This window comes from Mycobacterium sp. E3251 (genome assembly GCF_001666835.1).
GTDB lineage: Bacteria > Actinomycetota > Actinomycetes > Mycobacteriales > Mycobacteriaceae > Mycobacterium.
Genome location: NZ_LZJF01000119.1, coordinates 1 through 57,671, shown reverse-complemented (window position 1 = coordinate 57,671; position 57,671 = coordinate 1). Strand labels below are relative to the sequence as shown.

The window sequence follows — 57,671 nt, the reverse complement described above, 5'->3', positions numbered from 1 at the left end:
CGCGCCGGACAGCCGGGCGACCTCGGCCAGGTCGTCGTCGCCGGTGTCGGTGCCGGTCTGGACCGGTTTGCACACCGCGACGTCGATGCCGGCCTGACGGGCGTGACAGGCCAGCGCGGCGGTGACGACGGTCTTGCCGACCCCGGTTCCCGTCCCCGTGACGACCAGGACGGTCAAGGGCGCGTCACAGCAAGCACGTCGGTGAGCACCCGCCGGGCGATGTCGAGTTCGGCCGCATCCAGCGACGCGCGGGCGGTCAGCCGCAGCCGGGAGGTCCCGGCCGGCACGGTCGGGGGCCGGAAGCAGCCCACCTTCACGCCGGCGTCCAGGCAGGCGGCCGCGGCGGCCAGGGCCACCTCCGGGTCCCCCAGGATCACCGACACCACCGCCGACTGCGGGATCTCGGGCACGGCGCACACCTCGGCCAGCATGCGGGCATGCCGCAACACCGCCTCGGGCCGCCACGGTTCGGCCCGCAGCACGGTCAGCGCCGCCCACGCGGCGCCCACCGCCGCGGGCGCCAGGCCGGTGTCGAAGATGAACGTCCGGGCCGCGTCGATCAGGTGGGCCCGCACCGCCGCCGGCCCGAGGACCACTCCGCCCTGACTGCCCAGCGCCTTGGACAGCGTCGTGGTCAGCACCACGTCGGGGGCGCCCGCCAGCCCGAGCTCGTACAGCAGCCCGCGCCCGCCCCCGCGCACGCCGAGGCCGTGGGCCTCGTCGACGATCAGCAGCGCGCGGTGCCGGCGACAGACCTCGTGCAGCTCCCGCAGCGGCGCCAGGGCGCCGTCGGCGCTGAACACCGACTCGGTGATGACGACGGCACGCTCCTCGTCGCGCCCGGCGAGGGCCGCCTCCACGGCATCGACGTCGCGGTGCGGCGTGATCGCCACCCGGGACCGCGACAGCCGGCAGGCGTCGACCAGGGAGGCGTGCGAAAGCTCGTCGGACACCAGCAGCGCCCCCCGGCCCGACAGGCCGACGACCGCGCCCAGGTTGGCCGCGTATCCGGACGAGAACAGCAATCCCGATGCGGCGCCGACGTATTCGGCGAGCTCGGACTCGAACTGCTGGTGCAGTTCGGTGTCGCCGGTGACCAGGCGGGAACCGGTGGAGCCGGCGCCCCACATGCGCAGCGCCGCGACGCCGCCCTCGATGACGTCGGGGTGCTGGGACAGCCCCAGGTAGTCGTTGGATGCCAAGTCCAGCTCGGTGGCGACGGCGGGCCGCGGCCGCAACGACCGGCGCAGCCCGGCCTCGCGGCGCTGACTTTCCACCGCCTCCAGCCAGGCCAGCGGCGTGGGGGTATCACCCGCTTGCGGGGGAGTCTCGATCGGTGCCCGCGGGAAGGCGTTCATGGGCCTTCAGCCTACGAGGCGCGCGACCTCGATCATCGCCGAGGTGATCTGGGCGACCTCGCCGTCCGAGCAGATGTAGGGCGGCATCGCGTAGACGAGGTTCCGGAACGGGCGCAGCCAGACGCCGCGATCCATGGCCGCCGGGGTGGCGACGGCCAGGTCAACCGGGCGTTCGCATTCGATGACGCCGATCGCGCCGCGCACCCGCACGTCGGTCACGCCGGGCAGCGCCCGGGCGGGTTCGAGCCCGGCCGTCAGGCCGGCGGAGATCTCGGCGACCCGCGCGCGCCAGTCCTGGCCGAGCAGCAGCTCGACGCTGGCCACCGACACCGCGCAGGCCAGCGGATTGGCCATGAAGGTGGGGCCGTGCATGAGCGCGCCGGCCTCGCCGGTGCTGATGGTGTGCGCGATCTCGGTGGTGCACAGGGTGGCGGCCATGCTGAGGTATCCGCCGGTCATCGCCTTGCCGACGCACATGATGTCGGGGCTCACCCCCGCGTGGTCGGCCGCGAACAGCTCGCCCGTGCGGCCGAAGCCGGTGGCGATCTCGTCGAAGATCAGCAGCACGTCGTGCCGCCGGCACGCCTCGCGCAGGTCGCGCAGGTAGCGGGGGTCGTGGAAGCGCATCCCGCCCGCACCCTGCACCACCGGCTCGACGATGACGGCCGCCAGTTCACCGGCCTGCCTGCTGAGTTGCTGCTCGAACGCCGCGCTGTAACCGGGGTCGTAGTCGCGCGGCACCTGCGGCGCGAACACCTGGCGGGCCAGGATGTCGGTCCACAGCGAGTGCATGCCGCCGTCGGGGTCGCAGACGCTCATCGGCGTGAAGGTGTCCCCGTGGTAGCCGCCCCGCCACGTCATCAGCCGGTGCTTGCCGGGCCGGCCGCGGCTGCGCCAGTACTGCAGCGCCATCTTGACCGCTACCTCGACCGACACCGAGCCCGAGTCGCTGAAGAAAACGGTGTCCAGCCCCGCCGGGGTGATGTCCACCAGCAGCTGCGCCAGCCGGGCGGCCGGTTCGTGGGTGAGCCCGCCGAACATGACATGGTTCATCACACCCAACTGCCTGGTCAGCGCCTCGTCCAGCACGGGATGGCCGTGCCCGTGGATCGCGGTCCACCAGGAGCTCATCGCGTCGAGCGCCTGGATCGGCCGGCCGTCGCGGATCAGGGTCAGCCAGGCGCCGCGGGCCGCGACGGCCACCACCGGCGCGACGGCTTCGCCGCCGATCGTGCTGTACGGGTGCCACAGATGCGCGGCGTCGATCGCGCTGATCTGCTCGGGCGTCAACCCGGCCGTCGCCGCAGGCATAGTGATCGAGGGTAAAGCAGCCGAGTCGCACAAAGTCCGCCCATCGGGGAGCATGGGATCCGATGGCTACGCCGCATTCGCCCGGCAAACCCGCCGCGGGCGCGTCCGAGACCGCGAAAACCAATTCCCCGGTGGTCGATTACGACGACGAAGCGCCGCGGGTCATTCGCGTGCGGCTGGCCCCGTGGGACGTCGTTTCCACGATCGCGCTGTTGGCGGTGCTCGTCATCCTGGCCACCGCGACGACGTGGCCGGACCGCCTGTTCGGCTTCCTCGAGCACGTGTGCGCGGACGAGACCTGCGGGCCGGTGCCCTTCGGGATCGACTACTACATCCGCCCGGTGGTGTGGGGTGGCATCGGCGCGGCGATCGCCGCCGCGGTCGTCGGCCCCCTCGTTTCCATGCTGAAGGGCTGGTACATGTCCTTCTGGCCGGTTCTGGCCCTCACGCTGGTCATGGTCAGCTCGGTCGTCGGCTCCCTGCTGACCACCTTCAGCGAACGCTATTGGCTCTAGGCCAACCGCCGCAGCGGTTGGTCCACCCATGGGTCCGACTGAGACCGAAATCACAACTGCGCATACGGGATTCGTGTCGCGCAGTCACCGTCCGGTCACGGTACGACAAAAAATCCCGCCGGAGCCTGGCGGCTACCACCTTCTGTTGTCAGAGTGGTTTCAGTGACTGATGTGAAAACAGGGGCGTCGTGCCCGGTGTCACATCCGCAAGTGTCATGCAGCGGCGCCGGCCCCAACGTGGGGGTCCTCGCCCAGGGCATGGATCGGCGGCGGACGCGTGAAGTCACCGCGCGGAGGCCACTGAGCGCCTGAGAGGCCAAGAACAATGAAACGCATCTACGCCTTCGCGATCGGTCTGGCGATGCTGGCGGCCCCGCTGGTCGCCCCCGCGGTCGCATCCGCCGACCCGGGTATCCGGCCGATGGACTACCAGCAGGCGACCGACGTGGTGATCGCGCGCGGGCTGTCGCAGCGCGGCGTGCCGTTTTCCTGGGCCGGCGGGGGCATCAACGGTCCCACCCGCGGCACCGGTTCCGGTATCAACACCGTCGGCTTCGACGCCTCGGGCCTGATGCAGTACGCCTACGCCGGCGCGGGCATCAAGCTGCCGCGTTCGTCCGGGGCGATGTACAAGGTCGGTCAGAAGGTGCTGCCGCAACAGGCGCAAAAGGGTGACCTGATCTTCTACGGGCCGGAAGGCACGCAGAGCGTCGCGATGTACCTGGGGAACAACCAGATGCTCGAAGTGGGCGACGTCGTCCAGGTTTCGCCGGTGCGCGCCAACGGCATGGCTCCGTACCTGGTCCGGGTCCTCGGGGTCCAGCCGGCACCGGCCCAGCAACTGCCGCAGCAGGTGCCGACGCAGACGCCGGCGCAGCAGGCCCCGCTGCAGCAGCCCCCGCTGCAGCAACTGCCCGCGCAGCAAGCGCCGGTGCAGCAAGTGCCATTGCAGCAAGCGCCGGTGCAGCAAGTGCCCGCCCAACAGCAGGCGCCGCTGCCGCAGGCCCCGGCCCAGCCGGCACCGGTGCAACCGGCGCCCGTGCAACCGGCACCGGTGCAGCAAGCGCCGCTGCAGCAGCAGTCCGCGCTAGCCCCCGTCCAGCAAGCACCGCTGCAGCAACTCCCGGCGCAACGGGCCCCGCAGGCCCCGCTTCCGCAGCTGCCGACGCAGCTGATTCCGCCGCAGCAGGCCCCGGTGCAGCTGTTGCCACCCCAGCAATCACCGTTCCTGCCCGCGGCCCCCGGCACCGCCCGGTAGTTTTCCGGGCGCTTCGGGACCTGTCGGACACCGCCACCTGCTCCTAAACGGGAGCGGGTGGCGGTTTTCGGTAAATTAGCGGTCGATCATGTCGACCCTGTCCCCTGCTCCCCTGCCGATCGCGACCGAGGAACCGGCCGCTACGGGAACGCGGAATGCGGGGTTCTACCGCTACGACCTCGACGGGTTGCGGGGCATCGCGATCGCGCTGGTCGCGGTGTTCCATGTCTGGTTCGGCCGCGTCTCGGGCGGGGTCGATGTGTTCTTGGCGCTGTCCGGATTCTTCTTCGGCGGCAAGGTCATTCGCGCGGCACTGAATCCGGCCGTCACCCTGTCGCCGGTTGCCGAGGTGATCCGGCTCGTCCGCCGCCTGGTCCCCGCGCTGGTCGTGGTGCTGGCCGGGTGTGCGGTGCTGACCATCCTCGTGCAACCGGAGACCCGCTGGGAGACCTTCGCCGACCAAAGCCTCGCCAGCCTCGGCTACTACCAGAACTGGGAGTTGGCCAACACCGCGTCGGACTACCTGCGCGCCGGCGAGGCCGTCAGCCCCCTGCAGCACATCTGGTCCATGTCGGTGCAGGGCCAGTTCTACGTCGGCTTCCTGCTGTTGATCGCCGGCTGCGCGTACCTCTTCCGGCGCCCGTTGGGCGCCCACTTGCGCACCCTGTTCCTGGTGTTGCTGACGGCGCTCACGGTGGCGTCGTTCGTCTACGCGATCGTGGCGCATCAGGACGACCAGGCCGCCGCCTACTACAACAGCTTCGCGCGCGCCTGGGAGTTGTTACTCGGGGCGCTGGTCGGCGCCGTGGTGCCGGCCATCCGCTGGCCGATGTGGTTGCGGACGGTCTTGGCCACCGTCGCGCTGGCCGCGATCGTGTCCTGCGGTGCCCTGATCGACGGCGTGCAGGAGTTTCCCGGCCCATGGGCCCTGGTGCCCGTCGGGGCCACCATGCTGATGATCCTGGCCGGGGCGAACCTGCAGCGTCATCCCGCCGCCAGGGACCGGCTGCCACTGCCGAATCGTTTGCTGGCGGCCGGGCCGCTGGTCGCGCTGGGCGCGATGGCGTATTCGCTCTACCTGTGGCACTGGCCGCTGCTGATCTTCTGGCTGTCCTTCACCGGGCACCGGCACGCCAACTCCGTCGAAGGCTCGGCCGTGCTGCTGGTATCGGGCCTGCTCGCCTACCTGACCACCCGGCTCGTCGAGGACCCCCTGCGCTACCGCGCCTCCGGGAAATCACCGGCGCCCACACCCCCGTGGCTCGCACGCCTGCCCAGGCCCACGATGGCGCTGGGAACCGCGATCGTGCTGCTCGGCGTGACGCTGACCGCGACGTCGTTCACGTGGCGCCAGCACGTCACGGTCCTGCGCGCCGCGGGCAAGGAGCTCAGCGTGCTCAACCCGCAGGACTATCCGGGGGCGCGCGCCCTGACCGAGCGCGTGCGGGTGCCCGCGTTGCCGATGCGGCCCAGCGTGCTGGAGGTCAAGGAAGACCTGCCGTCCTCCACCCGCGACGGTTGCATCAGCGACTTCGTCAACCCGGCCGTGGTCGTTTGCACCTACGGCGACGTGGCCGCCGACCGCACCATCGCGCTCGCGGGTGGGTCCCACGCCGAACACTGGCTGCCCGCGCTGAGCCTGCTCGGCCAGATGCACCACTTCAAGGTGGTGACCTATCTCAAGATGGGCTGCCCGTTGTCCACCGAGGAAGTCCCGTTGATCATGGGCAACAACGCCGCCTACCCGCAGTGCCGGGAGTGGGTGGAACAGACGATGGCCAAGGTGATCGCCGACCATCCCGACTACGTGTTCACCACGACCACCCGGCCGTGGAACATCAAGCCCGGCGACGTGATGCCGGCGACCTACATCGGGATCTGGCAGAGGTTCTCCGACAACAACATTCCGATCCTCGGCATGCGGGACACCCCATGGTTGGTGAAGAACGGCCAGCCGTTCGACCCGGCGGATTGCCTCGCCAAAAAGGGCGGCAGCCCCCAGGCGTGTGCGATCAAACGTTCCGACGTTTTGTCCGACCGTAACCAGACCCTCGACTTCGTCACCCAGTTCCCGCTGCTGAAGGTGCTCGACATGTCCGACGCGATCTGCCGTGCCGACGTGTGCCGCCCGGTCGAGGGAAACGTGCTGATCTACCACGGTGCCCACCACCTCACCCCCACTTACGTGCGAACCATGACAGGGGAATTGGGCCGCCAGATCGCGGCCAACACCGGTTGGTGGTGACGCGCCCCCGCGCCGCCGAGCGCGGATAAGGTCATTAAGGTGCCGACCGACAAATACGCTTCAGAAACAGGCGTTACTGGTAACCAACAGCCGAAACTGGCCACCGTGTGGCCGGGGACCCCCTATCCGCTCGGAGCTTCCTATGACGGCGCGGGGACCAACTTCTCGTTGTTCTCCGAGGTAGCCGAGCGGGTCGAGTTGTGTCTGATCGACCACGCCGGAGCGGAGTCGCGGATCCCCCTCGATGAGGTTGACAGCTTCGTCTGGCATGCCTACCTGCCGAACATCACCCCCGGCCAGCGCTACGGCTTCCGGGTGTACGGGCCCTTCGACCCGTCGGCCGGCCACCGGTGCGACCCGAGCAAGCTGCTGCTCGACCCGTACGGCAAGGCCTTCCACGGCGACTTCACCTTCGGGCAGGCGCTGTTCTCCTACGACCTGAACGCGGTCCACCTCGACGACCCCAATGCCGACAACGCCGACCCGGGGACTCCCCCGATGGTCGACTCGCTGGGCCACACCATGACCAGCGTGGTGAGCAACCCCTTCTTCGACTGGGGTTCCGACCGCGCGCCGCTCACCCCCTACCACGAAACGGTGATCTACGAGGCCCACGTGAAGGGGATGACGCAGACCCACCCGGGCATCCCCGAGGAACTCCGCGGCACCTACGCCGGCCTGGCCCACCCCGCCGTGATCGATCACCTCAAGTCGCTCAACGTCACCGCGCTCGAGCTCATGCCGGTGCACCAGTTCATGCACGACTCGCGGCTGCTGGACATGGGATTGCGAAATTACTGGGGCTACAACACTTTCGGGTATTTCGCGCCGCACAACCAGTACGCGTCCAACCGCAACTCCAGCGTCGCGGAGTTCAAGTCCATGGTGCGCAGCTTCCACGAAGCGGGCATCGAGGTCATCCTCGACGTGGTGTACAACCACACCGCCGAGGGCAACCACCTGGGGCCGACCATCAACTTCCGTGGCATCGACAACGCGGCGTATTACCGGCTGATGGACACGGACCTGCGGTTGTACAAGGACTACACCGGCACCGGCAACAGCCTCAACCCGCGCCACCCGCACGTATTGCAACTGATCATGGATTCGCTGCGCTACTGGGTGACCGAGATGCACGTCGACGGCTTCCGCTTCGATCTGGCCGCCACACTCGCACGCGAGCTGCATGACGTCGACCGATTGAGCGCGTTCTTCGATTTGGTGCAGCAGGATCCGATCGTCAGCCAGGTCAAATTGATCGCCGAACCGTGGGACGTCGGCGAGGGCGGCTATCAGGTGGGAAATTTCCCGGGTTTGTGGACGGAGTGGAACGGGAAGTATCGCGATACTGTGCGTGACTACTGGCGGGGCGAGCCCGCAACCCTTGGCGAGTTCGCGTCCCGGCTGACCGGGTCGTCGGACCTGTATGAGGCGACCGGCCGGCGCCCCAGCGCCAGCATCAACTTCGTCACCGCCCACGACGGGTTCACGCTCAACGACCTGGTGTCCTACAACGAAAAGCACAACCTGGCCAACGGCGAAGACAACCGCGACGGCGAAAGCCACAACCGCTCGTGGAACTGCGGCGTCGAGGGACCCACCGACGACCCGGACATCACGGCGCTGCGCTGCCGCCAGATGCGCAACTTCTGGGCGACGCTGATGCTCAGCCAGGGCACGCCGATGATCGCGCACGGCGACGAGCTGGGCCGCACCCAGAACGGCAACAACAACGTGTACTGCCAGGACTCCGAATTGTCTTGGATGGATTGGTCATTGGTCGACAAGAATTCGGACCTGCTGGCGTTCGCACGCAAGGTGACCACGCTGCGCAAGAACCATCCGGTATTCCGCCGCCGCCGGTTCTTCGAGGGCGAGCCGATCCGAAGCGGCGAGGAGGTCCGCGATATCGCCTGGCTGAATCCGAGCAGCCGCGAGATGACGCATGAGGACTGGGGCGAGAGCATTCACAAATGTGTGGCGGTGTTCCTCAACGGCGAGGCCATCACCGCACCCAACGCACGCGGCGAACGAGTCGTCGATGACTCATTCCTGTTGTGCTTCAACGCCGGCGACGAACCCGTGGAGTTCGTGATGCCGAACGACGACTATGCCCAGGAGTGGACCGTGGAACTGGACACCAACCATCCGTCGGGTGACGCCGACCAGCTGGTGCATGCCGAGGAGAAAGTCTCGCTGCCCGGACGTTCGCTTCTGGTATTACGTAAGACCATGTGACGCATGGCCTTTCCTATTCTCTCGACTTACCGGCTGCAGCTGCGTGGTGAGGCCAGCGGGTTCGCGTTCACCTTCGCCGACGCGGAAAACCTACTGGACTACCTGGACGAACTCGGGGTTTCGCACCTCTACCTGTCGCCGATCATGACCGCGGCCACCGGGTCGAACCACGGCTACGACGTCACCGACCCGACCACGGTCTCCCCCGAACTCGGCGGGCGCGACGGGCTGGCGCGGCTGTCCGCGGCGGCGCGAGAGCGCGGCCTCGGCCTGATCGTCGACATCGTGCCCAATCACGTGGGAATCGACCAGCCCCAACAGAACGCGTGGTGGTGGGACGTCCTGCGGCACGGCCGTTCCTCGGACTACGCAACGTATTTCGACATCGACTGGGACCTCGACGAGGACGGCCGGATCGTGCTGCCCATCCTGGGTTCCGACGACGACGCGGCCGACCTCAAGGTCGACGGGGACCTGCTCCGGTTGGGTGACCTGGCGCTGCCCGTCGCGCCCGGTACCGGCGAGGGCACCGGGCCCGAGGTGCACGACCGCCAGCATTACCGGCTGGTGGGCTGGCGCAACGGCGTCTGCGGCTACCGGCGTTTCTTCTCGATCACCTCGTTGGCCGGGCTGCGCCAGGAAGACCGGGCCGTGTTCGACGCCACCCACGCCGAGGTGGCCCGGTGGGCCGCCGAGGGACTCGTCGACGGCCTGCGCATCGACCACCCCGACGGATTATCGGACCCCTGCGGCTATTTGGCGTGGCTGCGCGAATCGGTTGGACCGCGGACGTGGATCGTGATCGAGAAGATCCTCGCGGTCGACGAGGCGCTGGAACCCACTCTGCCGATCGGCGGCACCACCGGCTACGACGTGCTGCGGGAGATCGGCGGCGTCTTCATCGACCCGAATGGCGCCCCGGCCCTGACCGAGCTGGTCGAGTCGGCGGGGTTGGACTACGGGGCGGCGCCGCAGATGTTGGCGGAACTCAAGGTCCGCGCGGCCACCGACACGCTGGCAAGCGAGCTGCGAAGGCTGCGCCGCAGCATCGTGGCGGCGGCCGGAGCCGATCATCCGCAACTGCCCGAAGCGATCGCCGCGCTGCTCACCCATATCGGCGTCTACCGCTGCGACTACCCGAGCCTGTCGGCGATCATGCCCACGGCGCTGGCCGAAACCCAGTCGCAGGCACCGGAATTGGCACCCGCGCTGCAGGTGCTCGTCGCAGCGCTGGCCCACGGCGGGGAACCGGTCACCCGCCTGCAACAGCTCTGCGGCGCCGTCACCGCCAAGGCAAGCGAGGACTGCTACTTCTACCGCGACGCCCGACTGGTTTCGCTCAACGAAGTGGGTGGCGAACCGCATCGTTTCGGTGTCGGCGCGGCGGAGTTCCACCAGAGCTCCGCCGACCGGGCCCGCCTGTGGCCGCAGACGATGACGACGCTGACCACCCACGACACCAAGCGGGGCGAGGATGTCCGGGCCCGGATCGGGGTGCTGTCGCAGGTCCCGTCGCTGTGGGCCGAGTTCGTCGCCCGCTGGGAGGCCGACGCGCCGTCCCCCGATCCGGCGACCGGCCAATTCCTGTGGCAGAACATCTTCGGCGTCTGGCCGGTCAGTGGCGAGGTCAGCCCGGAGCTGCGCGACCGCTTGCACGGCTACGCCGAGAAGGCCATCCGGGAGGCGGCCTGGCATACCTCGTGGAACGATCCGGACGCGGAGTTCGAGGCCGCGGTGCACCGGTGGCTGGACACCCTGTTCGACGGTCCGGTGGCCGGCCAGCTGACCAAACTGGTCAACCAGCTCAACCCGCACGCCGCCAGCGACGCGCTGGGCCAGAAGCTGCTGGCGCTGACCGTGCCCGGGATACCGGACGTCTACCAGGGCACCGAACTCTGGGACGACAGCCTCGTCGACCCGGACAACCGCAGGGCCGTCGACTACACCGCCCGGCGAGCGGCCCTGAAAGCGTTGGAACATCCCAAGATTCGGGTCGTCACGACGGCGCTTCGGGTGCGACGCTCCCATCCGGACACCTTCCTGGGCGGCAACTACATCCCAGTGCTGGCCAGCGGCGACGCCGCCGAGCACGTGCTGGCGTTCCGCCGGGGCGAGGACGTCCTGGTGGCGGTCACCCGCTGGACCGTGCGGCTGACCGAAACGGGCTGGGGCAACACGGTGCTGCCGCTGCCCGAAGGGACGTGGAAGGACGCACTCACCGGGGCCATCGCGGACGGGCCGACCTCGGCGGCCCAGTTGTTCGCCGACCTGCCCGTCGTCTTGCTGGAGCGCCACAATGACTGAATTCCGGGTCTGGGCACCCAAACCGGAGCTGGTCCGGCTCGACGTCGATGGCCGGGTGCACGCGATGACGCGCGCGGATGACGGCTGGTGGCACGGGGACGTCGACGCGGCGCCCAACGCCCGCTACGGGTTCCTGCTCGACGACGATCCCACCGTGCTGCCCGACCCGCGCTCGCCCCGGCAGCCCGACGGCGTGCACGCCCGCTCGCAGCTGTGGGACCCGGCCGCCGCACAATGGACCGACGGCGACTGGCAGGGCCGGCCGGTCGAGGGTGCGGTGATCTACGAGATGCACCTGGGCACCTTCACCGGCGCCGGCACCTTCGACTCGGCCATCGAGAAGCTCGACTACCTGGTGGACCTCGGCGTCGACTTCGTCGAGCTGATGCCGGTGAATTCCTTTGCGGGAACGCACGGCTGGGGATACGACGGCGTGCTCTGGTACAGCGTGCACGAGCCCTACGGCGGCCCCGACGGTTTGGTCCGGTTCGTCGACGCCTGCCACGCGCGCGGCCTGGGGGTGCTCATCGACGCGGTGTTCAACCACCTGGGCCCGTCGGGCAATTACCTGCCGAAGTTCGGCCCCTACCTGTCGTCGGCGAGCAACCCGTGGGGCGAAGGCATCAACATCGCCGACGCCGACTCCGACGAGGTGCGCCGCTACATCATCGGGTGCGCGCTGCGCTGGATGCGCGACTTCCACGCCGACGGCCTGCGCCTGGACGCCGTGCACGCCCTGGTGGACACCACCGCGATCCACATCCTCGAGGAGCTCGCAACCGAAACGGATTGGCTGGCAGAGCAATTGGGCCGCCCGCTGTCGCTGATCGCCGAGAGCGACCTCAACGACCCGCGGTTGATCACCCCGCGCGACCGCGGCGGCTACGGGCTGACGGCGCAGTGGGCCGACGACATCCACCACGCCATCCACACCGCGGTGTCCGGTGAACGCCAGGGTTACTACGCGGACTTCGGGTCGTTGGCCACGCTGGCACAGACGTTGCGGCACGGCTACTTTCACGCCGCCACGTATTCGTCGTTCCGGCACCGCCGGCACGGTCGGCCGCTGGACACCACGGCGGAGTCGGGGATCCCCGCCACCCGGCTGGTCGCGTACACCTGCACCCACGACCAGGTGGGCAACCGGGCCCTCGGGGACCGCCCGTCGCAGAACCTGACCGGCGGCCAGCTGGCGATCAAGGCGGCGCTCGTGCTCGCGACACCCTTCACCGCAATGCTTTTCATGGGTGAGGAGTATGCGGCGTCTACCCCGTTCCAGTTCTTCAGCTCGCATCCCGAGCCGGAGCTGGCCAAGGCCACCGCGGAAGGGCGCAAGGCGGAGTTCGCCGAACACGGCTGGGACGCCGACGAAATCCCCGACCCGCAAGACCCGCAGACCTTCCAGCGCTCGAAACTCGACTGGGACGAGGTCGACACCGGCGAACACGGCCGATTGCACCGGCTCTACCGCGACCTGATCGCGTTGCGGCACAGCGACCCCGACCTGGCCGACCCCTGGCTGGAGCATCTCGCGGTCGACTACGACGAGGAGCAACGCTGGATCAGCGTGTCGCGCGGCCGGCTGCGCATCGTGTGCAACCTCGGCGCCGAGGCGACGAAGGTGCCCGTCGCCGGGGACGTGGTCCTGGCCTGGGGTGATCCCGCGGTCGATGCCGACAGCACGGTGCTGGAGGGCCATTCGTTCGCCATCCTGGCGGTGCGCGAGCGGGCGTAGGCCTGTGGATGACGGTGCGCGGCCGGCCGCGTGACCGCCGATGATTCGCCCATGAATCAATTCCTAAGGTGGATCGGCTTGCTCAGGAAGAAGAAGCCGTTGCCGGCTCCCCTCGTCGTGGTCAACGAGACCCCGCCCGAGCCCAGCGCGGCGCTGTTGTGGACGGGCCCGGGCCTGGGATGCGTTGGCGGCGAGGGCCCTTGACGCCCGGCTAGACGCTGGGGCGGCCCGAGCCGTGCACCGCCTGCGCGATCGCGTCCGCCAGGGGGTCGATCTCGTCGGCGCGGACGTCGGCGATGGTGACCCGGATGCCCGCCGGCGTGCGGATCCGGAACCGCGTGCCCGGCGCCGCGGCCCAGCCCGCGCCGAGCAGCCGGGTGATCGCGACCGTCTCATCGGGCACGGGAATCCATACGTTGAGACCGGAGCGCGCGTGGGCGGCGACGTCGCGCTCGGCCAGGGCGGCGCAGAGCCCGCGGCGGGTGTCGGCGTATTGCCGCTCGGCCGCGCCGACAAGGCGCGCGGCCACCGGGTCCGACCACAGGCTGACGGCCAGGTCCTGCAGCAGGTGGCTCACCCAGCCCGCGCCGAGCCGCAGTCGGCCGTGCACGCGCTCGACGGTGCGATGGTCACCCGCGAGGACGGCCACCCGCAGGTCGGGTCCGTAGGCCTTGGACGTGGATCGCACGAACGCCCAATGCTCGGTCACGCCGGCCAACGTGCGCAGCGGCGCGCCGGAGATGCCCGCGCAGTGATCGTCTTCGACGAGCAGCAGATCCCCGGCCCGCTGCGCCAACAGGGGCCGTAACGCGTCGGCGCGATCGGCGGATAACGCCGCACCCGTCGGGTTTTGGGCGCGATTGGTGACGATCAAGCCGCGCGACCCGCGGTCCAGGGCCAGCGCCAGGTCGTCGGGCAGCGGCCCCTCGTCGTCGACCCGGACCGGCTCGGCCGAAAGGCCCAGCGCGGCAAGCAGATCGAGCAGGTTGGCCCAGCCCGGGTCCTCCACCGCGACCCGGTCACCGGGGCGCAGATGCGCGGTCAGGACGCGCTCGATCCCATCGAGCGCACCGCTGGTCACCGCGAGGTGATCGGACGGCACGCCGTCGGCGGAGAGCGCCGCCCGCGCGAACTCCGCCAGGGCCGCCGAGATCGCGGGCTCGCCGTACAGCACCGGACGGCCGGCAATCGGGTTGGGCAGCGTGGCGCCCGCAAGGGGCAGCAGGGCCGGGTCCGGGTTGCCGGTCGACAGGTCGCGCACGCCGGCGGGGACGTCGAGCGCGAGGAGGGATCGGGGGGTAGTCGCCGGGCGGTGCCGCACCCGCGTGCCGCGCCGGCCGGCGGTTTCCACGGCCCCGCGATGACGCAGCAGGCGGTAGGCAGCGGCGGCGGTATTGGCGTTCACGCCGAGCCGGGCGGCCAGGTCGCGCACGGGCGGCAGCGCATCCCCGGGCGCCAGCGCGCCCGCCGAGATGGCGGCTTCGATGCTGGCGGCTATGGACTCCGCACCCGTCCCGGTTATGCTGCTTTGTACTGGCACACTAATGATTATGTACTAGAACAAAGGCTAAAGTCATGCAAACCGGATACGAGCCGACTCCGCGCACCACGCCCACCCGATACCGGGAGCGGGCGCGCTATGACCGCGAGACCGTCCACCAGATCCTGGACGAGGCGCTCATCTGCCACCTGGGCTACCTCAGCGCCGGCCGGCCGGTGGTGCTGCCCACCACCCACGTCCGCCTGGGCGAGACCCTCTACCTGCACGGTTCCACCGGCAGCGGTCCCCTGCTGGCCGCCCGCGCGACGCCCTCCGGCCTGCCGGTGTGCGTCACCGTAACCCTGGTCGACGGGCTGGTGCTGGCCCGTGCCGCGATGCACCATTCGGTGAACTTCCGGTCGGTGATGGTGCTGGGCACCGCGCGCGTCGTCGACGACGAGACGGAGCAACTGCGGGCGCTCGCCGGCCTGCTGGATCACATCGCGCCCGGCCGCGCCGCCGACTGCCGCGCCCCGAACGCGCGCGAACTGGCCGCCACCGGGGTGCTCGCGCTCGACCTCGTGGAGGTATCGGCCAAGGTGCGCACCGGCGCCCCGGTCGACGATCCGGAGGATTGCGCGCTGCCGCACTGGGCGGGCGTGGTGCCGCTGAGCGTGACGGCCGGCGCGCCGGTGCCGGCCTCGGATCTGGATCCGGAGATGCCGGTGCCGGGATATCTGGCTTAGAAAAGCAGGTAGCGATAGGCCGGCGAGCCGGGCTCCAGGCGTTCGACGTGCAGCTCCGTCGCCCGCATCCGTGCCAGCAGGCCGTCCAGATCGGCCGACGAGGCCAACTGGATGCCCACCAGCGCCTCGCCGGTCTCCCGGTTGTTGCGCTTGATGTACTCGAACAGGGTGATGTCGTCGTCGGGTCCCAGCACCTCGTCGAGGAACCGGCGCAGGGCTCCGGGTTCCTGCGGGAAGTCCACCAGGAAGTAGTGCTTGAGGCCGAGGTGGACCAGCGATCGTTCCAGCACCTCGCCGTAGCGGGAAACGTCGTTGTTGCCGCCCGAGATGAGGCACACCACCGCGGACCCGGGCTCGACGTCGGCCTCTAGCAGTCCCGCGACCGACAGCGCGCCCGCCGGCTCGGCGATGATGCCCTCGTTCTGATAGAGGTCCAGCATCGCGGTGCACACCGCTCCCTCGTCGATCGTGGTGATCGACACCATGTCGCCGGCGGCGGCCAGCGCGGCGTAGGTCAGCGTGCCCGCGCGGCGCACCGCCGCGCCATCGACGAATTGGTCGACGTGGTCCAGTGTCACGGGTGCGCCGGCGGCCAGCGCGGCCATCATCGCCGCGGCCCCGGCCGGTTCGACGCCAAGCACCGATGTGTTCGTCGTCCGCTCGGCGAGGTAGGTGGTGATGCCGGCGATGCAGCCGCCGCCGCCCACGGGGACGACCACCAAGTCCGGCTCGTCATCCAGTTGATCCAGCAGCTCGACGGCGATGGTGCCCTGACCGGCCATGGTGCGCGGGTCGTCATAGGGCGGCACCAGCGTGGCGCCGGTGCGTTCGACGTCGGCCAGCGCGGCCTCGGCGGCCAGGTCGTACGTCGTTCCGCCCACGATCAGTTCGATGAAGTCGCCGCCGTGGTAGCGGATGCGGTCCCGCTTCTGCTGGGGAGTCTTGGCGGGCACGTAGACGCGGCCGTGCACCCCCAGCGTCCGGCACGCGTAGGCGAAGCCCTGCGCGTGATTGCCCGCCGACGAGCACACCACGCCCGCGGCCAGCTCCTCGTCGGACAACTGCACCAGCAGGTTGTAGGCCCCGCGCAGCTTGTAGGAGCGCACCACCTGCAGGTCTTCGCGCTTGAGGTAGACGTTCGCGCCGGTGATCGCCGACAACCGGTCGCTGTACTGCAGCGGGGTCGGCGTGACCACCGAGGCGATCCGCTTCGCCGCGCCGTCGATGTCAGCCGCGGAAAGCGGCGCGACGCTCGGGTGATGGCTCAGTTCGGCGGACACTGCTCAATGGTGCCATGGCAGCCGACCAAGTCCGGAATTCAGCCGACCGGGCTCAGCACGAATACCGGGATCTGGCGGTCCGTTTTCTTCTGGTATTCGGCGTAGTCCGGCCAGGCCTCGACGGCACGCTCCCACCAGAGTGCCTTCTCGTCGCCGAACACCTCGCGAGCGTCGTATTCGCGAGTGGTGCCGCCGTCCTGCAGCTCGACCCGGGGGTTTTTGACGACGTTGTGGTACCAGACGGGGTGCTTCGGGGCTCCGCCAAGGGAGGCGACGATCGCGTACTCACCGTCGTGCTCGACCCGCATCAGCGGCGTCTTGCGCAGCTTTCCCGTCTTGGCCCCGACCGTGGTCAGCACGATGATGGGTTTCCCCTTCATGTCGGTGGCTTCGGTCCCGCCCGACTGCTCGTACTTCTCGGCCTGTTCGCGGGCCCAATCCCATGGGCTCGGTGCGTACTCCCCTGAAAGTGGCATGGCACCAACTCTATGCCGACGGCCCCGGGGGTGCCGGGCCCGTCAGATAGCGCGCGAGCACCGGGCGCACCCATTCGGTGAGCGTCGCGTCGTCCATTCCGGCCAGCGCCGGCACCCCGACCACATAGCGGGCCATCGCGATGCCCAGGACCTGGGAGCCCACCAGTGCGGCCCGCTCGACGGCGCGGTCGGGGGTGACGGTCGCCAGGGCCGGGGCTACCTGCTCGACGAAAACCGCCAGGAGCGTGTCGGCGGCCGTGCGATTGGTCGCGGCCGCGCGCAGCAGCGGCAGGAAGGAACCGTTCGGATCCCATACCTGGACGAACAGCGGCACCAGCACGTCCGCGAGCTGTTCGGAGGCGACGCCGGAGAGATCCGGGAAGCTGACCTCGAGCCGCGACACCGCGGCGAACAGGTCCGCCTTGCTGCCGAAGTAGTGCATGACCAATGCGGGATCCACGCCGGCCTCCGACGCGATCGAGCGGATGGTGGTGCGTTCGAAGCCCTGGGTGGAGAACTGGGCGCGCGCGGCGCGCAGGATCGTGGCGCGGGTGACCTTCCCGTCGCGGGCTTTCGTGGGCATGAGCGGATTGTATTCAACAACTGTTGACACGGCCAGAGCGTGAGCCTAGCGTTGAGTTCAACAATTGTTGAACTCACGCCGAGGAGGTCGGACCATGACCGTGACTGTCATCCAGATCGGGCTCGATCCGGACGTGATCGACTACTCGTCGCCGGACTTCGCGCAGTTCGCGGGGCTGTCCAGGGAGGCGCTGCGCGCCGCCAACGACGACAACGTCGCGGGGCTGCGCGCGGCAGGATACGAGGTCGACAACTGCCTGATCGCCTTCGGCGCCGCTGGCGCCGACAAGGCTCGGCGCTGGCTGGAAGCCAAGCGCTACGACGCGGTGTTGATCGGCGCCGGCATTCGCCTGGCCGCCGGCAACACCCTGCTGTTCGAGTCGATCGTCAACGCCGCGCACGTCACCCAGCCGGGCTGCCGCTTCGTATTCAACCGCGCGGCGCAGTCCACCCCCGGCGATATCCGGCGCTGGTACCCGGCGCCGGAAGGAGCGGCGCGATGACGGCCCACGACGTCGACGTCCTGGTGGTGGGGGCGGGTCCCACCGGCCTGACCGCCGCGGGCGACCTGGCTCGCGCCGGCCGGTCGGTCACGGTGCTGGAACGCTGGCCGACGGAGAACCAGTCGAGCCGCGCGTTCGCCACCATGGCGCGCACGCTGGAACTTCTCGAGGCGCGCGGACTGGCCGACGACCTGCTGGCCCTCGGGCACCGCGCGCCGCGCGTGCGGCTGTTCGCCGGCGCGCAGATCGACCTCACCCATCTCGACTCGCCCTACTCGTTCGTCTTGGTCACCCCGCAGACCAACGTCGATGCCGCGCTGCGCCGCTACGCGCAGGCCCAGGGCGCCGAGATCCGGCGCGGCATCGAGGTGGTCGCGCTCGAGCAGGACGCCGACGGCGTGACGGTCACCGCCCGTCCCAAGGACGACGAGGATCCCGCGCACCGGCAGACGTGGCGGTCGCGGTACGTGATCGGCGCCGACGGGGCGCACAGCACCGTTAGACGGTTGGTGGGCGCCGGATTCCCCGGCAAGACGGTGCTGACGTCGATCGTGCTGGCCGACGTCAAGCTCGCCCACGGACCGGCCGGCGGGGGCCTGACGGTCGGGGCGCCCGGAGATGTCCTGGCATTCCTGGCTCCCTACAACCGCCGGGACGCGGACGGCTCGTGGTATCGCGCCATGGTGTGGGACCGCGATCATCAGGTGCCCGACAGCGAACCGGTCGAGGGCGCCGAGGTCGTCGACGTCCTGGCCCGCGGCATGGGCACCGACTACGGTGTGGTCGAGGTCAGCTGGAAGTCCCGATTCCATTGCGACGAAAGGCAAGTCGAGCGGTACCGGCACGGGCGGGTGTTCTTGGCCGGCGACGCTGCGCACGTGCACTCCCCCATGGGCGGCCAAGGCATGAACACCGGGATCCAGGACGCCGCCAACCTGGCGTGGAAGATCGACGCGGTGCTCGGCGGCGCCGACGACCGGCTGCTGGACAGCTACCAGGACGAACGCCACCCGATCGGCAAGCGCGTTGTGATGCAGTCCGGGCTGATCGCCCGCGCCGCCACGCTGCATCCGCGGCCTGCGCGGTGGATGCGGAACCTGTTGGCACCCAGGCTGCTTCGCATCCCCGCGGTGCGGGACCTGGCGGCGGGCAGTTTCGCGGGCACGACGCTGCGCTACGGCCGCCGCGGTCTGGTCGGCACCCGCGCCACCGCGATTTCGCTCGCCGAGGGACGGTTGACCGAACTGCAGCGCACCGGAGGTTTTGTCCTCGTGCGCGAACACGGCGCCCCACCGGTTGATGCGCCCGGGATGCTGCAGGCGGAGCGGACCGACCGCGGGCCTGCCGTACTGGTGCGCCCCGACGGATACATCGCCTGGGCGGGATCATCGGCCCAGGCGCCGACGCGAATCCCGGAGCTGACCGCGACGCACGCGGGGTGAGCCTATTGCTGTTTGTCGCCCGGTGACTCGGCGAACGGGCGCAGATGGATGCGCGTCTGGTGATCGGGGGCCCCGGCCTCGCCGTCGGAGTGCCTGCCCCGCGTGTAGTCGCCTTGCCACGGCACCTTCTCACCCAGGGCGGTATTCGTCGCCGCCTGCGCCCGGCCCAGCTCGTTGCGTGAACGCAGGAAGAACTCGTGCTTGCGGCGAACCTCGTCGTCGGCCTCGATCGGCCTGATTTCCGGGGCGAACTCTTCCAGCTCGGCCCGCCTTTGCGGGACGATCATGCAGATCGGCTCGTCGACCTCGAAGCGCACCGGCATCATCTTGCGGGTGATCTGCCAGCTCATGCTGAAACTCGATGTGGCCCAGTCCGTTTCGACGATTCCCTCCAGCGGCGAGACGGCGTCCTTGGGATAGTTCGCCGGACCCCGGACCAACAGGTTGTAGCCCGGCGGGGTACGGAACAACATCGGCAGGTGCCAGGTCAGGATGCCGTAACCGAAGTGGCTGAACGGCAGGAGCTGACCGGGGTCGCGCCGGTCCGGGGCGATGATCACACCCATGCTGTCATCCCCGCCCATCCACGTCGCGGTGAAGGCGGACCGGTTGCGCAGCTCCCAGCCGCTCTGGTTGGCGATCAGTATCGGCAGGCACCTGTTCGGCCAGCCGTTGCGCATCTGCGACATCCACGGCCGGCTGATGGGGGCCGGTGTGATGGGCGGCGCGTTGTCCTGAGTGGTGAACGCGATCAGCGGGCGGGTCGGCCCGCCGGGTTTGTCACTCATCGACTCCTCGATTCGGTGGGTGGCCAGGCGTCGTCCGTTCGATGCTGCTCTCCAGTGTGACCTCCGAGCGCAGACTCAAGTGTGCGAGCCGGTAGGTCGGACCATGGCAGCGGGTCGCTGGGCCGTCGGCGGCACCGCCTCGAACGAGATGGCGGAGTCGAGCACGTAAGGCGCATAAATGTCGGCGATAGCGACCGCATCGTCCGGCGTTGCCATTCGGATCATGGGAAGAGCTTGCCCATCACCTTCTCGCCGAACCTGCGGTGGGTCGGATTCCTCCTCGCGGCGGGCAGCCACCGGCGGTCGGTCCGCTAACGAAGGTCTAGTTGCTGCTTGGTGGCGGCTGCGGCTGGAAGGGTTCGTACCACCACCAGTCGGCGCGCTCACCGGTGGGCCCGGGGCACGGCGGGACGTCGGGCGGGGCATGGCTGGGCGCACGCGCAAGCGATCCCGCGCTGAGCGGCCGGCCCGAGCTGTCGGAGACGACGAGATCGTCGGCGGGTCCGGTGATCGTGATGGCGCCGCGGTGGTGCAACCGGTGGTGATAGGGACATACCAGCACCAGGTTGGCCAACTCTGTTGGGCCGCCGTCTTCCCAATGCCGGATGTGGTGGGCGTGCAGACCGCGGGTAGCGCCACAGCCGGGAACCACGCAGGTGGGGTGCCGATGCTCGAGGGCGCGGCGAAGCCGCCGGTTGATCTGGCGGCTCGCTCGGCCGGCGCCGATGAGCTCACCGTCGCGTTCGAACCACACCTCGCACGTGGCATCACAGGTCAGGTATCGGCGTTCGGCGTCGGTGAGCAGCGGACCCAGATGCAGCTCCGCGGCGCGCTGCTCGAGATCGACGTGCACGACCACCGTGGTGTGCTGCCCGTGCGGCCGGCGGGCCACCTCGGCATCCCATCCCGACTCGACCAGGCGCATGAACGCCTCAAGGGTGCCCGGCAACGGCGGCATGGCATCGGATGTGACGCCTGGACCGCCGCGATCGCGCTTCCACTCGGCGACCAGCGCGTCACGGTGAGACGCCAGCGCCGCGTCGAACTTCGCCGCATCCAGGGGCGCGAGTTTGACCCTCCAACAAGTGAACTCGTCGCTGGAAGTCTTGGTGATCGACGGTAGCGGTTGCGGGCGAGAATCGGATTCGGGTCGCGGTTCCAGCTTGACCGCCGTGCGCAGCTGGCTGACCGTGGCGACCCTGGCCAACTCCGCGTAATGCTCATCAGAGCCGTCACTTGCCCGCGCCGCGATGACCCCGACTTGATCCAGCGACAATCGACCTTCCCGCATGCCCTGGGCGCAGCGCGGAAACGCCTCGAGTCGGCGCGCGACATCGGCGATCGTGTGCGCGTTCGACGACGAGCAGCCCAGCTTCCAGGCCACCAACGCCTCGACCGACCGCGCACCCGTGAGACCGCACAGCCCGTCACGATCCAGCTCCGCGAAGATTTCGACGATGCGGCCATCGATCGCGTTGCGCTGACCGGTCAACTCCGCCAACTCGTCGAACAACACCTCAACACGATCCGCGGGACTGACTACCGCGGGAGGCGATGCGATCGAGGACATGACTTCATCATCGCAAAGGGGTACGACAACTCTCGGCTACCAAACTTGTGGAGTGCCGCCAGGCCCACGGACGCCCCCCACTTTGTCAATCGGTGCGGTCGGCCCAGCCCGGTGGAAGCTGGTCGGGGGCTACATCGATCACCGATTCGTCGTCGGCACCCACCCGCTCGAACAGGGTGATGTAGGCGAACTCGGGCACGGTGAAGATCGGGTAGGTCGGCCCCGCGTCGCGGTAGGCGCGCATCTCCTCGAGATGGTCGTTCTGGAAGCACACGGTGCGCTCGCCGTGCTGGCGGATCCACTGGGGAAAGAAGATCACGCCGTGGATTCGCCGCTTGCCGGGCATGACGTTGACGGCCACCGACGTGCCCGTGGGCTCGGTCCACGAGATCTTGTAACTGTCGACGTCGAGCGCCACCAGGTCGACCTCTTGGCCCTTGACCCACCGTCCGCCGACATGGCCGGAATGGATTCGGTAGTCGATCGTGCGCTCGTTCTTCACATACATCTCGTAACGCCACCCGTTGGCGTAGGTGTAGATGAACCGGCACCCCACGATGCCCGTTAAGTTCTGCGGCGGAATGGGATTGTCGACGGTGGTCATGGTGAGATTCCGTTCAGCGGCCGGTTGGTTGGACGGGTCGGCAGTGCCCACGATGCGCGGAAGCGCCAGTGCGGTCAGGCGGGGACGGCCCGAAATTCTGAATGCCTCCCGATTCTGTCGGTGGTAAGTACCATACGGCGAAGGTACGGGTGAGGGGCCTCGCGATGCACTGGATCGGCGTGTGGTGGCGTCAGCCCGACCACTACGACTGGTTCTCTGACTACCTCGGCGCACGCGGATTGAAGCCATTCATCCGCTACCTGATGGTCGGCATCCTGTCCATCCTGGCCGCGGCGACGCTGCTGATGCTGGGCAGCCGTTCGGGTATGCAGACACCCGTGGGGCGCGGCCTGGCGGTGGCGTTCGTCGCCTTCCTGGCGGGCATGGCAATGGTGTGGGTGCGGCGCTGGCCCGGGCGCATTGAATCACAAGTGTTTTCGATAGTGGGCACACTCGGCATCGCCGCCACGTGTGTGACCGAGGCCGACCCGCGCAGCGGGATGCTGAGTTGCGCCGCGTTCGGTGGTCTCGCGGGCTATGTCGCGTTTTGTCACTCCGCGCGCCTGCTGGTCTTCACGCTCGGCAGCGCGCTGGGTGCGGCGGCCGTGTGCGCCGCGCGAATCGCCTGGTCCGGTGACGCGTCGATGGCGGCGGCCAACTTCCTGTTGCTCAGCGCGGGCATCCTGGCGGTGCCATTCTGCGGCCAGGTACTGGTGCACTGGCTGTCGGTCGACGCCCTGAAGTCCTCGACCGATCCGCTAACCGGCTTGCGCAACCGGAGGGGCTTTTACCGATCGGCGTCGAAAATGTCGGCCGCCGACCGACGCTCGCAATGCCTGAGTGTCTTGATGGTCGATCTCGACAACTTCAAACGGGTCAACGACACCTACGGCCACGCCGAGGGCGACCGCAGCCTGGTGGCGGTAGCCGACAACCTGCGGCGAATCGGCAGCGTGGGAACACTGATCGCCCGGGTGGGCGGGGAGGAATTCCTGGTCGCCCAGACCATGGACACCGAGCAAGCGCTTCGAATGGCGGAAACCGTACGCGCGGCCATTGCCGCGACGCCCTGGGGCGTGACAGCCAGCGTGGGTGTCAGCAGCTTCCGGCTCCCGACCGGCAGCGAGTTTCTCGACCGGCAGGTGATCGAACGGCTGGTGCACGCGGCCGACCTGGCGATGTATGAGGCGAAACGCGCTGGCGGCAACCAGGTTCGGCACGCGGACCTTCCCGCGCCGCCGGTGCGCTGAATGCTGCGCCGGTCCCCGCGGGGCGCCGTTTACCGCGCCCCGGCCAGGCCCGCGATGGTGTTGACCCGCCGGACGGCGGTGGCGATCTCGTCGGCGAACTCGCGCCGCCGCCGCGCGATGTCCAGGTCCTCGAAGCCGTCCACCAGCTCGCGGTGCCGGGCCAGTCGCAGCGCGGTCTTGAACAGCTCCATCGACCTCGACTCGGCGCTGGCCATCCTGCGCTGCAGCTCCCACTGCTTGCCGACCTCGAGGCACTCGGCGAGAAAGGCGTTCTCGTCGAAGGATTCGTCCTCGTAGGCGGCCAGCCGGTCGGCGACGATGTGGTAGGCGTCCAGGAACGGGCGCAACACCAGGTGCGCCAACAGCAGGTCGGCCTTTTCCAGTAGCCCGCGCACATCGGCCGCGTTGGCAGCCTTGCTCGTGTCTTCCACCCGCCCGAGCAGGCGCACTTCGTCGGCGAGCTCCTTTTCGAATTGCGCACGCGCGGAGAAGAGAAACTCGAATTTCAGCAACTCGCGCAGGGCCAGCGCCTCGTCTCGTACGCGTGTCGGCTGCACCAGCCCGTCCACCGAAGCCTCGGCGTCTTCGATGGCCGCCAGCAACGCCGTCTCGGCGATGGCGCGATCGACCACGATGTGGATGGCGGTGTTGCGGTAGAACGCCGCGACCAGGTGCTGGTCTGCCCCGATGCCCCAAACCGGTTCGGTGCCGGCGTCGTACACGCTGACCACGCCCGAGGCGACGAGCTGATGCAGCGTCCAACGGATGGTCGAGCGATTCGTCAGGTCGGCGGCGCCGGCCACGCACCAGTTTCGGGCCGCGATGTAGCTCGCCAACGGTCGCACGGTGGCCAGCACCTCGCTGATGGACAACGAGCGGTCGGCGCCGAGCAGCGCGAGGCTCACCACCGCGGTGGGGGTGACCGGGGTGGCGCGGTTGATCCGGTGCTCGACGTCCAGCGCGATGCGTTCGATCTCGGTGCCCGTTCCGGACTCCTCGGCGCGCAGCTCCTCGAGCCGCTTGCGCAGCGGCAGCGGTTCGCCGAAGTCCAGGTACGCGCGGCCCAGCCGCTCGCCCTGCTGCCGCGCCAGCCGGATCAGGAAACGGAAGTCCTCGGGCCGTTTCGCGGCTCCGTAGGCCTCGGTGGTCATGGCCTCGACCTCGTGCAGCTGGTCGTACACGATCGAGGTGGGCACCAAATAGACTTCAGGGCCGTCGATTTCGTCGACGGCGTCGCTGATGTAGCGCAGGATCCCATACACCGGGGGACGCAGCTTGCCGGTACGGGTGCGGCCGCCTTCGATGGACCAGGTGAGATTGGCGTGGTTCTGCACCAGCTGCGCCGCGTAGGCGCGCAGCACGAACCGGTACACGGGAATGTCTTTGGTCTGACGGCGGATGAAGATCGTGCCGGTGCGCTTGGCCCAGGCGCCCATCGGGAAGAAGTTCAGGTTCGCCCCGCCGAAGGTGAGCGCGGCCGAGAGCCGGTTGGCCTGGATCACCTCCGGCAGCAGCAGACCGTCCAGGTAGGAGCGATGCGAAAAGGCAAACGCCAGCGTGGCTTTGCGATCCAGTTTGCGCAGCTGCGCGATCTGGTCCTCGTCGACCAGCACGTCGTAGGCCCGCATCAGCCAGCAACTGAAGCTGCGCCACGCCCTGACCGCCCGCTCGTCCAGCGAGGGTGCCATCTCCCGCAGGTAACTGGCGGCCTCGGCGCGCACGCTCGCCAGGTCGCGACCCAGCTCGTCGGCCAGCCCACTCAGCCGCTCGTCATACCACGGGGCGGCCAGCAGCTGGACGACCTCCACCGGGTCGGTCGTCAGCGGTGTCGTCGACTCCTCGACAATGCCGGTGCGCTGCAGCAGCTTTCGCACGCCGACCCGGCCGAACTCGCGCGCGGTCGCCCCCGGTCCCCCGCTCATGCCGGTTGCACCGTCGCGGCCGCCGACGGCTCGTGCACGTCCGGGTGTAGTTCGGGCGCGTAGAGCTCCTCGATCTCGCTCGCGTACTTCGCCATGATCGGCTTGCGCTTGAGTTTCATGGTCAGCGTGATCTCGTCTCCCCCGGGCTCCCAGAGTGAGGGCAGTATCCGGAAACGCTTGATCTGTTCCACCCGTGACAGTTTGGCGTTGCCCTCGGCCACCCCCGCGGCGATCCGGGAGATGACTTCAGGATGACTCGCCAGGGCCGCGGGCGACGCGTCGGCCAGGCCGTGCTGGGCCGCGTACGGTCCGACCGATTCGGCGTCGAAGACCATCAGCGCGGCGTTGTACGGCCGCCCGTCACCGATCGTGATCATCACGCCGACCATCGGACACGCCGCCAGCACGGTGTTCTCAATGTTGGCCGGCGACATGTTCTTTCCGGCGGCATTGATGATCAGCTCCTTCTTGCGGTCGATGATCCTCAGGTAGCCCTCGTCGTCGACGTCGATGATGTCGCCGGTGTGCAGCCAGCCGTCGGCGTCGATGGCCTCGGCGGTCTTGGCGGGTTCCTTGCGGTAGCCCTTCATCACCAGCGGACCGCGCACCAGATATTCGCCGTCGTCGGCGATCTTGCCCTCGAGCCCGGGCAGCAGCTTGCCGACGGTGCCCAGGCGCGCGTCGCGTGGATGGCTGACGGCGGCGACGCAGCTCAGCTCCGACATCCCCCAGACCTCGGCGATGGGAATGCCGATGCCGAGGAAGAACGCCAGCGTCTCCTTCGGGATCGGAGCCGCACCGGACACCGCCCAACGGAGTTCGCCGAAGCCAAGCCGCTCGCGCAGCTTCGACAGCACCAACTCGTCGGCCTGGGCCCATTCGCCGGCCAGCTCGTCCGACATCTGCTCGCCGGCCAGCAGGGCGGCGGCGCGCTTGCCGGCCACCGACATCGCCCACTGCAAGGCCTGACGCTTGACCTCGTCCGTTTCGTTAGCGACGGCGAATTCGATTCCGGCCTTGAGCTTTTCCCACACCCGCGGCACCCCGCCCCAGACCGTGGGCCGCACATCGGGCAGGGCGGCGGCGATGGCGCGGATATCGGAGACGACCGTGACCTGGGCGCCGAATACTTCCAGGGCGTACAGACCCATCACCCGGTCGGCGATGTGCGCCGTCGGCAGATACGACGTGACCCGGTCACCGAACCGGGACGGCAGGACGGCGTTGAGGGCATACGCCTCGAACAGCAGATGGGCGTGGGTCATCTCCACGCCCTTGGGGTTTCCGGTGGTCCCGGACGTGTAGATGAGGGTGACGACGTCGTCGGGCCGCACCGCCCGCCAGGTCGCCTCGAAGTCGAAATCGGGCTGCGCCGCGGCGTACAGGTCGTCCAGCGAAATGGTGCCGGGCGGTGACCCGTCGATGCAGACGATGTGTTCGATGGGCGCGCCGCTGGCGCGGATGCGGTCCACGTACTGCTCCTCGCAGATCGCGACCTTCGTCCCCGCGTTGTCGAACAGGTACGTCAGCTGCTCAGCGGGCAGCGTGTTGTACACCGAAAACGAAGTGGCGCCGAGGTGTTGGGCACCGATCTCCAAGGGGTAGAACTCGACGCGGTTGGCCATCATCAGTGACACGGTGTCGCCCCGCCCGACCCCCAGGCCGGCCAGTCCGGCGGTGACTTTGCGCACCTGCGCCGCGAGCTCGCTCCACGTCATGGTCTGGGTGTCGCCGGGGGTGCGGAGCGCGACGGCGTCCGGATCGATCGACGCGCTGCGCTGGAATGCCTCGCACAGGGTGGCCGGGCGCTCGGCTGTCGTCATGGGTGTCCTCTCAGCTCTGCCTTCGTGAGCGTACGTCCGTGATCGGGGACGCGGAATGGATCACGCTGGATCCGGGCGCCAGAGCTGCAGCGTGCTCGATATGCCGGCGGGCAACTCCAGCAGTTCGATGGGGGTGCCGTCGGGGTCGTAGATGAAGAACATCCGCACCCCGCCGATGTCGACGGGCGGCTCGGCCCGGACGTCGGGGTGCTCACGCCGCACCACGTCGAAGGTGGCGTCGAGGTCGTCCACCCGGAACGAGACGTTGGTGTAGCCCAGGTGCGGCCCGCGCGGGCACTCGGGGACCGCGCCCAGCGACATCAACTCGACCATGGCGGCGCCGATCAACCCGCCGACCATGCGCCCCCGCTGCGCCACCCCACCGGTCACCGCATCCAGGCCGGCGCCGTCGAGCTCGACGTCGAACACGACGTCCATGCCGAGCAGCGAGGTGTAGAAGGCCAGCGACGCCTCCATGTCGGAGACGCCGATGCACACATGGGAGAAGCTCTGCACGGGGATGGTGGGCGGCTGACTCACGGGAGCTCCTTTGCTCAGGCGGGCAACGCGGTATGAATTCCACAGGTACACGCATCAATTGAGGGACACGTGCAGCGCATGCCCCACTCGATGACCGCCCGGGCCTGGGCCAGCGACTCCATTTGGGCATCGATTTCGGCGAGCTTGGCCTCCGCCAGGGCGCGGCTCGCCGGCCGCCCCGGTGCGTCGTCGGCGAACAACAGCTGGATCTCCTCCAGCGCGAAGCCGGCCGACTTGCAGAGCCGGATCACCTCGAGCCGGGCCAGCACCGAATCGTCGTAGCGGCGCTGCCCGCCCAGCCGCCCGGGCGGCGGCACCAAGCCGATCTGCTCGTAGTAACGCAGCGTCGTCGCCGCGACCCCGGCCTGGCGCGCCACCTCGCCGATCGTCAGCCGTGGACTCATCGGCCTCTCCTTCGACGCTTGACTTAGAGCCAACTCTAAGTCGTTGACTGATCTTATGCACACACATCCACTCAATGGGCTGGGCGCGGCACGCTACGCGCTGCTTCGATCGTTCCGCCGCGACGGCACCCCCGTCGACACCCCGATCTGGTTCGGGCTGGATGGCGACGCGTTGGTGTTCCGCACCAAAGTGGGGCCGAAGACCCGGCGGCTGACCACGCGCCGCGACGTCGAGGTCACCGCGTGCGACCATCGCGGCCGGGTCCGTCCGGGCGCGACGACGGTGGCGGGCCGCGCCACGATCCTGTCGGGCGACGACGCCGCGCGGGCCAACCGCGTCCTGCACAAACGGTATGGCTGGCAGTGGAACATCGTGCCGCTGATCAAGGTCCCGGGCGTCACCAACGTCCACCAAGACCTGTGCGTCCGCGAGAAGCTGAGCCGTGCGCGCGACCGGGGCGTGTGGCCCGACAGCGTCATCGTCCGGGTGGACGTGCCATGAGGCACGAGCCGGTCCGCTCCCCCTCGCTGCGCCAATGTTGCTCCGCCGCAATGGGATCGGTCTGGGGCGCGGTGCGTCCGCGACGGCCCGACCAGAGGTTCCTGCGCAGCGTCGCCGACGCGGGGCTGCCCGAGCCCAGGCGCACCGTCACGGTGACCGCGCTGCCCCAGGTGCCGCGATCGGTGCCGACCGCGGCGATCGTCGAGGGCACATTCACGCCCGGGCGCGTCGGGAACTCGATGACCTCGTTCGTCGTCAGCCATCCGGACGCCACCTTCATCGTCGACCCGGCCGTGTGCCGCGACGTCGAGCGGCGGGCGATCGCCCAACTACCCGCGGTGCTGCGCGTTGCCGTCCGCCCGCCCGCCGACACCGTTCCCACGGTCACGGCCCTGACCCGGCTGCCGGAGCCGCCGGCGTTGGATTTCGCCTTGCCGACCCACGCGCACTGGGATCACGTGTCGGGGTTGCTGGATCTGCCGGATCTGCCCGTTCATCTGCACCGCACCGAACGGGACTGGATCGGGTCCGGCCCCGTCGCGCCCGTCGGCGGTGTCCGCGATTCGCTGCGCGGACGGCCCGTGGTCGACTACGAGCTGGACGGGCCGCCGGTGCTGACCTTCGCCCGAAGCCGCGACCTGTTCGGGGACCGGTCCGTCCTACTTGTCGACCTGCCCGGCCACACCCCGGGCAGCGTCGGAGTGCTCGCCCACACCGGGCGCGGCTGGATCCTGATCGCCGGCGACGCGGCCTGGCACTGGCTGCAGATCGAGAAGGTCCGCCAAAAGGCAAGCTATCCGGGTGTTTTGGTGGACGAGGATCGCGACGAGGCGTTCCGGACGCTGCAGCGACTGCACCTTGCTCGGCATGCGGTGACCATCATCCCCACCCATGACCATCAGGCGGCACTGGGGTTGACCGCTTAGCGCGCGGCGAGTGTGCGGCTGCCCGCACAGTGGCGCGCGAGGGTGCGGCTGGCCGCACAGTCGGCATGCGGTGAGCGCAGATGGGCTGCGCGCGGCTGCGGTCCGGCGACGCCTGACGCCGAGTCCGCGAGTGTGAAGCTAATTTCACGCTCGGCCGCGAGTGTGCGGCTAATTTCACACTCGGCTTCGAGATGTGAGCCGGCCTAGCTGCCCAGGCAGCCCGGGCCGAGCAGCTCCTTGAGGTCCCCCATCAGCGCGGGCGACGGCGTCACCCGCAGCGAGGCGTCCAGCTCCAGGGTGGTGATCCGGTCACCGCTGATGAGCCGCAGGTGCACCTGGGACGTGCCGGGGTGCCGCGCCAGCACCTGCTTGAGCGCGCTGACCTTGTCGATGGTGCACTGCCGGGTAGGCAGGCTGACAGCGATCGGCCGGTTCGGTTGGGCGTTGGAAAAGTCCGGCACCACAAGCTCATTGGCGATCAGGCTGATGCGGTCGTCGCGGATGGCCACCTTGGCGTTGATCAGCACCACCGCGTCGTCGGCGATGTCGGCGCCGTAGGTAGAGTACGCGTGGGGGAAGAACATCACCTCGATGCCACCGGTGAGGTCTTCCAGTTGTGCTGACGCCCAGGGCATTCCGTTTTTGTTGACCCGCCGGTTGACCGACGCCAGGATGCCGCCGACCCGCACCTGGCTTTCATTGGGGACGTCGCCGTCGAGGATGGCCGGGATCTGGGTGTCGGTCTGCGCGGCCAGCAGGTGCGCCACGCCGTTGAGCGGATGCCCCGACACGTACAGGCCGAGCATCTCGCGCTCCAGGGCCAGCTTGTGTTTGTCCTCCCACTCGTCTTCGGGCACCTTGATGGTGAACACCGACTCGGTGCACCCGTCATCGCCGCCGAACAGGTCGAACTGCCCTATGGCCTCGGCCTTTTTGGTGCCCAGCACCGAATCGACGGCGTCGGTGTGCACCAGGAAGAGGCCCTTGCGGGCATGACTCAGCGAGTCGAACGCGCCGGCCTTGATCAGCGACTCGGTGACCTTCTTGTTGCAGGCCGAGATGTCGATCTTATTCAGGTAGTCGGAGAAGTCGGTGAATTTGCCCTTCTCGTTGCGGGTCTTGATCAGCGAGCCGACCACGTTGGCGCCGACGTTGCGCACCGCGCCCAGCCCGAACCGGATGTCCTGGCCCACCGAGGCGAAGTTCACCAGGGACTCGTTGACGTCCGGCGGTAGGACGGTGATGCCGAGCTTGCGGCAGTCGGCCAGGTAGACCGCGGCCTTGTCCTTGTCGTCGCCCACCGAGGTCAACAGGCCGGCCATGTATTCGGCCGGATAGTTGGCCTTCAGGTAGGCGGTCCAGTAGGAGACCAGGCCGTAGCCGGCGGCGTGCGACTTGTTGAACGCATAGCCGGCGAACGGAAGGATGGTGTCCCACAATGCTTTCACCGCTTTTTCGGAGAAGCCGTTGGCGGTCATGCCTTCCTGGAAGCCCTTGTACTCCGCCTCGAGCACCTCGAGCTTCTTCTTGCCCATGGCCTTGCGCAGCGCGTCGGCCTTACCCATCGTGTAGGAGGCGACCTTCTGGGCGATGAACATGATCTGCTCTTGGTAGACGATCAGACCGTAAGTCTCCGAGAGGATCTCGCGCAGCGGCTCCTCGAGCTCGGGGTGAATCGGCTTGATCGCCTGCCGGTTGTTCTTGCGGTCGGCGTAATCGTTGTGGGCGTTCATGCCCATCGGGCCGGGGCGGTACAGGGCGAGCACGGCGACGATGTCGTTGAACTCGGTCGGTTGCATGCGGCGCAGCAGGTCGCGCATCGGCCCGCCGTCGAGCTGGAACACCCCCAGGGTGTCGCCGCGGCCCAGCAGCTCATAGGTGGGCTTGTCGTCCAGCGGCACCGATTCCAGGTCGAGGTCGATTCCCCTGTTGGCCTTGATGTTGTCCAGGGCGTCGCCGATGATCGTCAGGTTGCGCAGGCCCAAAAAGTCCATCTTCAGCAGGCCGATGGCCTCGCACGACGGGTAGTCCCAGCCGGTGATGATGGCGCCGTCCTGCGGCCGCTTCCACAGCGGGATGGCCTCGGTGAGCGGCTCGCTGCTCATGATCACGGCGCAGGCGTGCACGCCGGCGTTGCGGATCAGGCCCTCCAGGCCGCGGGCGGTCTGGTAGATGGTGCGCACATCGGGGTCGGTCTCGATCAGGCCGCGCACCTCGGCGGCCTCCTTGTACCGCTCGTGCGCGGGATCGGTGATGCCGGACAGCGGGATGTCCTTGGCCATGATCGGCGGCGGCAGCGCCTTGGTGATCCGGTCGGCGATGGCGAAGCCGGGCTGGCCGTAGTGGATTCGCGCCGAATCTTTCAGCGCCGCTTTGGTTTTAATGGTGCCGAAGGTGATGACCTGGGCGACGCGGTCCTGGCCCCACTTGTCGGCGGCGTAGCGCACCATCTCGCCGCGACGACGGTCGTCGAAGTCGATGTCGATGTCGGGTGCCGACGGGCGCTCGGGGTTGAGGAACCGCTCGAACAGCAGGCCGTGCGGGATCGGGTCGATGTTGGTGATGCCCAACGCGTAGGCAACCAGCGAGCCCGCCGCCGAACCGCGGCCGGGCCCCACCCGGATGTCGACCGAGCGCGCGTAGTTGATCAGGTCGGCGACGATCAGGAAGTAGGACGGGAAGCCCTTGTCGCAGATGACCTTGATCTCGTAGGAGGCCCGGTCGATGTAGTCCTGGCCGACGCCGGACGGGAAGCGTCGACGCAGTCCCGCCATCACCTCGTGGTGCAGCCAGGTCGCCTGGTCGTGCCCCTCGGGCACCGGGAAGATCGGCATCCGGTCGCGCGGTGTCCACACGTCGTCGTAGGGCTGGACGCGCTCGGCGATCAAGAGCGTCGAGTCGCACGCGCCGGGGATCTGGTCGTCCCAGAGTTGGCGCATCTCGGCGGCCGACTTCAGGTAGTAGCCGTCGCCGTCGAACTTGAACCGGTTCGGATCCGAGAGGGTCTTGCCGGTCTGCACGCACAACAGCGCCTCGTGGTTGTGGGCGGCGTCGCGGGTGACGTAGTGGCAGTCATTGGTGGCCAGCGGCGGGATGCCCAGCTTGCGGCCGATTTCGAGCAGGCCCTCGCGGACCCGCTGCTCGATGGACAGCCCGTGGTCCATCAGCTCGAGGAAGTAGTTGTCCGCGCCGAAGATTTCTCTCCACTTGGCGGCCGACTCCAGCGCCTCGCGGTCGTGCCCCAGCCGCAGACGGGTCTGCACCTCCCCGGACGGGCAGCCCGTGGTGGCGATGATGCCCTCGGCGTGTTCGGCGATGATCTCGGCGTCCATGCGCGACCACTTGCCGAGCTGGCCCTCGAAGGAGGCCAACGACGACAGCTTGAACAGGTTGCGCAGCCCGGTGGCGTTCTCGGCCACCATCGTCATGTGCGTGTAGGAACCGCTACCCGAGACGTCATCGGACTTCTGACCGGGATCGCCCCAGGTGATCCGGCGGGTGTCGAAGCGCGAGCCCGGCGCGATGTAGGCCTCGACCCCGATGATCGGCTTGATCCCCGCCTTGGTCGCCGCGTTGTAGAACTCGCTGGCGCCGAACATGTTTCCGTGGTCGGTCATCCCGACCGCGGGCATTCCCAGCCGCTCCACCTCCGCCAGCATCGGCGAGATCTTCGCGGCCCCATCCAGCATCGAGTACTCGGTGTGGTTGTGGAGGTGCACGAAGGAGGAGTGGTTCATAGGGACGCCAGTCTATGACTGAGGACCGACGCCTTTCGGGCGTGTCGCGAAGTGTGTCTGCGTTTCTATCCGTACAACTCGACGAAGTTCTTCAACGACTTCTGCACGTCCCCCTTGACGGCCCGCGCCGCGGCCGAACCGACCGGCCCGAACAACGCGCGCCCGCCCAGCTCAAGGCGCAGGCCCAGCGTGGATCCCTCTTCGGCGGCTTGCACGGTGAGCGTGACGGCGTACTTGGCGCCGCCCTTGCCGGACCCCGAGAGCGCGACCTCGTGCGGCGGATCCCACGTGGTCACCGTCCAGGTCACCCGGTTGCGGAAGCCCTTCGCCCGGGCCACGCCCACCACCTGGACGCCCTCGCCGAGCTCCTCGGGCAGATCACTGCGCCACCCCTCGTGCATCACCAGCCAGTCGCCCAGGTCCGACAGGTCGGAGACGCGGTCCCACATCTCCTGCGGGGTCATCGGCACATCGGCGGTCAGGTCTACAGCGGCCATGACCGGAGCCTAGCGCGACCGCATCGTCACACCCGTCACTCAGGCCCCTGATCGGCGGGATGCGGAGCAGTGCCCGCCTCACAGCGACAAAATTGGCTACCGCCCTTGGAATCCCGGTTGTCGCTGTGAGGCGGGCACATCGTCGATCGCCCGGCGCAGCGACGGAAGTGACGGCTGTGACCGGGCGATCCTGGCACACGCTCAGCGGTTGGGTCCCCCGCGGAAGCGGCTGCCGATCCGGATCCCGGGCAACAGCAGGGTGCGCGGCACGAATCGCCCGCCGGTGCTGACGACCTTGGGCACGACGCCGGGCACCACGCTGCGCCTGCCGCCCAGCATCCCGCCGATCGCCGCCTCGGCAACCTCTTGGGGTGAGACCTGCGCGATGGGAATGCTGAACCGCTCGGCGTTGGCGATCTCCGCCCACTCCGTCGGCACCGGCCCCGGGCACAGGCACGTCACCGACACTCCCGTCCCGTGCAGCTCCTCGTGCACGGCTTCGGAGAAGGTCTGCACGAAGGCCTTGGTCGCCGAGTACACCGCCATGTAGGGCACCGGCTGAAAACCGGCGATCGACGCGATGTTCATCACCGCGCCGGCGCCGCGCTCGACCATGCCGGGCAGGGCGGCGTGGGTGAGTTCCATCAGGGCCAGCGCGTTGAGGGTGACCTCCTCGCTTTCGCGCTCGAGTGGCAGCTCGTGAAAGACCCCGCTGGTGCCGAACCCGGCGCTGTTACACAGGCCGGCGATCGGCTCGGCGCGCAGCCGGTCCGCCAGCTTCGCGCGGCCCTTGGGATCGCCGAGGTCCAACGGCAGCACCTCGACGGCCACCGAGTATTCCTGGCCCACCTCGTTGGCGAGTTCGTCGAGGCGTTCCCGGCGCCGCGCGACCAGCAGCAGCGGGAAGCCGCGACGGGCCAGGCCGCGAGCCAGTTCGGCGCCGATGCCCGACGAGGCGCCGGTGATCACGACGGTGGTGTCGATGTCAGGTTTCGGAAGGCTCATGATGTCACCAATGTATCCCGCGCGTCGCCCGCACAAACGTTTCGCTGCGTTTGTCGAATTGCGGTGAATCGCTTGGAGATTCGTCGCCCTTGGCGGCGTGGGAGTCGCCGAACATGGCGAACGCGCGGTTGCGCACCCGGTCCATCACCGCCGGGTTCACCGCGTCGGCGACGGCGGCGAATTGCCCGAACGGCGAGCTGGCCCGGCGGGGCCGGTGCACGATCGCGTCCGCGATCACCCCGGCCGCCTGATCCGGCGTCAGCGCCGGGAACTTGTCGTAGAGCGTGGTCGGGCTGATCATCGGGGTGCGCACCAGCGCCATGTGCACGGTGGTGAACTTCACGTCGTCATTCACGGTCTCGGCCTGCAGGGAGTCGCACAGGCTGTCCAGCGCGGCCTTGCTGGCGATGTATGCGCCGAAGCGCGGCGCGCGGGTCTGCACGCCGACCGAGGAGACGTTGATGATGTGCCCGAACCCCCGTTCCCGCATGCCGGGGATGAATTTGAGGATGAGCTGGACCGCGCCCAGATAGTTCAGCTGCATGGTGCGCTGATAGTCGTGGATGCGGTCGTAGGACAGCTCCAGCGAGCGCCGGATCGACCGCCCCGCGTTGTTGATCAGGATGTCGACACCCCCGAGGTCTTTGAGCACCTGATCGGCCATCTCGGCGATCGCGTCCATGTCGGACAGGTCGCACGGGTAGACGTGGGCGGTGCCACCGTTGCCCTCGATTTCAGAGGCGACCTTCTCCAGGTTCTCGCGGGTGCGGGCGACCAGCACGACCACGCCGCCGGCTTCCGCGATCCGCTTCGCGGCGGCCTCGCCGATGCCCGACGATCCCCCGGTGATCAGGACGGTCTTGCCTTTTACTGCCTCGTCGAGCGTGCGGCCCTGTACCGCGTCGAGCAGATTCCTCAGATAGAAGGGTCGGTAGCGGCCCGCGGAGTTCGGCGTGTTGACGATGTGGGATACCGCCGCGATCGGCTTCTCCACTAAGTTCGCGAGCGGCTTTTCGACGAGATTCGTTAGGTCACCCAGGTTCATCGGCTTTCGCTCCTGATGATGTCGGCCCCCCGACCGCAGCTGGCCTGCCCGTTGACCATGAGCTCCTTGCGGGGCGGTGTGAACGATGTGACGTGCGTCATTAAGCCAACCTAGGACATCGGGTCGGGGGCCCGATGCAAATTTCTGGCATGTAACGCGGGCCCCGCGTCTCACGCCGCGGCCTGCACGACCGTCAAGAGTGGGCAATCCGCTTGTTACGCAAAGACATCCGTGCGTGATCGCGAACTAACTGACGGGCAACGCCGAAATGTTCCAATCGGGCTTATGAAAATTCTGGCACGCTTCCGCAAACCACAGCCGGCCGCCGTCTACGACCGGATCGGCGGGCACGAGGCGATCGAAGTCGTGGTCGAGGACTTCTACGTCCGTGTGCTTGCCGACGACCAACTCTCCGGATTCTTCACCGGGACCAACATGAACCGGCTCCAGGGCAAGCAGGTCGAGTTCTTCGCCGCGGCCCTCGGTGGGCCCGAGCCCTACACCGGCGCTCCGATGAAGCAAGTGCACCAGGGGCGCGGCATCACGATGCACCACTTCAACCTGGTGGCCGGGCATCTGTCCGACGCGCTCGCCGCGGCCGGGGTCCCGCCCGAAACGGTGACCGAGATCATCGGCGCCATCGCGCCGCTGGCTCCCGAGATCGCGACGGGCGAGGCGAACAAAGCCACCGTCTGACGGCTGCGCCGAGATTGCCGGCAATCTCGGCGTGTCGCGCGCGAGCTGCGGCCCGCAACCGGTACTCAGCACGTATGCGACTGCTCGCCGTCATCGTTGCGGCCCTGATGCTGGGCGCCTGCGGTGCGAAAACGACCCCGCCGTCGGCCGGCACCACCACCGAAACAACCACCACCACTGCCCCGCCGACCGCGGCGGCACTCGACTGCGCCAAACCGGCCAACGCGGCGCAGCAGTTGGTGTGCCGCGATCCGCAACTGACCGACCTCGACCACCGCCTGCAGGCCGCCTACCAGCAGGCCCTTGCCCGGCCAGGCGCGGACCAGGCCGCGCTGACGTCGGCGCAGAACGGCTGGGCGACCACGCGCGACGGGTGCGCACAGAACCCCGCAGCGCGCACCTGCCTGGTCGAGGCGTATCAGACCCGGCTGGACGAGCTGGCCATCGCCGACCCCGGCACCCTGAGCCCGCCCGTCGTCACCTACCAGTGCCCCGCCGATGCGGGGCCGTTGACCGCGCAGTTCTACAACGACTTCGACCCGCCGGCGGCGGTGCTCAACTGGAAGGGCAACCAGGAGATCCTGTTCCTCGAGCCGTCGGGCAGCGGCGCCCGATACGGCCGGCAGGGTTACGAATACTGGGAGCACCAGGGCGAGGTCAAGCTCGATTTGAACGGCACCAAATTCGTCTGCCCCGCGCCGTGAGCGTGCCTAGCATGCTCGGCATGGGTCGCACATTCGACGACCTCGTGGCGGAGGCGGACGCGGCTCCCGTCGACGGCTGGGACTTCTCCTGGCTGGACGGGCGGGCCACCGAAGAACGCCCGTCGTGGGGTTACCAGCGTCAGATGAGCCAACGGCTGGCGAGCGTGTCGGCCGCCTGCGACATCGACACCGGGGGCGGCGAAGTGCTCTCCGGCGCCGAGAGATTTCCGCGCACGATGGCCGCGACGGAGTCATGGCCGCCCAATGCGGCCCTGGCCACCCAACGCCTGCATCCCCGCGGCGTGGTGGTCGTGCTGACCGGGGGCGAGCCGCGGTTGCCGTTCGCCGACTCGGCCTTTGACCTGGTGACCAGCCGCCACCCGATCGCGGTGCGGTGGCCCGAGATCGCCCGGGTGCTGCGACCGGGCGGCACCTACTTCGCCCAGCAGATCGGGCCGGCGACCATGGCCGAACTCGTCGAATACTTCATCGGGCCGCAGCCGGAGAAATGGGCCGAGCTACACCCCGACGTCCAGAGCGCCGAAGCCGAGGCCGCCGGGATGGACATCGTCGATATGCGCATGGAACGAATGCGGGCCGAGTTCTTCGACATCGGCGCCGTTATCTACTTCCTGCGCAAGGTGATTTGGACGGTGCCGGACTTCACGGTCGGCGCCTACCGGGAGCGGCTGCGCGAACTGCACGAGCGCATCGAGGCCGACGGCCCGTTCGTCGCGCACTCCGTGCGGCTGCTCGTCGAGGCGCGCAAGCCGGCCGAGTGATCGCAAGCGCGGCGAAGCCGGGCGCTGGGGGCACCCCCAGCGAAGCGCGGGGGACGGGTCGCGACCATCAGAATGATCAGCCCTCGGCGCGCAGCACGTCCAGCGCGTGCTGCAGATCGGCCGGGTAGGGACTGACGATCTCGATCCGCCTACCGTCCGCCGGATGGGCGAACGACAGCGACCGGGCGTGCAGCCATTGCCGTTGGAGCCCAAGCTTTTTCGCGAGTTTCGGATCAGCTCCATAGACGAGGTCACCGCAGCACGGGTGGTGCAGCGCGGAGAAGTGCACCCGAATCTGGTGCGTGCGACCGGTTTCCAGGTGCACGTCGAGCAGGCTGGCGGCGTGAAAGGCTTCGATGGTGTCGTAATGGGTGAGGCTGTGCCGGCCATCCTTGGTGACGGCGAACTTCCACTCGCCGCCGCGGTGCCGCCCGATCGGCGCGTCGATCGTCCCGCTCGACGGGTCCGGATGCCCCTGCACCAGCGCGTGATAGCGCTTGTCCACCGTGCGCTGCTTGAACGCCCGCTTCAGCACGGTGTAGGCGCGCTCCGACAGCGCCACCACCATCACCCCGGAGGTTCCGACGTCGAGGCGGTGCACGATGCCCTGCCGCTCCGGCACGCCCGAGGTGGTGATCCGGTAGCCGGCGGCGGCCAGCCCGCCGAGCACCGTGGGCCCGGTCCACCCGACCGACGCATGCGCGGCCACCGCGGCCGGCTTGTCGACCGCGACGATGTCGTCGTCGGAATACAGGATCGTCATGCCCTCGATGTCGACCGGCGTGTTCTCCACCGGCGCCGGGGCTTCGGGCAGGCGCACCTGCAGCCAGGCGCCGCCGGTCAGCCGGTCGGATTTGCCGGCCTGCACGCCGTCCAGCTCCACCCCGCCGTCCTCGGCCAGGGCGGCCGCGGCGCTGCGGGACAGCCCCAGCAGGCGCGCCAGCCCCGCATCCACGCGCATGCCCGCCAGCCCCTCGGGCACCGGCATGGAACGGTCAGTCATTCGCGCTGGTCGGCCTGCGCCTGCCCACGGTGTCGAAGTCGTAGCCGAAGATCGACAGCACCACCAGCAGGATGGCGCCGCCCACCACCGAGGGGTCGGCGACGTTGAACACCGGCCACCAGCCGACCGACAGGAAGTCCACGACATGGCCGCGCAGCGGCCCGGGCGCCCGGAAGAAGCGATCCACCAGGTTGCCCATGGCGCCGCCGAGGATCATCCCCAGCCCGACCGCCCACCAGGGCGACACCAGCCGGCGTCCCATCCAGAAGATCCCGGCCACCACTGCGGTGGCGATCAGCGTCAGCGCCCAGGTGTATCCCGTCGCCATCGAGAACGCGGCCCCGGAATTGCGCACCAACGTCCAGGTCACCGTGTCGCCGATGATCGGCACCGGCTGGCCGGGGGGCAAAAGTTTGACGGCGAGCACCTTGGTGACGACGTCCAAGGCCAAGACGATCGCCGCGACCGACAGCAGCAGGCGCAGCCGCCTCGGCGGCCGCTTCGGGTCGGCAGCGGCGGCGTCGGCGGCCTCGTCGGTCGACGTCACGGGCTCAGTGGATCCGGTGGGTTCCTCGGGCACTCTCACATCATCCCCCAATGCGGACGCGGGCTGGCCGATGTTCGCGGTCGGCGTGCGCGATGATCTCACCATGGGCCGGCTCACCGTCATCGCCACCGGAGGCACGATATCGACCGGCACCGGCGCGGACGGCGTGCACCGGCCCTCGTACGGCGCGGCCGACTTGGCGGCCGGTCTCGACGTCGACGTCGTCGACGCGCTGGCGTTGGACAGCTCCCAGCTGGTGCCGGCCGATTGGGACCGGATCCGCGGCGCCGTGCGGGCGGCGATCGACGGCGGCGCCGACGGTGTGGTGGTCACGCACGGCACCGACACCATGGAGGAGAGCGCGCTGTGGCTCGAGCTCACCCACGCGGGCGACGTCCCGGTGGTCCTCACCGGGGCGATGCGCAGCGCCGACGCGCCCGACGCCGACGGCCCGGCCAACCTGCGCGCCGCTCTGGCCGTCGCGGGGCACCCCGGCGCCCGCGGCCTGGGCGTCCTGCTGTGTTTCGCCGGCCGGGTGCTGCAGCCCCTGGGCCTGACGAAGGTGGCGACCAACGACCTGAGCGGCTTCGCCGGTGAGCTGATCGGCACCGTGAATGGCGGCGTCACGCTGGCCGGCACCAAGACCCGGCCCCAGCTCGGCGAGCTCACCGCGGCGGACGCGCCCCGGGTGGACATCGTCGCCGCCTACCTGGGCAGCGACGGGGTGGCCCTGGACGCGTGCGTGGCCGCCGGGGCGCGGGGCCTGGTGCTCGAGGCGCTGGGTTCGGGTAACGCCGGCGACGCGGTGGTCGAGGCGGTGGCCCGCCATTGCCGGGCCGGGGTCGCCGTGGCGGTGTCCACCCGCGTCCCGGGCGGGCGGGTCGGCGCCAGCTACGGGCCCGGCCACGATATGGCGGCCGCCGGCGCGGTGATGGTGCCCAGGCTGCGGCCGCCGCAGGCCCGGGTGCTGATGATGGCCGCGCTGGCCGCGCGGCTACCGGTCGGCGACGTCATCGCCCGCTGGGGCTGACATGTCGGCTTCGAGCGCGCCCAGGTAGTCCGGCCAGTCCAGGGAGTCGACCGGGTTCGCCTTGGTCAGCTCGGCGGTGTCGGCGGGGAACGTCCGCGCCGCGCCCGGCCCCGAGGCGCGGGTCTCGAACCGCACGGTGACCACGCCGTGGCCCGCGCCCTGCACCCAGCCGTGCCCGAGCTCGCGGTGCGACACGTCGTCGCCCACCCGCCACGGCGACCCCGCTTCGGCCACCGGTGCGAACATGGCCTCGGCCGCGGTCTCGACTGGATATTCCTCCGAGGTCTCCCCCGCCAGGTCCAGATCGGGGAACAGCGACTCCTGGCGCACGTCGCTCAACCCCGAAAAGCCCACGCCCAGTAGGCGAATCGGCCCGATCTCACGGGGATCCAGCAGCAGCCGCCGGGCCACCGCGACGAGCGCGCCGGGCTCGGTCGTCGCGTAGGGCAGAGTCGCCGAGCGGGTCAGCGTGCTCATGTCGGACTTCTTCAGCTTCACCGTGACCGTGCGGGCGCCGCGGCCGTCGCGCAGCAGCCGCTGATGCGCGTGCTCGGCGATCGGGTCGATCGCCTCACGCAGCTGCTCGAGGCTGGTCAAGTCGACGGCGAAGGTGGACTCGGAGCTGATCTGTTTGGCTTCGGCGCGCTCGGCGACGGGCCGGTCGTCGATGCCGAGCGCCAGGCGGTGCAGCGCCGGCCCGATCGTCGCGCCCAGGATGTTGGCGGCCTCGGCGTCGGTCAGCGCGGCCAGCTGACCGATGGTGTCGATGCCGAGTCGATTCAGCTTCTCCTCGGCGACCGGGCCGATGCCCCACAATCGCCGCACCGGCAACCCGCCGAGCAGCGACCGCTCCTCGGCGCGCCGGACCACCCGAATGCCGTCGGGCTTGGCCAGGCCCGACGCGATCTTGGCGATCTGCTTGCCCGAGCCGGCGCCGACCGAAGCGATCAGGCCGGTCTCGGCGCGCACCCGTCGGCGCAGGTCCTCGCAGAACGCCTCGACGTCCTCGGCGGACGCGCCCGCGAGGCGGGCCGGTTCGCCGAAGCCCTCGTCGAACGACAGCTGCTCGACCACCGGCACCACGCTGCGCACCGTGTCGAAGACGCGCCGGCTGGCCACCCCGTACACCACCCCGCGCGGCGGCAGCACCACCGCGGTCACGCCGATCAGGCGGCGGGCCTGATGCATCGGCATGGCGGAGCGGGCGCCGTACACGCGGGCTTCGTAGCTGGCCCCGGCGACCACGCCGCGCCCGCCCAGGCCGCCGACCAGCACCGGCCGTCCGCGCAGCGTCGGCCGGGTGAGTTGTTCGACCGAGGCGAAGAACGCATCCATGTCCAGGTGCAGCACCCAACGGGACTCCACACTTCGAAATGCTATTGGTCTAGCGTCGTTGGGTATGGAGGCTGACGGCACCGACGCGTCGAGGTCTCGCTGGGAGCGCCTGCGCCATCAATGGGATCAGCGGCTGCAGCCCGGCGAGCAGGCCACCGTGCTGGCCTGGACGTCGTTCACCCTCACGTTCGCCGGACTGCGGGCGCTCACGCACTGGATCCGCGCCGGCCACGGCCCGTCGGGTGGTGGTATGTCGATGGGCGGCAGGCACTTTCACCACTACAACATCGGCATCGGGATGCTCGCGACGGTGGGCGGCGTGGGCCTGCGCGGAACCGACAGGCAACGCCGGCATCCGGTAGCGGCCGTCGCGTACGGCGCCGCGAACGCGATGATCGTCGACGAACTCGCCCTGCTCTTGGACCTCAAGGATGTCTACTGGGCGCGCGAGGGCCGTGAGAGCGTCGACGTGGCGGTCGGCCTCATCGCCACCGGCGCGACGGTCGTCGCGGGTATGCCGTTCTGGCCGCACGCCCACCGGGCGCTGCGCTCGCGCGCGTAGCCCGCAGCGGCGGCGATCTCAGGGATGCTGCAGCGGCTCCGGGTGGATCGGCTGCGGGTGGACCGGTTGCGGCGGGTGGACCGGTTGCGGCGGGTGACAGGCGAAACACTCGATCGGGGGGTGGCCGCCACCGCTCGGGGCGGGCTGGCCGCCGCCCTGCTGACTGCCGCCTTGCTTGGGTGGCACCGGAATCGGCACGGGCACGGGCACGATCACCGGCGGGACGTTGACGGTCACGTTGGGAGGAGGCGGCGGGGCGCCCGGATCGGCCGGGGCGGGGGGACCGGCCGGGGCCACCACGGGCGCCGGCGCGGGCCCGACCGCGACGGGTGTGTCCCCACCGCTGACGGGTGCGGGCGAGACGTGCTCGGCGTCGGGAGGGGTGGGCGCCGGGGCCGGCGGCGCAACGGCGCTGGGCGCCGGCGTCACCGAACCGACGCTGGAATTCGGAACCACGACGGCAGGCCTCTGGTCCTTGGAGCCCCACCCGTCGACGAGTATCAGGCCGAGCCCGGTGACCGCTCCGAGCGCTCCGACCAGTGCCCCGGCCACCAGGGCGTTTGTCGCCCTCGAACGTGGCTTCGCGGTCGAGGAGTCCGCACTCTCGACGGGCTCGGACAGCGAACCGTCCTCGATCTCGGGGTCGCCCAGCGGGCTCGACGCCCACGCCTCGGCGACGGTCAGATCGTCGTATGGGTCGGCGGCGAAGGTCGTCGACTGGAAGCCTTCGATGGTGCTCATGGCGTGTTCCTCAAACTGTGGTCGCGACCCCCGGTGGGTCGCCGTCACAGGTAGGAGCAGCCAGCCCCGGCGGCGCGGACACTTTTTTCGGAACCTCTTCTCCGCGACCCCCACGCGCGTTCTTCGCGTCAGGCCGAATATGCGGCGAATACCTCATGCGCCGAGGCGGTGCGCTGGCGCACAGTAGTTGGCGAGCGCTCGGGAATGGGACGCGAAAGGACTGCCGTGTCATTGTTGAGAACCCTGAAGGCGGCGCGGGCCGAGGCACGGCGCGCCAGAGACACCGAGTTCGCCCGCCTGGTCGCATTGCCGCCGACGGAGGAGCTGGCCGCGCAACTCATGGCCGCATTCGGACCCGACGGGCCTAAGCGCGGCAAACCGCTGACCCAGTACGACTTCATCAAATGGGTGCTGCGCCGGGCGGAGTTCACCTCCCGCGGCCAGCGAGCCATGAGCTTCAAGAAGCTGGTCGCGCCCGTGCGCGAGGCCCTGCAGGTGTTGGAGCACAGCGAACTGGTCTACCTGAGCGTCGGGGGCGAGGGAAAGCCCGACAACTGGCATCCCACCAATCGGGGAATGGTAGCGCTGGACGAAGGGTATGACGCTGTCGCGCAATGCATCTCAGCCCGACGGTTTCGGCAAGACGAGACCCGGTGAGACGGGGGGCCGGCGCCACCGAGGCCGAATTGTTGGGATCGGGAGCGCGGCCGGGACGGTTCGCTGGCATACCGATGCAGAACATCGCCTGAGGGCACCCGCGAAAGGAACGACCATGAAGTTCAGGGCCCGCGCGCAGCACGACCCGGCGCTCAACCAGCAGGCCGCCGCCGTGGCGGCGGAAATCCTGCGTCAACCGGTTGAGGCGGCCACGCGATGCGAGCAGACGTCGACCAAAGCCATGCAGATGTATCCGTCGGCCGGGGGCGAGGTGAATTGGCGAAGCGTGCCTAACGGCACCGGCCTACCGAAGAGTTTCATCCTGGCCGTCACCGCGTCTGGCGTCTACGCGCTCGAAGACAAGCAGCACCGCGGAGTCCTGGTGGCCGGCAACGTGCTCAAGGCGTGGGATCGCTCGGGCTTTCGGGCCCAGGCCGGCAACGACGTGTCGGCCAGGGCGCGCGGGCTGCCCGACGACCGGCAGATCATCACGCTGTGGCTGCCGATCGACGGCGACAGCGGCCGGGTGGCGCAGCAGATCGCCGCGCAGCGGGCGGCTTCCGGCCAGCGCATCCCGGGCCTGCCGCATGCCTTCGTCATCGCCAAGGACGAGGCGGGCCAACGCATCGTCGACGCGCTGGGCGCGGCGCCGGCGCCGCAAGGAGCCGGGCCGAACATCGTCATCGGCGGCCGGCGGCTCGAAGACATCGTCGCGGGCGCCGCGCCGCAACGCCCGGCCGCCGAGCGCCTGCGGGAGCTCGAGGAGCTGCGTGCGGCCGGGGCGATCACCGATGCCGATTACACCCGCAAGCGGGCCGAGATCATCGCGGCGATCTGAGTCGCGAGGGCCGGTGGGCGCGGCCCGGGGGCGCCGGCCGACCGCGGCACGTCGCGCACCGTTGCGCGGCGCGCGGGGTCAACCCCGGCTAAGCTCTAGCGCATTCGCGCTGATGACGGTTTGCTGACGACCGCAGTGGGTGTGCCCGATCCGCGGTTGGCCCCGGCGGTCTTCCCTCTGAAGCGCGGGCCTGGACGTTTGCCCGCGGCGCCTTCGCGCAGGCCGCGGGTAGCTGCACCGGAGGGGACGGCGGGCTTTGGGATCGGATGAGCTGATCGAGCGCGACGCGGTGCTCAGGGAGCTGGCAGGGCTCAGACGCGCGGCGGCCGGCGGCAGCGGACGCGTGGTCTTGCTGCGCGGCGAGGCGGGCGCGGGTAAGACCTCCGTCATCGCGCGGTTCGTCGCCAGGCTGGGCGACTCGGCGGCGGTGTTGGAGGGCTGGTGCGATCCGTTGAGCGCGCCGCGCCCGCTGGGCCCGTTACTGGACATGTTGGCCGGCACGGCATATGCGCCGGCGGAGGCGATGCGCGCCGCCGTCGACACGGGCGACACCGAATCGGTGTATGCGCGGTTGCTCGCGCTCTTCGCCTGCGGCGGCCCGTGGGTGTGCGTGATCGAAGACGCCCACTGGGCCGACGGCGCCACGCTTGACCTGCTGCGCTTCCTGTCCCGCCGGATCGCGGCGCTGCCCGTGCTGTTGCTTGTTTCCTATCGCCACGACGAGATCGGCGAAGACCATCCCCTGGCCGTGCTGCTGGGCGACCTGGCGACGTCGAAGGCGGTGAGCCGGATATCGCTGGCCCCGCTGAGCGCGGCCGGGGTGGCCCAGCTGGCCGCGGGCACCGGCATCAACGCCGCCGCACTGCACCGGCTCACCGGTGGAAACCCGTTCTACGTGACCGAGGTGCTGGCCGCCGGCTCGGACGTCTTCGCCGTCGATGCGTTGCCGCGCACCGTGTTCGAAGCGGTGTGGGGCAGGCTTGCGCGAATCTCCGACGCCGGGCGCGAAACGGCCCACGCCGCCGCGGTGTGCGGCGCCCGTCCCCGGATTGCGCTCGTGCAGAAGGTGTGCCCCGCCGCGGCCGCCGGGCTTGCCGAGTGCGTCAGCGCCGGCATTCTCGTCGCCGACAGCGACACCGTGGGCTTTCGTCACGAGCTGGCGCGCCGCGCCGTGCTCGACATCATTCCCGACTATCAGCGCCGCGAGTTGCACGAGCGCGTGCTCACCTCGTTGTCCGATCACCCCCCGACCCCGGAAATGCTGGGAGCGTTGGCGTTTCACGCTGACCAGGCGGGGGTGGCGGGCGCGGTCATCACCTATGGTCCAGCAGCCGCCCGTCGAGCGTTGGCTTTGGGAGCTCACCGTGAAGCGGCCGACCTGTATGCGATGGCATTGCGTTACGCCGAAACCGTCGCCGACGCGGAGAAAGTCGTGTGGCTCGAGCAACACGCCATCGCCAGCTACTACACGGGCGTCACCGACGCTGCCGCGCAATCGTTTCGCGAGGCGATCGCGCTGCGGCGCGCCATGGGCGACGCCCTGGCCGAAGGGGACGACCTGCAGTGGCTGTCCTTCATGCTGTGGCCGCTGGGACGCCGGACGGAAGCGATCGAGGCCGGGCGCGATTCGCTGCGGCTGCTCGAAACCGTAGGTCCCTGTTCACAACTGGCGTGGTCGCTGGTGAACATGGCTCAGCTTGCCGCCGTCTGCTACGAGGCGGGAGGTGAAGACTATGCGTCCCGGGCCATCGCGTTGGGCACCCAGCTGTCAGATCCCGCGGCGGTGGTCAGGGCCCGGATATTCCAGGCGCTGGCCGGCGTGGTCCGCGCCGAGGGGGGATGGGAGGAGCTCGAGGCGGTATGGCGGGAGAGCATGGCGACCGACGGGATGGCCGAAAACGCCGGCCTCGCCGGGGCGCTGCTGTCCTGGACCGCCGCGCTGCACCACGACCTCGAGCGCGCCGACGCCTACACCCCGGAATCCGCGGAGTTCTGCGCGGACCACGATATCCACGTCTATCACCCGTTTCCGGTCGGAGCGGCCGCGCTTGTCCGGATGCACCGCGGCGACTGGGACGACGCCCTGGCCTGCGCCGAGGACCTGTTGAGCTGGCCGGCGCTGAACTCCACCGCGCGAATCCTCCCGCTGATCACCGTCGCGTTGATCCGCGCGCGACGGGGCGAGCAATCGGTTGCGGACCTGCTCGACGACGCGCTGGGCGACCCCGACCCGCGGGACCTCTTCCGTCTTGGTGCCGTGTGGGCGGCCCACGCCGAAGCGGCGTGGCTGTCCGGTGACGACGATGCGGCGCGCGTGCACGCCGAGACCGGTCTCGCCGCGGCCGCGGCCGGCCGGCCGGATCCTTGGCTGGTGGGTCGCCTGCGCCGGTGGGCCCTGTTGTCCGGTGGCCGGGTCGACGGCGCCCCGGGAGGCGACAGCCATACGCCCTACGACCTTGAAACCAGCGGGGATTGGCGGGTCGCCGCTGCCGAATGGGCCCGGCGCGGCTGCCCGTACGACGCGGCCGTCGCGCAATTGGGCGGAGACATCGCCGCCGTCGAGGACGCGCGCGATGCGTTTCGCCGGTTGGGGGCGCGCGCCGCGGCGCGCCGCGCCGCGCAGCGACTTGCGGCCCTGACCGGGCGTGTCCCTGACAGCCGCCGGAAGAAGACGATCGCCGACCCGGACGGCCTCACCGAGCGCGAGCGGGAGGTGCTCGAATTGCTCGCCGACGGCCACAGCGACGCCGACATCGCCGCCGTCCTCTTCATAAGTCCGAAGACCGCCAACCGCCACGTCGGTTCGATCCTCGCCAAGCTCGGCGTCCGCAACCGCACCCAAGCCGCCGCGGCTTACGCCAAGTCACGGGCCTCGATCACGACGCCCTGAACCGGCACCGGTGCGGGCCCAAAAATGGGGTGAACACCTCATGCGCCGCGACCGTCCGGTTGAGCACACTGGGCAGATGACCGATCGAAGGCCCCGGCTCTCCCCGTTTGACCTGCCGGGAATCACTCTCCCGGCTCGGATTTGGGTTGGGATCGGTAGCCGATCCGACGGTTAACCGTCTGAGTCGCCCGGAAATCGGGCCCCGCGAACGAACGAAAGGAAGAGTCCATGACCAGCACCCTCAAGCGCGCCATCGTGATAGCACTGTTGTCGAGCAGCGCCGCGGCGTCAGGCCTTGGCCTGGCCACGGGCACTGCCGCGGCCGATGCGTTCGGCAATCACCAATGGTGCCCCGGCCAGAGCCTGCCGCGCTCCGATGTGCCGATCAATTGGGACATGGGCGTCTGCCATGACTACCACTACGTGGGAGCCTGGACGGTCGTCGAGGGCATCCGGCCCAACCCGTGCCCCCCGATCGCCTTCATGTGCCCCTGACGGCCGCTAGACCTTGGCGATGCTCACCCGGACGCCGTCGCCGATGTCCGCGCCGTCGGCCGGGTCGCCGAATTCGAAGCTGGTGGCCAGGATCTCACCGGCGATCAGGTCGCGGTGCGTGCGCGCCCAGTCCGCCCGCTCGCCCGGCACCGACATCACCACGGAAATCCGGTCGGACACGTCCAGGCCCGTCGACTTGCGCAGCTCCTGCAGCTCGCGGATGCGGTCCTTGGCCCAACCCTCGGCCTCCAGCTCCGGGGTGACGGTGCCGTCCAGCACCACCAGCCCCACCCCGTCGGGCAGCGCCGCGGTGAACTCGGGGTCGGCGGCGACCAGCCGCGAGCTGTACTCCTCGGGTTGCAGCACCGCGGGCCCCGCGCTCAGCGTGCCGTCGGGGTTGACGACGCCCTCCCCCGCCTTCACCGCCTTGATGGCGGCCTGCACGTCCTTGCCCAGCCGCGGACCGGCCACCCGGGCATTGACGGTGAGCTCGAACCGCCCGTAGGTGTCGATGGCGTCGGTCAGCTCGACGCTCTTGACGTTGAGCTCGTCGGCGATCAGGTCGGTGAACGGCGCCAGCCGCTGCGGATCATTCACCGCAACAGTCAATTTCGGCAGCGGCAGGCGCACTCGCAGCTTCTTGGCCTTGCGCAGGGACGACGCCGCCGAGCACACTTCGCGGACCTGGTCCATCGCGGCGACCAGGTCGGGGTCCGCGGGCACCACCCCTTCTTCCGGCCAGTCGGTCAGGTGCACCGAGCGGCCGCCGCTGAGGCCACGCCAGATGATCTCGGTGACCGACGGAAGGAGCGGGGCGGCCAGCCTGGCCGTCACCTCGAGCACGGTGTGCAGGGTATCGATGGCGTCCGCGTCTTCCTCCCAGAACCGCGAACGCGACCGGCGCACATACCAATTCGTCAACGCTTCGGTGAACTGGCGCAGCTGCTCGCAGGCCCGGGAGATGTCGCAGGTGTCCATTTCCCGGGTGAGGTTGTCGCGCAGTTCGGCGAGCTTGGCCAGGATGTAGCGGTCCAGCACCTGCCGCGAGTCGGTGCGCCAGGTGCCGACTTTGGGCGCGTAGAGGGCCAGGAAGCTGTAGGCGTTCCACAGCGGCAGCAGGACCTGGCGCACACCCTCGCGGATGCCCTGCTCGGTGACGATCAGGTTGCCGCCGCGCAGGATCGGCGAGGCCATCAGGAACCACCGCATGGCGTCGGAGCCGTCGCGGTCGAACACCTCGGACACGTCCGGGTAGTTGCGCAGCGACTTGCTCATCTTCTGCCCGTCGGAGCCCAGCACAATGCCATGCGCGACACAGGTTTTGAATGATGGCCGGTCGAAGAGCGCGGTGGCCAGCACGTGCAGCGTGTAGAACCAGCCGCGGGTCTGGCCGATGTATTCGACGATGAAGTCGCCCGGGTAGTGGGTGTCGAACCAGTCGCGGTTCTCGAACGGGTAGTGCACCTGGGCGTACGGCATGGAGCCCGAGTCGAACCACACGTCGAGCACGTCGGGGATGCGCCGCATGGTGCTGCGGCCGGTCGGGTCGTCGGGATTGGGGCGAGTCAGCTCGTCGACGTAGGGCCGGTGCAGGTTGGTGGGCCGCACCCCGAAGTCGCGCTCCAGCTCGTCCAGGCTGCCGTATACATCGATGCGCGGGTAGGCCGGGTCGTCGGATTTCCACACCGGAATGGGACTGCCCCAGTAGCGGTTTCGGGAGATCGACCAGTCGCGGGCGCCCTGCAGCCACTTGCCGAACTGGCCGTCCTTGACGTGTTCGGGGTACCAGGTGATCTGCTGGTTGAGCTCGACCATGCGGTCGCGGAATGCGGTGACCGCGACGAACCACGACGACACCGCCCGGTAGATCAGCGGGTTGCGGCAGCGCCAGCAGTGCGGGTAGGGGTGCTCGTAGGTCTCGTGCCGCAGCAGCAGCGCGCCGTTCGCCGCGGCCGGGCCGGTGCCGTTCTTCAGGTCGCGGATGATGTGCGGGTTGGCGTCAAAGACGTGCTGGCCCTGGTAATCCGGGACCGTCGCGTCGAAGCGGCCCTTGGAATCGACCGGGGTGACGGCCACGATGCCGACCTTGTCGGTGGTGGCCATGTCGTCCTCGCCGTAGGCCGGCGCCATGTGCACGATGCCGGTGCCGTCCTCGGTGGTGACGAACTCGCCGGGCAGCACCTGAAAAGCCTTGGGGCTGTCCATGAAATACGGGAACGGCGGCAGGTAGCGGGTGCCGAGCAGGTCGGCCCCGAGGGAGGTGCTCAGGATCTCGGGTTCCTCACCGAGCTCGCGGGCGTAGGCGGCCAGCCGAGGCTGCGCCAGCACGAAGCGGTGGTCGCCGGCCCGGACCTCGACGTAGGTGACCTCCGGGTTGACCGCGACCGCCAGGTTGGACGGCAGCGTCCACGGCGTCGTCGTCCACACCAGCAGGTGCGCGCCGTCCAGCGCACCGCCCACCACCTTGAAACCCACGGTGAGCGCCGGGTCCTGGCGGCTCTGGTAGACGTCGTCGTCCATGCGCAATTCGTGGTTGGACAACGGGGTTTCGTCGCGCCAGCAGTACGGCAGCACCCGGTAGCCCTCGTAGGCCAGGCCCTTGTCCCACAGCTGCTTGAACGCCCAGATCACCGACTCCATGTAGGACAGGTCGAGCGTCTTGTAATCGTTGTCGAAGTCGACCCAGCGGGCCTGGCGGGTCACGTAGGCCCGCCACTCGTCGGTGTAGCGCAACACCGATTCCCGGCACGCGTCGTTGAACGCGGCGATCCCCATGTCGTCGATCTGCGATTTGTCGCTGATGCCGAGCTGGCGCTCGACCTCGAGCTCGGCGGGCAGCCCGTGGGTGTCCCAGCCGAAACGGCGCTCCACCTTGTAGCCGCGCATGGTGCGGTACCGCGGGACGATGTCCTTCACGTAGCCGGTGAGCAGGTGCCCATAGTGCGGCAGCCCGTTGGCGAACGGCGGGCCGTCGTAGAAGACGTATTCTTCGGCGCCCTCGCGGCGGGCGATGCTGGCCCGGAAGGTGTCGTCGCGGGCCCAGTAGTCGAGGACCTCGAGTTCGAGGGCCGGGAAGTCGGGTGCGCCGCTCGCCAGTTTGGGATAGGCCCTGGCTTCAGCGTTTTCTGTCAAAGCGTCGTCTCCTGCGTGCCTATGGTGAGGCCGGGGACGACGACGCGCTGCCTGCGCGAGCGCCGCGGTACCACCCCGCTTGCCACGCTCTCGCGTGGCCGCTCGTTGGAGGCTGTGACGGGCCCACCCGTTCGGTTCTACTGAGCTGGCCAGAGAAAGAAGCCGGCTGTTCTTCCGAAGGCTCCCCGGTGATGCCGGATCAACGCCAGTGGGTCGATTCTACTCAGGCGGAGCACCCCAAGGGGCTACCTGGCCTCAGGAAAGACCTGCGGCCGGGTAGCCCCTTGGAGCCTCGGTTGGTCGCTGTTCATCGGATCAGGCCTGCACCTCGAGCACACCGACGCGCCACAGCGCCGCGTAGAAGTGCCGCAAGGGGACGCTCAACAGGCGGGTGGCGCCCTCCACCAGCGGGTCGCCGGCGAGGATGGGCTGCTTGATCGCCTTGCTGGGGGTCTTCTTAGGAGCCTTCTTCGGGGCCGGGGCCCGGGTCGTCTCGACGTCGCGCACCACCGTCAGCGCGCGGGCGGGCGCTTGGGTCACCACTTCGTCGTACAGAGCTGCGGTCATGGTCGCCTCCTGGAGGGGATTTCTAACGGGGACTAACTGGACTGACGTGTCCCGTCCCGTCGCGGTTCCGATCCCAGAACGCTTGGCCGATAAGCCACTTAGCGTTGCGACGCTCAGCTGAGAACGTCGTGCCGGAGACCGGATCGGGACGAGACGGAGTTCGGACTTCGGTCCGGACTGTCACTGGAACTCATGTGTCCCTCACCTCCTCGCGGTCACGAAAGCGTGCGGTTATCCGCACGCGATTTGCGCGCAGCATGAGGAGCGAAAACCCGACGACCGTCGGAGATCCGCACCCCTCTCGTCAGAGCTTCGGCACCACACGACGTGTCCGGTATTCCGGAAGCCACCTGGGCTCAACCCTTAAGCCGGGAGGAGCTGTCCTGACCCGGGGCGTCTTTCGACGTTCGGGGTCAGTGGCCTGTATTCGTGTAGACGCCTCACCTAACGAGGTGCATACCCGACCGATAATGCACGACGGGTCCGACCGGGTCAAACTCCTCGGTGTCACGTTTCGCGATCTTTACGGATTTTGGCGGCGCGCCCACAGGATTCGGCCAGGTTCGAGCCTCTGAACTGCGGATATGTCGCGGCGAGTCGGCCCCGATTGTTCATCTCTTGTTTGCCCAGGCCCGCCGCAGCGGCCGTCCATGTGCGTCCACGGCGGAGGTCGTCGGCGTGTCGCCGCCGTGAGCGCACACCGAAAGCCGTGGGCGCACACCCGAAACGGCGCTTGCGGCCAAAAGCCCCGTCAGTTCTCGACGAGGCCCTCGAGCCGGCCAATGGTGTCGATGAACTCCTCGACCATGTCGAGGACCACGGTTCGCGTAGGGCGAACCCGGTCGAGCGAGCCGACGACCTGGCCGACGAAGTAGGTGGCCAGCTCGCGCGCCTTGGCCCCGGGGTGCGCGGCCGCGGAGTTGATGCGCACCTGCGGTTCGGTGACCAGCGCGGTCTGCAATGGCATGCCGAGCGGGTCGGGCTTTTCCGGGCGTTCCCATTCGTCGGTCCAGGCCGTGCGCAGCATCCGCGCCGGCTTGCCCGTCATCGACCGCGAGCGCACCGTGTCCGAGGACGTGGCGGCCAGGAACTTGTCCTTGACCACCGGTGGTGTCTCGGCTTCCTCGGTGGTCAGCCACACCGACCCGCACCACACGCCCTCGGCGCCGAGGGCCAGCGCCGCCGCGATCTGGCGGCCACGGGCGATGCCGCCGGCGGCGAGGACGGGGACCGGCGACACGGCGTCGACGACCTCGGGAACCAGCACCATGGTGGCGACCTCGCCGGTGTGCCCCCCGGCCTCGGTGCCCTGCGCGACGATCAGGTCAACCCCCGCGGCGGCGTGCCGTTGCGCGTGGCGCGTGGTGCCGGCCAGCGCGGCCACCAGCACGTCGCGGTCGTGGGCGCGTTCGACGAGGTCCGCAGGCGGCGGCCCGAGCGCGCTGGCGATCAGCCGGATGTCGTGGGCGAACGCCACGTCCAGCAACGGCTCGTAACCCTTGGGCGAGATATTGAGGCCGCCGGCGGTGGCCCGCGCCTCCTGGGCCGGCGCGGTGATGCCGTAGCGGGCGAGGATGTCGTCGACGAACGCGCGGTGCTCCTCGGGCAGCAGCGCCCGCGCCTGTTTGGCGTCGATGCCGCCCTCGTCCGCGCCGACGTACTTGGGCGGCAACAGCAGGTCCACCCCGAAGGGCTTGCCCCCGGTCTGCTCCTCGATCCAGGTCAGTTCGTTCTCGAGCCGGTGGGGGCTGTGGGCCACCGCGCCGAGGATGCCGAACCCGCCCGCATTGGTCACCGCGGCGACCACATCGCGGCAGTGGCTGAAGGCGCAGATGGGGAACTCGACGCCGAGCATTTCGGCGACTCTGGTACGCATTGCCCGACGCTAAAGAGCTATCGATCGATATGTCAATCGATCACGGCGTCCGCGGGCGACCGGCCGTCCGGGGGCCAGCTCGCCACGCCCTCCTCGAGCGGGACCTGCAGGCTGTGCAGGAGCGACGCGACCATCCGCCAGGCGCCGATCGTGGTGACGAGTTCGATGAGAACCGTTGTGTCGCCTTGTAATTCACGTTTGCAGGCCGCCCAGCTGGCGGCACTCACCGCGCCGTCGCGGACCACGTCGTCGGTGGCGGCCAGCACCGCGCGCTCGGTGGGGCCGAACCCCTCGTGCGCCTGCCAGTCGCGCACGCCGAGCAGGTCGCCGGGGGCGACGCCCAACCTCGAGGCGACGCGCCAGTGCTGGGTCCATTCGTAATCGCATCCGGTCAGCCAGCCGATCCGCATGATCACCAACTCGCGCAACCGCGGGTCCAGCGCGCCGTGCCAGAGCATGGTGGCGAGCAGATCGTTGATGGCGCGCGCCAGCGGCGGGTGGTTGAGCAGCACCTGGAAGATGCTCAGTTCGGCCATGTAGTTCGGCACGGCCGCTTCGTCGGCGGCGGCCGTGGCCTCGTCGAGCGGCAACTTGGGCACGCGGGCTGTTGTCATAGTGAGCACTTGAGTGTACCGAACACGGGGCGCGGTGCGATCTCCCGCACGAAAACCATTGGCGCTACGGTCTTTACGGGCAGCGCTCAGAGCAGCCCGAGCAATTTCAGGTCGGTGACGTACTTGACGATCACCGGCGCCGACACGCGCGGGATGTCCGGATCGTCGCTGTGCGGGCCGATCTTGGCTTCCCGCACCGCGGCGCGGAAACGGTCGGTCGACGCGAGCGACCCGCGACCCGGTTCGCCGGGCTCGACCTGCCGGGTGCCGGGCGACTGCAGCAGTGGGAGCACCGAGTGTTGGCGCTGCCGCTCGGGCAAGTCGTGCAGCGCGGCCTCGAACCGCCGCACCCACTCCCCGAAGTCGTCGATCCGTTCGATCGGATGGCCGGCCTCGATCAGCCAGTCCACGTACTGATCGATGCCGATGCCGTCGTCGTGCGGGTTCATCACGTGATAGGTCTCGAACCCGGCGACCACCTTCACGCCCAGCGTGGTGATCGCTTCGGCGGCGAATTCGACGGGCAGCGCGTCGAAGTGCGCGCGCGGCGGGTTGCCGTCGGCGTCGAGGCGGTAGAACGAGCGCGGCGCGACTCCGGTCGCGGCGATGCTCAGCACCATCCGGGTGAACATGTCCGACAGGTTCAGCTGGCCCGCGTAACTGGTGCCGGCGAGCAGCATGTCGCAGCGGAACACCGCGACCGGCAGCGCGCACAGGTCGTTGGCCTCCCGCAGCAACACCTCGCCGGCCCACTTGCTGTTGGCGTAGCCGTTGGAGTAGCTGCCGTCGATGATTCGGGTGGGGCTGATGACCCGGATGTCGGCGTCCTCGGTGAACGACGCCCGATCCACCCCGTCACCGACGTTTGCGGTCGAAACATAGTTGTAGGGCTTGAGTTTGGTGGTCAGCGCCAGCCGGATGAGCTCGGCGGTGCCGGCCACGTTGGGGCCGAACAGCTCGCTGTAGGGCAGCACGCCGTTGACCAGTGCGGCGCAGTCGACGATCAGGTCGACGGCGTCGGCCAGCCGCTGCCACGTCTGCTGGTCCAGGCCGAGACGCGGCGCGCCCTTGTCGCCGGCGATGACCTCGAGATGGTCGGCGGCCAGCTCGTGGAAGTAGCTCAGCAGTCGGGGGTCGCCGCTGTCGAACGTCTCCTCCAGCCGCTGCCGCGCCTGCGCGTCGGAGCCGGCGCGCACCAGGCAGATCAGCTTGCCGTCCGCCAGCTCCAGCTGTTCGAGCCACTGCAGCGCCAGGTACCGACCCAAAAAGCCGGTGGCGCCGGTCAACAGGACCGTCCGCACCTGGACACTGGGGCCGGGTAGCGCCGGCGCGGCGCCGAGCGTCGTGGCGTCGATGAACTTGTCCAGCGTCAAGTCGCCGGCGTACACCTCGGTGGCGTCGCGGCCGTGCACGGCCGCGAAGCTGGCCGCGGTGTTGTCCCCGGCCGCGAAATCGTGCCGGTCCAACTGCTGACCCAGGCTGCGCACCGAGGGCGCGTCGAAGACTGTTCGCACCGGCACGTGAATGCCCAGGGCGGCGTGGATCGCGGCCACCAGGCGCATCGCCGACAGCGAATCCCCGCCCAGGTCGAAGAACGACTCCTCGACGCCGACCCGCCCCACCCCGAGGACCTGTGCGTAGATGTCGGCCAGCGTCTCCTCGACCGGCGTAGCCGGCGGGCGGTAGCGGTCACCGTCGCCGTAATCCGGCGCCGGCAACGCCCGGGTGTCGAGCTTGCCGTTGACCGTTAGCGGCAGCCCGTCCAGCTTCACCACGGCGGCCGGGACCATGTACGCGGGTAGCCGATCGGCCAGCGCCGCCCGCAGTCCGGCCGGGTCGGCGGTCCCGGTGAAGTACCCCACCAGCCGCTTGTCCCCGGGACGGTCCTCGCGGGCGATCACCGCCACCTGTCCGGCCCCCTCCAGCCCGGCCAGGGTCGTGCGGACCTCGCCGAGTTCGACGCGATGCCCGCGGATCTTGACCTGTTCGTCGGCGCGGCCCAGATACTGCAGTTGCCCGTCCGCGCCCCAGCACACCAAGTCCCCGGTGCGATACATCCGAGTCCCGGGCGCCCCGAAGGGGCATGCCACAAACCGCGAGGCGGTCAGACCGGCTCGGCGCAGATAGCCGTACGTCAGCCCCGCTCCGGCCACGTACAGCTCCCCGATGACCCCGGTCGGCGCCGGCCGCAACCAATCGTCCAGCACGAACAGCGCGGCCCCCGGCACCGGCGAACCGATCGGCGGTGGGCCCGATTCCGGTGCCAGCGGCGCACTGATCGTCACGCACATCGTGGACTCGGTCGGCCCGTAGAGATTCAGCATGGTCCGTCCCGGCGCCCACCGCTCCACCACCTCTTCCGGGCAGGCCTCACCGGCCACCACCAAGGCGGCCGAGTCCAGCCCCTCCGGCGCGAGCATCCCCGCCTCCGACGGCGTCTGGGTGAGCACGCTGACCTGTTCGGCCGCGAGCAGGGCGTGCAACTCCTTCGGGGAGCGGGCCGTCGCGTCGGGCACCACCAGCACCCGCCCGCCGTGCAGCAGCGCGCCGAAGATCTCCCAAACCGACACGTCGAAAACCAAAGAATGGCTCTGCGACCACACGCCCGCCGTGGGCAGGGGCGCGTCGAGGGGGCCGAACAGTTGCGTGACATTGCGATGGGTGACCGCGACCCCCTTGGGAGTCCCGGTGGTGCCGGACGTGTAGATGACGTACGCGATGTCGTCGGCCGTCGGCGCCGGCACCGCGCCCTCGGGCCGGGCACCCGCGGCGGCATCGTCGACATCGAGAACCGCAAGTCCGCAGCCGTCCAGCCGCGACCGGAGGCCGGCCGTCGTCAGCACGGCGATCGGCGCGGCGTCGGCGAGAATGAACTCGATCCGCGCCGCAAACCGGTTGGCGCGCTCGCTGGTCGGCCTCGGGGCCGGCCGGGGTGAATGCGTCGGGCTGCTCATGGACCGCTCGGCCGAGGCGATCGTGGCGATGTTGGCGGTCCTCAAGACCGGGGCGGCGTACCTGCCGCTCGATCCGGGGCTGCCCGCGGCGCGGATCGAGTTCATTCTCGCCGACGCCGCGCCGATCGCCGTGCTGACGACGGCCGGCCTCCGGTCGCGGCT

Annotated in this window: 48 protein-coding genes, 2 pseudogenes and 1 riboswitch (1 of these 51 running past the window's edge); of the genes and pseudogenes, 23 read left to right on the top strand and 27 right to left on the bottom strand. The window is 69.3% G+C overall.

Annotation, left to right across the window (positions count from 1 at the left end):
- The 3 genes in view from bioD to A5697_RS14195 are tightly spaced (at most 6 nt apart) and all read right to left on the bottom strand, a layout consistent with a single transcriptional unit that may run on beyond the window.
- Positions 1–177: the beginning of a dethiobiotin synthase gene (bioD, locus tag A5697_RS14205; protein WP_067948072.1), read on the bottom strand. It extends 504 nt beyond the left edge of the window; 177 of the gene's 681 nt are visible here — the first part of the coding sequence; it begins with the start codon at positions 175–177; its stop codon lies beyond the left edge, outside the window.
- Positions 174–1,358 carry an 8-amino-7-oxononanoate synthase gene (locus A5697_RS14200; RefSeq protein WP_068011037.1) on the bottom strand — a complete coding sequence of 395 codons (1,185 nt, stop codon included), beginning with the start codon at positions 1,356–1,358 and terminating at the stop codon, positions 174–176. Before A5697_RS14200 ends, bioD begins: the two co-directional genes overlap by 4 nt.
- A gap of 6 nt (positions 1,359–1,364) precedes the next feature.
- The gene (locus A5697_RS14195; protein WP_067948068.1) at positions 1,365–2,669 is read right to left on the bottom strand and encodes an adenosylmethionine--8-amino-7-oxononanoate transaminase; all 1,305 of its coding nucleotides are present in this window, start codon (positions 2,667–2,669) and stop codon (positions 1,365–1,367) included.
- Between the two features lie 62 nt (positions 2,670–2,731).
- Between A5697_RS14195 and A5697_RS14190 the strand changes: the two genes are divergently transcribed.
- The 7 genes and pseudogenes from A5697_RS14190 (at position 2,732) to A5697_RS27765 (ending at position 13,168) form a co-directional block, all read left to right on the top strand.
- Entirely contained in the window at positions 2,732–3,184 is a 453-nt protein-coding gene (locus A5697_RS14190; protein WP_067948065.1) for a hypothetical protein, read from the top strand.
- Between the two features lie 325 nt (positions 3,185–3,509).
- Positions 3,510–4,166, top strand: a pseudogene (ripD, locus tag A5697_RS14185) (NlpC/P60 family peptidoglycan-binding protein RipD); the annotation flags it as partial.
- A gap of 364 nt (positions 4,167–4,530) precedes the next feature.
- Positions 4,531–6,687 (top strand): acyltransferase family protein, encoded by a 2,157-nt coding sequence (locus tag A5697_RS14180; RefSeq protein WP_068011032.1) that lies wholly within the window; start codon positions 4,531–4,533, stop codon positions 6,685–6,687.
- Between the two features lie 39 nt (positions 6,688–6,726).
- The gene (gene glgX / locus A5697_RS14175) at positions 6,727–8,925 is read left to right on the top strand and encodes a glycogen debranching protein GlgX (protein WP_067948060.1); all 2,199 of its coding nucleotides are present in this window, start codon (positions 6,727–6,729) and stop codon (positions 8,923–8,925) included.
- A 3-nt stretch (positions 8,926–8,928) separates the two neighbouring features.
- Positions 8,929–11,229, top strand: a complete 2,301-nt coding sequence (gene treY / locus A5697_RS14170) for a malto-oligosyltrehalose synthase (protein WP_068011030.1) — start codon at positions 8,929–8,931, stop codon at positions 11,227–11,229.
- On the top strand, positions 11,222–12,964 hold the full coding sequence (gene treZ / locus A5697_RS14165) for a malto-oligosyltrehalose trehalohydrolase (protein WP_068011028.1): 1,743 nt from the start codon (positions 11,222–11,224) through the stop codon (positions 12,962–12,964). The genes treY and treZ overlap by 8 nt, the downstream gene beginning before the upstream one ends.
- 51 nt (positions 12,965–13,015) lie before the next feature.
- The gene (locus A5697_RS27765; protein ID WP_156673300.1) at positions 13,016–13,168 is read left to right on the top strand and encodes a hypothetical protein; all 153 of its coding nucleotides are present in this window, start codon (positions 13,016–13,018) and stop codon (positions 13,166–13,168) included.
- Positions 13,169–13,175: 7 nt separating this feature from the next.
- Here the strand turns inward: A5697_RS27765 and A5697_RS14160 are convergent, their stop codons facing one another.
- Entirely contained in the window at positions 13,176–14,504 is a 1,329-nt protein-coding gene (locus A5697_RS14160) for an aminotransferase class I/II-fold pyridoxal phosphate-dependent enzyme (protein WP_068011027.1), read from the bottom strand.
- A 35-nt stretch (positions 14,505–14,539) separates the two neighbouring features.
- Between A5697_RS14160 and A5697_RS14155 the strand changes: the two genes are divergently transcribed.
- A complete protein-coding gene (locus tag A5697_RS14155; RefSeq protein WP_068011026.1) occupies positions 14,540–15,190 on the top strand; it encodes a pyridoxamine 5'-phosphate oxidase family protein in 651 nt (216 codons plus the stop codon).
- Here the strand turns inward: A5697_RS14155 and ilvA are convergent.
- The 3 genes from ilvA to A5697_RS14140 are packed head-to-tail and all read right to left on the bottom strand — an operon-like array spanning position 15,187 to position 17,529.
- The gene (gene ilvA / locus A5697_RS14150) at positions 15,187–16,470 is read right to left on the bottom strand and encodes a threonine ammonia-lyase (RefSeq protein ID WP_068011024.1); all 1,284 of its coding nucleotides are present in this window, start codon (positions 16,468–16,470) and stop codon (positions 15,187–15,189) included. The genes A5697_RS14155 and ilvA overlap by 4 nt on opposite strands.
- A 38-nt stretch (positions 16,471–16,508) precedes the next feature.
- Complete coding sequence (locus tag A5697_RS14145; protein ID WP_067948048.1) at positions 16,509–16,946, bottom strand: nitroreductase family deazaflavin-dependent oxidoreductase; 438 nt, start codon at positions 16,944–16,946, stop codon at positions 16,509–16,511.
- Between the two features lie 10 nt (positions 16,947–16,956).
- A complete protein-coding gene (locus A5697_RS14140; RefSeq protein WP_067948046.1) occupies positions 16,957–17,529 on the bottom strand; it encodes a TetR family transcriptional regulator in 573 nt (190 codons plus the stop codon).
- Between the two features lie 94 nt (positions 17,530–17,623).
- Between A5697_RS14140 and A5697_RS14135 the strand changes: the two genes are divergently transcribed.
- Both A5697_RS14135 and A5697_RS14130 read left to right on the top strand, forming a co-directional pair.
- The gene (locus A5697_RS14135) at positions 17,624–18,031 is read left to right on the top strand and encodes a hypothetical protein (protein WP_068011022.1); all 408 of its coding nucleotides are present in this window, start codon (positions 17,624–17,626) and stop codon (positions 18,029–18,031) included.
- Complete coding sequence (locus A5697_RS14130; RefSeq protein ID WP_068011021.1) at positions 18,028–19,473, top strand: FAD-dependent oxidoreductase; 1,446 nt, start codon at positions 18,028–18,030, stop codon at positions 19,471–19,473. The genes A5697_RS14135 and A5697_RS14130 overlap by 4 nt, the downstream gene beginning before the upstream one ends.
- A 2-nt stretch (positions 19,474–19,475) precedes the next feature.
- On the opposite strand, the gene A5697_RS14125 is transcribed toward A5697_RS14130, so the two are convergent.
- The 3 genes from A5697_RS14125 to A5697_RS14115 all read right to left on the bottom strand — a co-directional run bounded on the left by A5697_RS14125 (position 19,476) and on the right by A5697_RS14115 (position 22,435).
- Positions 19,476–20,261, bottom strand: coding sequence for a DUF6065 family protein (locus A5697_RS14125; RefSeq protein WP_068011019.1), 786 nt, complete (start codon positions 20,259–20,261; stop codon positions 19,476–19,478).
- 322 nt (positions 20,262–20,583) lie between these two features.
- Entirely contained in the window at positions 20,584–21,831 is a 1,248-nt protein-coding gene (locus A5697_RS14120) for an HNH endonuclease signature motif containing protein (RefSeq protein WP_067948038.1), read from the bottom strand.
- A gap of 85 nt (positions 21,832–21,916) precedes the next feature.
- Entirely contained in the window at positions 21,917–22,435 is a 519-nt protein-coding gene (locus tag A5697_RS14115) for a phenolic acid decarboxylase (RefSeq protein WP_067948088.1), read from the bottom strand.
- A gap of 164 nt (positions 22,436–22,599) precedes the next feature.
- On the opposite strand from A5697_RS14115, the gene A5697_RS14110 reads away from it, so the two are divergent.
- Positions 22,600–23,685 (top strand): diguanylate cyclase, encoded by a 1,086-nt coding sequence (locus A5697_RS14110; RefSeq protein ID WP_068011018.1) that lies wholly within the window; start codon positions 22,600–22,602, stop codon positions 23,683–23,685.
- A gap of 29 nt (positions 23,686–23,714) precedes the next feature.
- Here the strand turns inward: A5697_RS14110 and A5697_RS14105 are convergent, their stop codons facing one another.
- From A5697_RS14105 to A5697_RS14090, 4 genes are read right to left on the bottom strand one after another with little or no spacing between them, the layout of a single operon-like run.
- On the bottom strand, positions 23,715–25,607 hold the full coding sequence (locus A5697_RS14105; protein WP_068011015.1) for a lysophospholipid acyltransferase: 1,893 nt from the start codon (positions 25,605–25,607) through the stop codon (positions 23,715–23,717).
- Entirely contained in the window at positions 25,604–27,430 is a 1,827-nt protein-coding gene (gene fadD11 / locus A5697_RS14100; RefSeq protein WP_068011014.1) for a fatty acid--CoA ligase FadD11, read from the bottom strand. The genes A5697_RS14105 and fadD11 overlap by 4 nt, the downstream gene beginning before the upstream one ends.
- Positions 27,431–27,490: 60 nt before the next feature.
- The gene (locus A5697_RS14095) at positions 27,491–27,970 is read right to left on the bottom strand and encodes a VOC family protein (RefSeq protein ID WP_082953393.1); all 480 of its coding nucleotides are present in this window, start codon (positions 27,968–27,970) and stop codon (positions 27,491–27,493) included.
- A 14-nt stretch (positions 27,971–27,984) separates the two neighbouring features.
- Complete coding sequence (locus A5697_RS14090; RefSeq protein ID WP_066953289.1) at positions 27,985–28,374, bottom strand: helix-turn-helix domain-containing protein; 390 nt, start codon at positions 28,372–28,374, stop codon at positions 27,985–27,987.
- A gap of 55 nt (positions 28,375–28,429) precedes the next feature.
- Here A5697_RS14090 and A5697_RS14085 point away from each other — a divergent pair, with 55 nt between their 5' ends.
- On the top strand, positions 28,430–28,876 hold the full coding sequence (locus A5697_RS14085; RefSeq protein WP_068011012.1) for a PPOX class F420-dependent oxidoreductase: 447 nt from the start codon (positions 28,430–28,432) through the stop codon (positions 28,874–28,876).
- Positions 28,877–28,926: 50 nt separating this feature from the next.
- Positions 28,927–29,802 (top strand): MBL fold metallo-hydrolase, encoded by an 876-nt coding sequence (locus A5697_RS14080; protein ID WP_231972068.1) that lies wholly within the window; start codon positions 28,927–28,929, stop codon positions 29,800–29,802.
- Between the two features lie 203 nt (positions 29,803–30,005).
- On the opposite strand, the gene dnaE is transcribed toward A5697_RS14080, so the two are convergent.
- The 4 genes from dnaE to A5697_RS14060 all read right to left on the bottom strand — a co-directional run bounded on the left by dnaE (position 30,006) and on the right by A5697_RS14060 (position 36,086).
- Positions 30,006–33,539, bottom strand: a complete 3,534-nt coding sequence (gene dnaE, locus A5697_RS14075) for a DNA polymerase III subunit alpha (protein WP_068011007.1) — start codon at positions 33,537–33,539, stop codon at positions 30,006–30,008.
- A 65-nt stretch (positions 33,540–33,604) separates the two neighbouring features.
- A complete protein-coding gene (locus A5697_RS14070; RefSeq protein WP_067948009.1) occupies positions 33,605–34,036 on the bottom strand; it encodes an SRPBCC family protein in 432 nt (143 codons plus the stop codon).
- A gap of 201 nt (positions 34,037–34,237) precedes the next feature.
- On the bottom strand, positions 34,238–35,041 hold the full coding sequence (locus tag A5697_RS14065) for an SDR family oxidoreductase (protein ID WP_067948007.1): 804 nt from the start codon (positions 35,039–35,041) through the stop codon (positions 34,238–34,240).
- Between the two features lie 4 nt (positions 35,042–35,045).
- Complete coding sequence (locus A5697_RS14060) at positions 35,046–36,086, bottom strand: SDR family NAD(P)-dependent oxidoreductase (RefSeq protein ID WP_067948005.1); 1,041 nt, start codon at positions 36,084–36,086, stop codon at positions 35,046–35,048.
- A 285-nt stretch (positions 36,087–36,371) separates the two neighbouring features.
- Between A5697_RS14060 and A5697_RS14055 the strand changes: the two genes are divergently transcribed.
- The 3 genes from A5697_RS14055 to A5697_RS14045 all read left to right on the top strand — a co-directional run bounded on the left by A5697_RS14055 (position 36,372) and on the right by A5697_RS14045 (position 38,268).
- The gene (locus A5697_RS14055) at positions 36,372–36,782 is read left to right on the top strand and encodes a group 1 truncated hemoglobin (RefSeq protein WP_068011006.1); all 411 of its coding nucleotides are present in this window, start codon (positions 36,372–36,374) and stop codon (positions 36,780–36,782) included.
- Between the two features lie 74 nt (positions 36,783–36,856).
- Positions 36,857–37,486 (top strand): lysozyme inhibitor LprI family protein, encoded by a 630-nt coding sequence (locus tag A5697_RS14050; protein WP_068011004.1) that lies wholly within the window; start codon positions 36,857–36,859, stop codon positions 37,484–37,486.
- A gap of 20 nt (positions 37,487–37,506) precedes the next feature.
- Complete coding sequence (locus A5697_RS14045; RefSeq protein ID WP_068011054.1) at positions 37,507–38,268, top strand: class I SAM-dependent methyltransferase; 762 nt, start codon at positions 37,507–37,509, stop codon at positions 38,266–38,268.
- A 76-nt stretch (positions 38,269–38,344) separates the two neighbouring features.
- Here the strand turns inward: A5697_RS14045 and A5697_RS14040 are convergent, their stop codons facing one another.
- Entirely contained in the window at positions 38,345–39,271 is a 927-nt protein-coding gene (locus A5697_RS14040; RefSeq protein ID WP_068011002.1) for an RluA family pseudouridine synthase, read from the bottom strand.
- The gene (gene lspA, locus A5697_RS14035; protein WP_082953392.1) at positions 39,264–39,851 is read right to left on the bottom strand and encodes a signal peptidase II; all 588 of its coding nucleotides are present in this window, start codon (positions 39,849–39,851) and stop codon (positions 39,264–39,266) included. The genes A5697_RS14040 and lspA overlap by 8 nt, the downstream gene beginning before the upstream one ends.
- 70 nt (positions 39,852–39,921) lie before the next feature.
- Here lspA and A5697_RS14030 point away from each other — a divergent pair, with 70 nt between their 5' ends.
- On the top strand, positions 39,922–40,848 hold the full coding sequence (locus A5697_RS14030; protein ID WP_068011052.1) for an asparaginase: 927 nt from the start codon (positions 39,922–39,924) through the stop codon (positions 40,846–40,848).
- Here A5697_RS14030 and A5697_RS14025 read toward each other — a convergent pair.
- Complete coding sequence (locus tag A5697_RS14025) at positions 40,813–42,198, bottom strand: DNA polymerase IV (RefSeq protein ID WP_197501002.1); 1,386 nt, start codon at positions 42,196–42,198, stop codon at positions 40,813–40,815. The two genes, A5697_RS14030 and A5697_RS14025, sit on opposite strands and share 36 nt — an antisense overlap.
- Positions 42,199–42,247: 49 nt before the next feature.
- Here A5697_RS14025 and A5697_RS14020 point away from each other — a divergent pair, with 49 nt between their 5' ends.
- Positions 42,248–42,745 carry a hypothetical protein gene (locus tag A5697_RS14020; RefSeq protein ID WP_068011000.1) on the top strand — a complete coding sequence of 166 codons (498 nt, stop codon included), beginning with the start codon at positions 42,248–42,250 and terminating at the stop codon, positions 42,743–42,745.
- Positions 42,746–42,763: 18 nt separating this feature from the next.
- On the opposite strand, the gene A5697_RS27760 is transcribed toward A5697_RS14020, so the two are convergent.
- Complete coding sequence (locus A5697_RS27760) at positions 42,764–43,486, bottom strand: hypothetical protein (protein WP_068010999.1); 723 nt, start codon at positions 43,484–43,486, stop codon at positions 42,764–42,766.
- A gap of 234 nt (positions 43,487–43,720) precedes the next feature.
- Between A5697_RS27760 and A5697_RS14010 the strand changes: the two genes are divergently transcribed.
- The 4 genes from A5697_RS14010 to A5697_RS13995 all read left to right on the top strand — a co-directional run bounded on the left by A5697_RS14010 (position 43,721) and on the right by A5697_RS13995 (position 48,366).
- Positions 43,721–44,143: a hypothetical protein gene (locus A5697_RS14010; RefSeq protein ID WP_156673299.1), complete on the top strand. Its 423-nt coding sequence runs from the start codon at positions 43,721–43,723 to the stop codon at positions 44,141–44,143.
- 115 nt (positions 44,144–44,258) lie between these two features.
- Entirely contained in the window at positions 44,259–44,981 is a 723-nt protein-coding gene (locus A5697_RS14005) for an SHOCT domain-containing protein (protein WP_068010994.1), read from the top strand.
- A gap of 256 nt (positions 44,982–45,237) precedes the next feature.
- Positions 45,238–47,871, top strand: a complete 2,634-nt coding sequence (locus A5697_RS14000; protein WP_082953389.1) for an AAA family ATPase — start codon at positions 45,238–45,240, stop codon at positions 47,869–47,871.
- 228 nt (positions 47,872–48,099) lie between these two features.
- Entirely contained in the window at positions 48,100–48,366 is a 267-nt protein-coding gene (locus tag A5697_RS13995) for a hypothetical protein (protein ID WP_067951411.1), read from the top strand.
- A gap of 6 nt (positions 48,367–48,372) precedes the next feature.
- Here the strand turns inward: A5697_RS13995 and ileS are convergent, their stop codons facing one another.
- From ileS to A5697_RS13970, 5 genes and pseudogenes are all read right to left on the bottom strand, one after another.
- A complete protein-coding gene (gene ileS / locus A5697_RS13990; protein ID WP_068010993.1) occupies positions 48,373–51,498 on the bottom strand; it encodes an isoleucine--tRNA ligase in 3,126 nt (1,041 codons plus the stop codon).
- Positions 51,499–51,813: 315 nt separating this feature from the next.
- Positions 51,814–52,065, bottom strand: coding sequence for an Rv1535 family protein (locus A5697_RS13985; protein WP_068010991.1), 252 nt, complete (start codon positions 52,063–52,065; stop codon positions 51,814–51,816).
- A 289-nt stretch (positions 52,066–52,354) separates the two neighbouring features.
- A riboswitch (M-box (ykoK) riboswitch) is annotated at positions 52,355–52,524 on the bottom strand.
- Between the two features lie 292 nt (positions 52,525–52,816).
- Entirely contained in the window at positions 52,817–53,941 is a 1,125-nt protein-coding gene (locus tag A5697_RS13980) for a nitronate monooxygenase family protein (protein WP_067944619.1), read from the bottom strand.
- 32 nt (positions 53,942–53,973) lie between these two features.
- Entirely contained in the window at positions 53,974–54,555 is a 582-nt protein-coding gene (locus A5697_RS13975; protein WP_068010989.1) for a carboxymuconolactone decarboxylase family protein, read from the bottom strand.
- Between the two features lie 86 nt (positions 54,556–54,641).
- Positions 54,642–57,440: pseudogene (locus tag A5697_RS13970) on the bottom strand (amino acid adenylation domain-containing protein); the annotation flags it as partial.
- On the opposite strand from A5697_RS13970, the gene A5697_RS28775 reads away from it, so the two are divergent.
- On the top strand, positions 57,424–57,671 hold a 248-nt coding region (locus A5697_RS28775; protein WP_156673298.1), incomplete at its 3' end, for an AMP-binding protein. The pseudogene A5697_RS13970 and the gene A5697_RS28775 overlap by 17 nt on opposite strands.

Bases quoted from the DNA above. Each gene is read 5' to 3' on its own strand.
- A5697_RS14200 (WP_068011037.1), bottom strand. From the start codon at position 1,358: ATGAACGCCTTCCCGCGGGCACCGATCGAGACTCCCCCGCAAGCGGGT.
- A5697_RS14195 (WP_067948068.1), bottom strand. From the start codon at position 2,669: ATGCCTGCGGCGACGGCCGGGTTGACGCCCGAGCAGATCAGCGCGATC.
- A5697_RS14190 (WP_067948065.1), top strand. From the start codon at position 2,732: ATGGCTACGCCGCATTCGCCCGGCAAACCCGCCGCGGGCGCGTCCGAG.
- A5697_RS14180 (WP_068011032.1), top strand. From the start codon at position 4,531: ATGTCGACCCTGTCCCCTGCTCCCCTGCCGATCGCGACCGAGGAACCG.
- treY (WP_068011030.1), top strand. From the start codon at position 8,929: ATGGCCTTTCCTATTCTCTCGACTTACCGGCTGCAGCTGCGTGGTGAG.
- treZ (WP_068011028.1), top strand. From the start codon at position 11,222: ATGACTGAATTCCGGGTCTGGGCACCCAAACCGGAGCTGGTCCGGCTC.
- A5697_RS27765 (WP_156673300.1), top strand. From the start codon at position 13,016: ATGAATCAATTCCTAAGGTGGATCGGCTTGCTCAGGAAGAAGAAGCCG.
- A5697_RS14155 (WP_068011026.1), top strand. From the start codon at position 14,540: ATGCAAACCGGATACGAGCCGACTCCGCGCACCACGCCCACCCGATAC.
- A5697_RS14145 (WP_067948048.1), bottom strand. From the start codon at position 16,946: ATGCCACTTTCAGGGGAGTACGCACCGAGCCCATGGGATTGGGCCCGC.
- A5697_RS14140 (WP_067948046.1), bottom strand. From the start codon at position 17,529: ATGCCCACGAAAGCCCGCGACGGGAAGGTCACCCGCGCCACGATCCTG.
- A5697_RS14135 (WP_068011022.1), top strand. From the start codon at position 17,624: ATGACCGTGACTGTCATCCAGATCGGGCTCGATCCGGACGTGATCGAC.
- A5697_RS14130 (WP_068011021.1), top strand. From the start codon at position 18,028: ATGACGGCCCACGACGTCGACGTCCTGGTGGTGGGGGCGGGTCCCACC.
- A5697_RS14125 (WP_068011019.1), bottom strand. From the start codon at position 20,261: ATGAGTGACAAACCCGGCGGGCCGACCCGCCCGCTGATCGCGTTCACC.
- A5697_RS14120 (WP_067948038.1), bottom strand. From the start codon at position 21,831: ATGTCCTCGATCGCATCGCCTCCCGCGGTAGTCAGTCCCGCGGATCGT.
- A5697_RS14115 (WP_067948088.1), bottom strand. From the start codon at position 22,435: ATGACCACCGTCGACAATCCCATTCCGCCGCAGAACTTAACGGGCATC.
- A5697_RS14110 (WP_068011018.1), top strand. From the start codon at position 22,600: ATGCACTGGATCGGCGTGTGGTGGCGTCAGCCCGACCACTACGACTGG.
- A5697_RS14105 (WP_068011015.1), bottom strand. From the start codon at position 25,607: ATGAGCGGGGGACCGGGGGCGACCGCGCGCGAGTTCGGCCGGGTCGGC.
- fadD11 (WP_068011014.1), bottom strand. From the start codon at position 27,430: ATGACGACAGCCGAGCGCCCGGCCACCCTGTGCGAGGCATTCCAGCGC.
- A5697_RS14090 (WP_066953289.1), bottom strand. From the start codon at position 28,374: ATGAGTCCACGGCTGACGATCGGCGAGGTGGCGCGCCAGGCCGGGGTC.
- A5697_RS14085 (WP_068011012.1), top strand. From the start codon at position 28,430: ATGCACACACATCCACTCAATGGGCTGGGCGCGGCACGCTACGCGCTG.
- A5697_RS14080 (WP_231972068.1), top strand. From the start codon at position 28,927: ATGGGATCGGTCTGGGGCGCGGTGCGTCCGCGACGGCCCGACCAGAGG.
- dnaE (WP_068011007.1), bottom strand. From the start codon at position 33,539: ATGAACCACTCCTCCTTCGTGCACCTCCACAACCACACCGAGTACTCG.
- A5697_RS14070 (WP_067948009.1), bottom strand. From the start codon at position 34,036: ATGGCCGCTGTAGACCTGACCGCCGATGTGCCGATGACCCCGCAGGAG.
- A5697_RS14065 (WP_067948007.1), bottom strand. From the start codon at position 35,041: ATGAGCCTTCCGAAACCTGACATCGACACCACCGTCGTGATCACCGGC.
- A5697_RS14060 (WP_067948005.1), bottom strand. From the start codon at position 36,086: ATGAACCTGGGTGACCTAACGAATCTCGTCGAAAAGCCGCTCGCGAAC.
- A5697_RS14055 (WP_068011006.1), top strand. From the start codon at position 36,372: ATGAAAATTCTGGCACGCTTCCGCAAACCACAGCCGGCCGCCGTCTAC.
- A5697_RS14050 (WP_068011004.1), top strand. From the start codon at position 36,857: ATGCGACTGCTCGCCGTCATCGTTGCGGCCCTGATGCTGGGCGCCTGC.
- A5697_RS14045 (WP_068011054.1), top strand. From the start codon at position 37,507: ATGGGTCGCACATTCGACGACCTCGTGGCGGAGGCGGACGCGGCTCCC.
- A5697_RS14040 (WP_068011002.1), bottom strand. From the start codon at position 39,271: ATGACTGACCGTTCCATGCCGGTGCCCGAGGGGCTGGCGGGCATGCGC.
- A5697_RS14030 (WP_068011052.1), top strand. From the start codon at position 39,922: ATGGGCCGGCTCACCGTCATCGCCACCGGAGGCACGATATCGACCGGC.
- A5697_RS14020 (WP_068011000.1), top strand. From the start codon at position 42,248: ATGGAGGCTGACGGCACCGACGCGTCGAGGTCTCGCTGGGAGCGCCTG.
- A5697_RS27760 (WP_068010999.1), bottom strand. From the start codon at position 43,486: ATGAGCACCATCGAAGGCTTCCAGTCGACGACCTTCGCCGCCGACCCA.
- A5697_RS14005 (WP_068010994.1), top strand. From the start codon at position 44,259: ATGAAGTTCAGGGCCCGCGCGCAGCACGACCCGGCGCTCAACCAGCAG.
- A5697_RS13995 (WP_067951411.1), top strand. From the start codon at position 48,100: ATGACCAGCACCCTCAAGCGCGCCATCGTGATAGCACTGTTGTCGAGC.
- A5697_RS13985 (WP_068010991.1), bottom strand. From the start codon at position 52,065: ATGACCGCAGCTCTGTACGACGAAGTGGTGACCCAAGCGCCCGCCCGC.
- A5697_RS13980 (WP_067944619.1), bottom strand. From the start codon at position 53,941: ATGCGTACCAGAGTCGCCGAAATGCTCGGCGTCGAGTTCCCCATCTGC.
- A5697_RS13975 (WP_068010989.1), bottom strand. From the start codon at position 54,555: ATGACAACAGCCCGCGTGCCCAAGTTGCCGCTCGACGAGGCCACGGCC.